The organism is Chitinivorax sp. B (assembly GCF_005503445.1).
Classification (GTDB): domain Bacteria; phylum Pseudomonadota; class Gammaproteobacteria; order Burkholderiales; family SCOH01; genus Chitinivorax.
Map to the genome: position 1 here is coordinate 57,672 of NZ_SCOH01000011.1, position 57,671 is coordinate 115,342.

Sequence of the window (57,671 nt, forward strand, 5' to 3'; positions counted from 1 at the left end):
ACCAAACTCAGCGGTGCTGTCACCGACTTCTGTTGATTACCTTCCTGCCAGACCGTCTTCATTGACAATGAATCCTTGCCGACCGGAATACTGATGCCCAATTCCTTCGACAGATTCATCACAGCTTCTACCGTGTCATACAGGTTTGCGTCTTCACCTGGATGGCCTGCTGGGGCCATCCAGTTGGCAGACAACTTGATATCGCCAATTTCTTCAATACTGGACGCTGCAATATTGGTAATCGCCTCACCAATTGACATGCGGCCAGCTGCTGGACCGGAGATCAATGCCAACGGTGTGCGCTCGCCCATCGCCATGGCTTCACCACGATAAGTATCGAAACCCATTGTGGTCACCGCCACGTTGGATACGGGCACTTGCCAAGGGCCAACCATCTGGTCACGGGCAGTCATACCACCCACGGTACGGTCACCAATCGTGATCAGGAAGGTCTTGTCCGCCACGGCTGGCAGGCGCAATACGCGATAGGCTGCCTCATCCAGACACAAGGTGGAAGAGTCGAAGCGTGGTAGGTCCAATGTGCGGTGCATTACATCACGTGTCATGCGTGGCGGCTTGCCAAGCAGCACTTGCATATCCATATCAACCGGTTTGGACTGATCATGGGCATCCGATACGGTCAGATGCTGCTCAGTCGTCGCATGGCCCAGCACAGCAAATGGGCAACGCTCTCGTTCACAAATCGACTTGAACAACGACAGATCCGCCTCATTGATCGCCAGCATGTAGCGTTCTTGCGACTCATTGCACCAAATCTCTTTCGGTGACATGCCTTTTTCTTCGACCTTGATATCGCGCAGATTGACCCACGCGCCACGATCGGAACCATGCACCAGCTCCGGCAATGCGTTGGATAAACCACCAGCACCCACATCATGAATCGACAGGATCGGATTCTTGTCGCCGAGCTGCCAGCAACGGTCAATGACTTCCTGTGCACGACGCTGAATTTCCGGATTACCACGCTGTACCGAGTCAAAATCCAGATCTGCAGCATTGGCCCCCGTATCCATCGATGACGCAGCCCCGCCCCCCAATCCGATCAGCAGGCCAGGCCCACCCAATTGGATGATCAAGGCACCTGCCGGCAAATCATGCTTGCCGATATGATCGGCATCGATATTACCCAAGCCACCCGCGATCATGATCGGTTTGTGATAACCACGCATTTCGCCGGCAATCATTTCTTCATAAGTACGGAAATAACCCGTCAGGTTTGGACGCCCGAATTCATTATTGAACGCCGCCCCTCCGATCGGGCCATCCAGCATAATCTGCAATGGGCTGGCGATACGGTCGGGACGACCATACTGACCGTGCGAACCATCCTTGCCAGAATATTCTTCCCAAGGCTGCCCAAAGCCTGGGATGTTCAAATTGGACACGGTGAAACCTGTCAAACCGGCCTTGGGCTTCGAGCCACGTCCCGTCGCACCCTCATCACGAATCTCCCCCCCAGCACCAGTCGATGCGCCAGGGAACGGAGAAATCGCTGTCGGGTGATTATGGGTTTCCACCTTCATCAGGATATGGGTCGGACGATTGTGCCATTCCCATTTGCCATTCACCGAGTTGGGCTGCAGGCGATTGATGGTGGTACCCTCAATGACGGAAGAGTTGTCCGAATAAGCCACCACAGTACCTTCCGGGTGCGCCTTGTGGGTTTCGCGAATCATGCCGAACAGCGACAGCGGTTTTGCTTCGCCATCGATAATGAAATCAGCATTGAAGATCTTGTGACGACAATGTTCCGAATTGGCTTGCGCAAACATCATCAACTCGACATCGGTCGGGTTGCGCTTGATCCGCTGGAAATTCTCGACCAGATACTCGACTTCATCAGGGCTCAATGCCAGCCCCCAGTCCTTGTTGGCCTCGTCCAGCGCATTCTTGCCGCCAGCGAGCAGATCGACAGTTTCCAACGGTTTGCTGTCAATATGACGGAACAGCTTGCCTGCAGATTCCACCGACTCGAACACCATTTCCGTCATGCGGTCATGAATCAGCGGAGCCAGTGCTCGGCGGTCGTTATCCGACATCCTGCCGCCAGATTTGGTGATATAGATGGCCATACCACGCTCAACACGACGGACAGCACCAATGCCAGCATTGTGGACAATATCAGTGGCCTTGGAAGACCAGGGTGATATCGTGCCGATACGCGGCGTCACCAGCACCATCTCGCCAACGGTTGCGGCATCGATAGCGGGTGAACCGTATTCGAGCAGTTTTCCGAGGGTCGCCAGCTCCTCCGGCGTCAAGTCACGATCTACTTCCACAAAATGCCAGAATTCGGCGTAGACGTGTTCGGCATTAATGCCGACCTGAGTCAGCCCTTGGCGTAATTTATTCAGTCGAAATGCAGACAGCGCAGCGCCGCCGCGCAGTTTGAGGATGTCAGACATGCGATTCTCGAAAAAACGGGGTGTGTTCGAAAAGACCTCGCATAATACCGCAAAAGGCCATCATTTTCGAGGCGAACATCGGCCGGACCATACCTTCTCCCTTGCTCCACAATCAATTGATTGCTATTGGCAAACATCCATGTCGATACATTCCATGACAAATGAAGGCGTTTGATCGGCATCAATCCTGCTCGCCAAGCCTTTCTGTGCCATGTCCGCAACTGTTAAACTGACCAAAACGGCCACGAAAGTTTAAGCATGGACTATTTCCCGACATTCATGAATCTGCAGGGGCAACCCTGTGTCGTCATTGGCGGTGGCGACGTGGCTGCCCGCAAGGCCGGGCTACTGGCGAAGGCTGGCGCCAGACTCACTATTGTCTCGCCTGAATTGTGCGCCGCGCTGCAAGCCGAGGCAGTGGCAGGTCGCCTGCTACACTTGGCAGCACCATTTGCCCCGGAACACTTGGCCAACGCCACACTGGTGATCGCGGCAACGGATGACGAAACGGTCAATCGACAAGTTGCCGATACCGCACGCGCTCAGCGCATTCCTGTCAATGTAGTGGATCAACCCGATCTATGCAGCTTTATCATGCCTGCCATCATTGATCGATCACCCGTTGTCATCGCAGTGTCGACCGGCGGCGGCGTACCGGTACTTGCCCGCCTCATTCGCGCCAAGCTGGAAACCATGATTCCCAGCACCTATGGCGAACTAGCCAAGTTGGCGACCGAATTCCGCGACCGCGTCAAAGCACGATTTGGCAGTGTCACCGCACGCCGCATATTCTGGGAAGACGTACTACAAGGCGATGTAGCCGAAAAGGTGTTTTCCGGCAATATCGACGCTGGCCGCAAGCTGCTGGAGCAAGCACTGCAACAAGCAGAACAAGGTACGCGCAATCTCGGTGCGGTATATCTGATCGGTGGCGGCCCAGGCAACCCGGATCTGCTTACCTTCCGTGCGTTACGGCTGATGCAGCAGGCTGATATCGTATTGTATGACGCACTGGTTGCTCCCGAAATCGTCGATCTGTGTCGGCGCGATGCAGAGCGCATCTTCGTTGGCAAGCAAAGCAGCAATCATGCACTGCCACAGGAAGACATCAACCAGCTGCTGGTCTACCACGCCCAACAAGGTAAACGGGTAGCCCGCCTGAAAGGCGGTGACCCGTTCATCTTCGGCCGAGGTGGCGAAGAAATTGAAACCCTGGTCGAATACAACGTTCCGTTTGAAGTCGTGCCCGGCATTACCTCCGCGCAAGGCGCCTCCAGCTACGCAGGCATCCCTCTCACCCATCGTGACCACGCCCAGTCCTGTACCTTTGTCACCGGTCACCGCCGCGATGGTGCCGGCGAAGTCGACCTCGACTGGCCCTCGCTGACTCGGCCGGAACAAACTGTGGTGGTCTACATGGGGGTCGGGCAGTTACCTGAAATCTGCCGGCAAATGATCGCCTATGGCCGCAGCGCCAACACGCCCGCCGCCATCATCGAGCGCGCAACAACCTCTCGGCAACGGGTGGTCATCGGCAATTTGCAGTCGCTGCCAGACAAGGCAACTGAACAACAGGTCAAAGCCCCGGCACTGATCGTGATTGGTAGCGTTGTCAGCCTACATGAGAAATTGTGCTGGTTCAAAACCCAATAGACAAGGCACGCACCGAAGAAACACAGCCCGCGTGCACGGGCCGCTTACTTGACTGACTAGGCAGTTACTGTGCCTTTTCCACCTCGATCGTCGACTTGGCCGGCGGCGCAGTCGGGTCAACCGGATGGCTAGTAGTATTGATGAACCACAACTTACCATCGACCTCAATACGCGCTGTCAACGCATATTGGCGCTTAGCTTCCAATTTATTGGCAGGGTAACGCAATTTGAATGCAATCGGCACCTGCTTGCCCTTGGTCTGAATGGTCTGCTGGGCAATGGTAGTCGCAGCCACATCCATCAACGATACATCGTCAAGCCGCACCTGCACCTTGGCATTTGGAGGCAAAGCCATCCGCTCGCGGTAGACCACCCCCCCTTTCAGCACCATCATCTTGCCCACCTTTTTTGTCAGCGCCTCGGCCCCCTGAGCCACAGAACATACTCCACTCAGCGCCAACCCAAGTAACATGACATGCATCGTCCGAATTAGCATTTTGCTTCCTTATTGATGACAAATGGCTATGGTAGCCGTTTCTTAGTTACCAGAAAATCGAATGCCACCGCACCAGCCCCTTAACAATATGACTTACCCTTTTGCCGCAACGGGCGGACAGAATACACATAGAAACCACGTGAGCCGATCTGCATCAACGAGATTTTAATCGAATAACTTGTCACATAACCGTCATATTTCCATGGCACAGTGGCGGGCAATGCAACCGTTATCGTATACACCTCCATTACAAACACCACATGAGCTGATATTTGCCAATTCAGATCAGCCAGTAGCGAACACATTTCAGCATACTTACTCAAGCCGCCAAATCTGGCGGCTTTTTATTTGGCCTCGTCAAACCAGCATTTCCGCAGCGGCGCAACACGCAAGTCATTTGACAGCACTGCCGTCAGAGCAAGACATAATATGTCTTGACATTTTATGTCCAAAATCCAATACTCAACCTGTCGCTTTCATCCTTTTACCTTGGAGACAACGCGTGGACTTTCTGCAACGCATCGAACAATCCCTGACCGAGGTGCAATCCCACATGGGTGGACTAGAAGTACAAATGCAACCAATTCCCGGTGAAGTGGATGTGGTTCAACTCACCATCGAGGGTCGTGAGTCACTGCCGATTTTTCTCACTCGCTCGGACGCGCAAATGTTGTGTATCTGCTACCTGTGGACCGATGCCGAAGTTAAGCCGGATCAGCGCCAGGCGATGCAAACGACGATGCTGGATCTGAACGTAGCAGTACCGTTGTCCTCTTTCGGACGCATCCAAGACAAATATGTACTGTTCGGCGCCCTGGCAAGCCACGCGACACCCGCCGACATTGCACTGGAAATCGTGACACTCAGCGACAACTCGGTCGACGCGCTGGATGCGATGTCGGACTACCTAATCTAAGGAGGCAAACATGAATGTGTTCAACAAAATTCTTACCGCCCTACGTGGTTCGGTTCGCGAGATCGGCGAAAGCGTGGTCGATGCCAATGCTACCCGCATCTATGAGCAGGAGATCATGGATGCCAAGCACCACTTGAGCCAAGCCAAACAGGACTTAACGCTGGTCATGGCCAAGGAAATGCAAGCACAGCGGGATATCGCACGCCTGAATGGCGAAATCGCCAAGTATGAGCAACATGCACTACAGGCCCTGGACAAGGATGCCGCCACGCTGGCAGAAGAGGTTGCAGAACGGATTGCCATACTGGAAGTGGAGCTGACAGGCCAGATCAAGGTCAAGGAGGAATTTGCCGGTAACATTGTGCGACTGAAAGAACTGATCAAACAAACTGAAGCTAAATTACGAGAACATGAGCGTGAACTGGCCATGGCCAAAACCACCGAAAGCGTCTATCGCGCTACTCAGTCCATCTCGCAGAGTATGCATGGCGGTGGGTCCAAGCTGATATCGGCAAGGGAATCTCTGGATCGCATCAAGCAACGCCACACCGAACTGAGTGATCGTATCAAGGCCACTGAACAATTGGATAACGAGTTGGGTGACAAAGCGCTGGATGCCAAGCTAGCAGCTGCAGGTATCGGCGCACAGGTTAATGGCAAGCAGGTTGTGCTGGACCGATTGAAAGCCAAGCATCGCGGCACCGATACCTCGCCAAAACAGGATACGTAATGAGCAAGCCGATTCCCAGCCGCTGGCAAAGCTCGGACACCGCCATCAAAGCCGTGCAAGTCGCATTTGATGTCGAAGAGACGGTAATGAATGCTGTGCGCCGTGCAGCCTTTGACAATAGTTTGTCCGCTTCGGATCAAATCCGCTTGGTTCTAGGTTTGTCCGTCGCCACCAAACCAAAGCGGCCACGCCTGACTGTCTCGCTGTCGGAAGAGGATTACCGTATTCTGGGCAAACGGTATGGCATCGATCCGGACGAACGGCTAAAAATCAAGGAGCACGTCACACAAGACCTGATCCAGTTTGCTCAAACCACCGAGGACAAATGACCCTCCTCCGCCATAAGGAACCGCCATGCCACTGTGGCTTGATGCCATCCTGAGTTTTCCAACCATCGTTTACACCATCTTACTGGTTGTCGTGGTGACTTATTGGCTGCTCGCCATTGTCGGGCTGGTCGATTTCAGCCATGGCCATCATGGCCATATGGAATGGCACGACCTTGCGCATGGTCATGGCCACGATACCCACTTTCCTGCAGATGCGCACGGACATGGCGAAACCGATGTCAGCACGATTGCCAGTTTCGCCATGGCGATGGGGCTTAGCGGTGTGCCCTTTTCGATTGTCGTCAGTCTGATCGTGTTCTTTGCCTGGGTTATATCGGCATTGGTGGGTGAATACGTACTGGTGTGGGTACCAACCCAGCTACTCAGAATATTGTTCGGTCTAGCAGTGATGGCAGGCGCCTTTGCAATGGCCTTGCCACTGACCGCCCTGACAATCCGTCCGATGCGACCTCTGTTTGTCGTACACAACGCCCCACACAATGCCGGCCTGGTTGGGTTGCCCTGTCGTATTTTGACCCTAACGGTGGACGAAAAATTTGGTCAGGCAGAGGTCACGCACCAAGGCAGCACGTTCAACATCAAAATCTGGGCTCCCACACCCAATGGCTTGACCAAGGGCAGCATCAGTGCCCTGCTGGATTACGACCAGAAAACTGGTCGTTACGAAGTGGCAACGGTCGATATCACCACCGACCAATGACAACCATGCCTTCTGACCAGCGGTCCGAGACATCCAACAATCAAGTGCAACGACAAGGCTACGTATTCGGGGCACGGCAATAGATAACAACACAAATGAGGAAAATATGGAAATTCTGCTGATTGCCAGTGGCATACTGACGCTGATCATCTTTGGTGCATTCGTGCTGTTTGCCAAGTTCTATCACAAAGTAGAGCAAGGTCACGCCATGATCGTCAACACCTTGCGCGCTGAACCGGAAGTGACCTTCACCGGCCGTATGGTCTACCCCATCATCCATATTAAGGAACTGATGGATATCTCGGTGAAAACCGTGGTGATCAAGCGCACAGGAAAAGAAGGCTTGATCTGCTCGGACAACATTCGTGCCGATATCGAGGTCACCTTCTTCGTCCACGTCAACAAAACCACTGAAGACGTCCTGAAAGTCGCCCAGACTATCGGTTGCAACCGCGCCTCCAGCCAGGAAACCTTGGAAGAACTGTTTGCCGCCAAATTTTCAGAGGCGTTGAAAACCGTTGGCAAAGCAATGAAGTTTGAAGATCTGTACCAGGAACGTGACAAGTTCCGTGACGAAATCATCCGCCAGATCGGCAACAACCTGTCCGGTTACGTACTGGAAGATGCCGCCATCGATTATCTGGAACAAACCCCGCTCGATAAGCTGGACCCGAACAATATTCTGGATGCACAAGGCATCCGCAAGATTACCGAACTGACCGCCATCGAACACGTGCAGACCAACGAGTTGCAACGTAACGAGCAGATGCAGATCAAGAAGAAAGACGTCGAAACCCAGGAAACCTTGCTGGAACTGGAACGCCAACAAGCGGATGCGCAAGCCCGCCAAACCCGTGAAATCGCCTCAGTCCGTGCTCGCGAACAAGCCGAGGCCGCCAAGATCCAAGCGGAGGAAAATGCCAAGGCCGAGTTGGCACGCATCCAGTCCGAACAAGTGATTGCCGTACAACAGGAGAACATGCAACGCGAGAAGGAAGTTGCCGAAAACAACCGTAAGCGAGCGGTGGCCATCGAGGAAGAAAAAGTCACCCGTGCCCGTCAATTGGAGATCGTCGATCGCGAGAAAGAAGTAGCCTTGCAGGAAATCGACAAAGAAAAGGTATTGGAAATCCAGAAGAAAGCCATCGCAGACGTCATCCGCGAACGCATCGTGGTGGAACGCACCGTGGCCGAGCAGGAAGAAGCCATCAAGGAACTACGTAAAGTCGCGGAAGCTGACCGTAACAAAAAAGCCGTGGTCATCACAGCAGAAGGCAAGGCCGAGGAAAAACTGGTGATCGACGTGAAAGCAGCTGAGGCTGAAGAACGCCGCGCCAAGCACAAGGCGCAGGAAGAATTGACCTTGGCTGAAGCCCGCCTGAAAGTGGCCGAGAAACAGGCGGAAGCCAAGAAACGGGAAGCCGAGGGGATGGAAGCGGTCGCCGCCGCACCTGGGCTGGCTCATGCCAAGGTACAAATGGCATCTGCCGACGCCACCGAAAAACAAGGCATGGTCGACGCCAAGGTGAAAATCGCCAGTGCCGAGGCCGTCACCAAATTGGGGAATGCCGAAGCCGAAGCGCTGTTGGCCAAGCTGGAAGCGGAAGCACAAGGCAAACAACAACTAGGCTTGGCGGATGTGCAAGTCAAAACGGCTGATGCACAAGCGGTTGAAGCACGCTTCCAGGCCGAAGCCAAGGGCCTGCGTGAGAAATTCGCCGCCATGAAGGAAATGAGCGACGATACCCGCTCTCACGAGGAATTCCGGATGCGTCTGGACAATGCCCACATCGAAACGCTCAAGGCGATCGAGGCCAACACGGTGATCGCCAAGGAACAAGCGGCAATGATCAGTACCGCCCTGGGCAATGCCAAGATCGACATCGTCGGCGGCGAAGGAGATTACTTCCAGAAATTTGTCGGTGCCCTGGGTACGGGCAAGGCAATAGACGGCATCATCAACCGTAGCCAGACACTGCAACTGGCACTGAAAGACCACCTGACCGGTGAGCGTGACTTCATCGAAGATGCCAAGGGCTTACTGGGCAGCCTTGGCAATTCGGCAGATGAGCTACAGAACCTGAGTGTTGCCGCCCTGCTGTCGAAAGTGATGAACAATGGCAGCGACGAGCAGAAAGCGGCACTGACCAGCTTGCTGGCAGGGTTCAAGAAGCCTTGACCACCAGTTGTGAAACACACGGTCGGGCTTCTGCCCGACTGACCTCACTCGTTATCACCCGATCCGCCAGACTGGGAGACCAGGAACATCATGCACTGCCCTACCTGCAACGAAGCTCTCAGCCAATACGAACCCGCTGCTGGCCTGCGGGCCCATCATTGTGAACATGGCCATGGCATGTGGCTGGACATCGCGGAGTACCGTCGCTGGCTGCCGACACAAGCGGCCCACGGCGCCAGCCCCCTGACCGAACCAATATCAGACATCAGCGACCACCGCGCGGCCCGTGCTTGCCCGGTATGTACTCGCATCATGCAGAAATATCGGGTATCCAGCCGGTTCGATTACCGCCTTGATCGCTGCAATACCTGCCAGGGTGTGTGGTTCGACCAAGGCGAATGGGATGCGCTGGTTGCCTTACAACAACAAGGCGATCTGAATACGATTTTGTCAGATGCCGGGCAACGTGACATTCAAGCCACCATCAGTCGGGAACGCATTGATGCACGCGATCGCGAACGGTTTGGCGACACCGTTTTTGCCGAACTGCAGCGTATCCGCCAATGGCTGGCTAACCAACCCAATGCCCATGAACTGCTGGCTTATCTGAACCGCAGGGAACACTGATCAACCATGTCCGAACCCCAAGAAAACCTCACCGAACTTGCTGGTGGTAGCTACGATCTGCTTCGCCAACGGTTGAATCAACAAGGCGAAATGCTATTGACCAAGGCTGGCACACTGAATGAGGCAAGACTGGCCGAATTCGGCCGGGAAGACATGCGACTGATCCGCCGCATCCGTGCCCGTACTGAAAACAACTGCGTAGCCCGCGATCTGGTTCGGGTCGGCCCCTGGCTGCTGTTTGGCTACAACGTCTTCATTGGCCTTAAAAAAGAAACCCGCATCGAGGATGTGTTCAGCCTGTATCAACTGGTGGAAGGCAACGATGGTGACGAACTGATACCCTCGCCATTCGATGGAACCTTTCTGGCTGATCAGCGCTTCACGGCCGATTTCCGCGAGCTTTACGCCTATTACAAACAAGCCACTTTGGTGCAGTTACGGGTACACAATGACAAATTGTTGGTCGCCTTCAAAATCGGCCAACAAATCACCGATATCCGCGTGTTCCGCTGGGCATTGGCGCCAGACGGCAAGATTGCCTATATCGACAACCGTGGTGAGCGTGACATACAGCTGCCACCTACCCATGATTTCGAGTGGACCACCACCACCCGCGAAGACCACGTCAATGGCAAGCACCCGCATATCAACATTCTTGACACGGTGTTTGTGGAAACAATTGGCGGCGATCTGACCATCAAGATCGAGAACAACACTGAAAGTGGATTGGGTATCTTCAGCGAACCGGTGGATGACCGGAACCAATCATTGGCCGATGCCGACGTCGCCTATGCACGGCTGGGTGCGTTGATTCTGCTACGTATCAAGCCATATCGTGAAGACAAAGTACGTTACTTGGTCTACAACCAGCGCACCCAAACCGCCACCCGGATTGATGAGATGGGTGAGAGTTGTGTGCAATTGCCAGAAGACCACGGAATCATCTTTCCCGGTGGGTATTACCTACAAAGCGGTGAATCCAAACGCTTTGATACTGACGCAGCTGGCATGCGCTTCAAGCGGATGGCACGCTCACCCAACGGCGAGGATGTGCTGTATGTGTTCTATGAACCGGTAGCCGGTAAGCTTGGCCTGTTCTCCTACAACCTGATTGACAAGCAATTGTCAGCACCGATCTACAGCAATGGCTACGCCCGCTTTGCAGACGGCCGCATCCTGTTGTTTATCGCAGAAAGTGACGAACCTACCCGCACCCACCCCATGCAATTGTGGCAAACCCCATTCTGCAATGAGGAATTCGCCAGCAGCAAAGCGATTGGACACGGTTTTTTCGGCCGTATTGGTAATGGTGAACTGGTGCGCGGTTTGTCGGAACTCTATGGCATTGCCCGTGCCGTGCGCGAGCAATGCCCCTCCCGCCACGCCTATGAAGACCTGATCAAGCACTGTGCCCGCGTTCAGGACAGTTATTTTTGGCTGGACGCCCCCGAGACAGGCCAGTTGGCTAGCGAACTCAAGGCAATCGGCGACACCGCCCGCGCCACGCTGGATGAGTTCGACAAGATCACCAGCATCCGTCGTGAAGCAGCCAAATTGCTGACTCAGGCAGAAGCCGAACAGAAAGCACTCAACACGGATATTGCCAGTGCACTATGGCACTCGCCTGGTGATTTTGTTGTAGCGCTGGACAAGCTGCGCGCGCAACGCGGCAGGCTGCTGACCTTGAAGGAAGCACGTTACATTGACCTGGACCGGATCAGCCAGCTGGATGTCGAGCTGACTACCGAGCAAACACGAATTGCCGACAAAACCATCCGCTTTTTGGCGCAAGATACAGCCTTTGACAGCTATCGCAATGAGCTGGCAAAAACTGCAACCCAGCTGCCCACAGTGGAAAAGACTGTCGATCTGGCGCCGATTCTGGCCCAGCTGGATCAGGTGGCCCATGGTCTGGATCTGTTGACCGAGCTACTGGGCACACTGGCCGCCGGCGACGCCACTTTGCGCACCCGTATTCTGGATGCTATTTCCGGCGTCTATGCAGAGGTGAACAGATTACGCGCCGAAGCCCGCAAGCTGAAAAAACAATTGGCCGAAACCGAATCGGCCGCCGAATTTGGTGCGCAATTCAAGCTATTCGGGCAAAGCATTGCCAATGCGCTGGATCTGGCCGACTCACCAGAAAAATGCGATGAGGCCATGACACGGCTACTGACGCAACTGGAAGAATTGGAAGGCCAGTTTGGTGAACAGGATGCCTTCATCGCCGATATTGCCATCAAACGCGAAGCGGTCTACGAGGCATTTTCCGGACGCAAGCAAACCTTGCTGGATGAGCGCCAGAAACGGGCCGGCGCCCTGTTTGATGCTGCCAGCCGCATTCTCGCAGGCATTCCCAAACGCGTGGTGCAACTGTCTGAGCAAGCACAACTACATGCCTACTTCGCCTCCGACGCGCTGATCCTGAAACTAAAGGGCTTGATAGGCGAGCTGCGCAAACTGGGCGACGCAGTCCACGCTGACGACCTCGAATCCCAATTGAAAACGGCGCGCGAAAATGCCGTCAAGGTATTGCGTGATCGCACCGAGCTGATGGGCGAAGGCGGTAATGTGATCCGCCTGGGCAAACACGCCTTTACCGTCAACGTGCAGCCGCTGGACCTGACCCTAGTACCCAAAGAAGGCGCCCTCGCCTTTCACCTGACCGGGACTGACTATTTTGAAATGGTCAATGACTCAGTGCTGGATTCACTCAAACCCTACTGGGGCTTGGTGCTACCCAGTGAAACACCTTCGCTGTATCGAGCCGAATATTTAGTCGGCCAATTGCTGGACGCGGCAACCCGCAAGGAATTCGGCTTGGATCTGAACCGCCTGCACGAGATCGCCGCTGACCTGCCAGCACTACAGGATCGCGTTCGTCAATTTGCGGCACCACGTTATCAGGATGGCTACCAGAAAGGCGTCCATGATCATGATGCTGCATTGATATTGGCAGCCCTGCTACCAATGATGGACCATGCCGGCCTGCTTCGTTACAGCCCAACGGCCCGTGCACTGGCCGCGCTCTACCATGCCGCCATTGGCGAAGGCCTGCAGACCCAATTGAAGCGACGCGCCCACAGCGCAGAACAACTTCATGCCCAGTTCGGACAAGATCAAGCCATAAACGAGCTCCGCCAGCATACCGTACGCAGCCTAGCCCGCTTTGCCAAGGAAAGCGGTCTGGAAAGCTGGTCCAATGGCACTTTGCTGGAAGAAGCTGGTGAATATCTGGTCGCTGAATTGGCCAGCCCGCAACGGGATTGGACAGAAAGTGGCAATGCCCGGGATTTGGCCGATGGCCTGATTCACTATCTGGAACATGCCAACCTGATTGGCGAATGGCGTGACACACTGCAAAGCGGTAGCTTGAATGAACGCTGGTTACATGCCAGCCACTGGCTACAAGGCTATGCAACGGCCCACGCCCCGCAGGCCGTGTTCTTTGTCCCAGAAGCCGCCGCCCTACTATTGACCGAGCAAGCTCGTCATCGCGTCAATGCCACACTGCAACAGGCAGTACCGGGCTTGCTGGGTGAACACCCATTGATTCAGCAGGGTACGCTGCAGATCAACCTGAACGATTTCCGTCAAAGGCTAGCTCATCATCGCCAAGTTGTATTGCCTGCCTACGAGCAACTACAGGCGTTACGACAGCAACTGGTCACAAATCGCAAGGGCGAACTCAAACTGCATCAGTTCCAGGCCAAACCACTGTCCAGCTTTGTGCGCAACCGCCTGATCGACGAGGTATACCTACCCATCATTGGCGACAACTTAGCCAAACAGATGGGTACAGCGGGCGAAGCACGTCGTACCGATTTGATGGGGATGCTGTTGCTGATCTCACCCCCCGGTTATGGCAAGACCACGCTGATGGAATATCTGGCTGATCGGCTGGGCATGATCTTCGTTCGAATCAACTGCCCTGCCTTGGGCCACGACATTGTCTCACTCGACCCTGCCCAGGCAACCCATAGCGCGGCGCGGCAAGAACTGGAAAAGCTCAACCTCGGATTGATGATGGGCAATAACGTGATGTTGTATCTGGATGATATCCAACACACCAATCCGGAGTTCCTGCAGAAATTCATCGCGCTATGTGATGGCACGCGCAGAGTGGAAGGCGTATGGCATGGTGAACCGCGCACGTTCGACCTACGTGGTAAGCGTTTCGCAATCGTCATGGCAGGCAACCCATATACTGAATCAGGGGAAGCCTTCAAGATTCCGGACATGTTGGCCAACCGGGCCGACATCTATAATTTGGGTGATGTGTTGTCTGGGCGTGAAGCGTTGTTTGCCCTGTCATATCTGGAAAACAGCCTGACCGCTCACCCCGCCTTGGCTCCACTGACCAGTCGGGCACCGTCGGACGTCCGCCTATTTGTACAGATGGCGCAAGGTGAGAACGTTCCCCAAAGTGAGTTTAGCCATGCTTACGGTGCCGCTGAAGCCAATGAGATTGTTGGCCTGTTCCGCAAGCTGTTCCAGGTGCGTGATGTGCTGCTGCAGGTGAACGCAGCATACATCGCCTCCGCCGCGCAGGCTGATGCCTACCGTACTGAACCACCATTCAAGCTGCAGGGTAGCTATCGCAATATGGCCAAACTGACGGCCAGGGTCAGCGCCATCATGCGCGATGATGAACTGGCCGCACTGCTGCGTGACCACTATCGCGGTGAAGCACAGACCCTGACCCAAGGTGCGGAAGAAAACCTCCTGAAATTGTCGGAAATCCTTGGGGACCATACGCCAGAAGAAGCCGAGCGTTGGGCTACCATCCGCGCCGATTTTCAACGCCACAAAAAACAAGGCGGCGCCGATGCCGATGGCACCACCAAGCTTGCCAATCTGGCGGCGGATATGGCCGTCACGCTAGGCGATATTGCTGGACAACTACGTGATGCCCAAGGCACCAAAACCTTGGCCAAGGTTTTGCATGATGGACTGGGTACACTCGCCAAACATGTCCCACCCGCACCGCAAGTACATGTGCAGGTTGAACCCGCGGCAGATATCGTGGACGTCATCCGCGGCCTGGCACAAGCCTATGAAACAGCGTTACTACCCACCATCAGTGCCATGAACCATAAGATTAGGTTGGATCATGAGATCTGGGAGAAAGTGCAGCAAATAGGCGAAGAGCTAACCAACCTGCAACAGCGCATTACCGCAGTAAGCAAGGCACCGCGATGACAAGAACTGACCAGTAGGCAGGTTAAACATCCGATAACGCAAATGCACAGACCATCACTTGAATGAGATAGGCTGTGTTTTATGCCTGATAATCGGTGAAGGCATGGTCGGCCTATTCTGTTATCGTGTCTTAAAATCCGAAGCTATGCATATGGAGCCTTTCATGTCCGACGACAACAATTCGCAACGTATCAAGACCATCGCCATCGCAACAGCCATCGTGGCCTTGCTGGTTGGCGGCGGCGCCGCCATATTCGGTTCGTCCGACAAGAAAGCAGATGCAACCAAAGCTGCTGGCGGCAAACTCGCCAATTCGGACAGCAGCGCCAGCAGCGACACTTCGAGTGACGCCATGCAGAAACTGGCCGCCGAAACCAAGGCTGGCCGACAACCCCAAACCAGTAACAGCAAAACCATCTTGAGTGGTTCCGACGTGAAGCCAGGCGCAACCAAACTTGCCACGGCAACACCACCAGGCGCTGAGCATGGCGACATGATCAGCGGTGGCATGGGTGGAGGCAGTTCATCCAACGTTGCACCGTTCAAGAATGGCGATTTGGTATCGCTACAGTGTCAGGACACGGTACCCGGCCCCAAATGGCTGAATGGTTCTGTCAAGAGCAGTTCAGTCGGGTTATCCATGCAACAGGAAGCTGCACCTGCCTCCACGTGGTGGAAAGTCACCGTCAGCAACGAAGGCTCGATTGTTTTTGAAAGTCAGGACGGTGGTGCTGGCAATTTCCTGTCCACCAGCGGCACCACAGGCTTGCGCCTACAGCCCAACGCCAAGGACCCAGGCGCCATGTGGTTGGTCGAAAAATCGGAACGTGGCTGGTCATTACGCAATATGGACAATCCACAGGGCGGCCGATGGGTAGACTGTGTCGCAGCAGACAATAAAGTCTGGATGGCACCTAGCCGGGACGGCCATGTCAACGGCACCAGCTGGAAGATCGTGAAAAAACCCGCAGCCGGCTCCGAGTCTGCCACACAAAGCTGACCCATTGGAATCGGTCCCGTCGCCACGTGCCGGTCTGGCCCGTGGTGATTTTTTTGATCACTACACTCAAATCACATCACCACGCCAAAGCCTGTGATCAGCGATAGACTAATACGGGGATCTTGCTATGCGTCAGCACCTTGTTGGTCTCGCTACCCAACAACAGACTTTGCAAGCCACGCCGACCATGAGAAGCCATCAGAATCAGGTCACAACCGCACTGCTCAGCAACGCTCACAATCGCTTGGTAGATCGATTCACCCGTTACAGCCTCCGTTTTGCAAGTCACCCTGGCTTCTCGGGCCGCATCTGCCACAATACCAAGATAGCGATCGGCAATGCTTTGTTGGTGTTTCTGAAATTCGTCAACCGATGACACATTCAGTGGCGCATACTCTGTCACTGGCATCACAGGAAAGCGCTCCATCACATACAGTGCCGTGATGCGCGCATCCGTTTCAATTGCCAACTTAATAGCAGCATCTACTGCCTTGCCAGACAGTGGCGACCCATCAGTCGGGACCAGAATATGTTTGAACATGATGGATTCCTCCTCAAGTAAGCTCCAGCAAGTCCAGCATCAATGCAACGTACCAATTGAAAGCAGGAGCAGGTTGTGGATGTACACGGATCTAAGGTAATCGATCCCCAACAATGCGCTATTGATTGAAATCAAGGACCCTGAGGGCGATTCAACACCATGCAACCTGTCCGTCAGGCAGCCTTGACTTAAATTGTGTAGCGATGTGCAAATGGGTGACGGGGAATGTGCCAAGCTAAGTAGTACGGCCGCATGGTATCGCTGTCATTGGGCAAAAATACTTGGCCTGTATCTGGAGACATCCAGAAAAATAGGGGCTTTTGAGCCCACCCACATCATAGGGCGGGCAACAAAACCAATACCTGCTATCAAACCATCCGCAAGGTATTCAAAGCAGAACATGGCAGTTCATCTGCCGACATCCATCGCTGTAATCGATCGGCAGCGGACTGTAAGGCACTATCTGCTTCTGGCATCAGCCCGGCCAGCATCTGCCAGCCATGCCACATATGATCACCGACCAGAAAATCGACCCGCACACCAGCAATCTTGGCCTTTTCCATCAGGCGATCCGCATCACTAAACAATATCTCATCACTGCCAACTTGAATCACCAACGGCGGCAACCCACGCAAGTCTGCATATAAAGGAGAGATCAATGGCGTCGCTGGATCGCGTCCCGCACAATACATATCAGCCTGCCAAGCCAACCATGCGCGACTGATCATCGGATCTCGTTCGGCACGCGTAACCAAGCTGCCACCCGTCAACATCAGATCAGTCCAAGGAGACAACAGCAAGAGTGCCCCCGGCATCGGCCGACCACGCTCACGTATACGTAATGCTGTCGACAATGCCAACCCACCTCCTGCCGAATCCCCAGCGAGCACAATCCGTCTTGCGGCAACACCCTGCGCCAACAACCAGTCATATGCCGTTACTGCATCATCCAGCCCTGCGGGGAAAGGATGCTCAGGCGCAAGCCGATAGTTGGGCAACAATGCCTGACCATGTAGGCGTCGACATAGTCTGGCGACCAAACTCCGGTGTGTCCTCGCCGCCCCCATACAATATCCGCCGCCATGTAGAAATAGAAAAATCGGGCCATCGTCGTGATCTCTGAAGGTCAACCATTCACATGGCACCCGCTCCGCGTGGACAGTCTTGACTCGCAAGGTGGGCGGCACCGGCAAACAACTACCCGCATGCATCACATGCGAACGTTGCCTTGCCAGCGGCCATTCGGGATGCAGTTTGGAACTAAACCAGTGCTTGACTACTAGGCGATGAATATGACTGCGTAGACTTGGCATGACCCCTCCAATCCGGCAGGGTACAAGCCATACCAACGTATTGCAGGCCACTACATAGTCGCCCCAATACGTCACCTGGCATTGCTCCTTACTCGGGTATCGCTAGACCGTTAACACGGCCATCTCAACACGCCATCATGACCTCATGACAGGTCTACGGCGCATATCATGTCGATACAACTTGCGTGATGATCTGCTTTTACCCGGCACTCAATTGTCTGAGCTATTACGTGAAAAAAGGTTCAAGCCAATCAATACTTCGCAAGCAATCGATTCATCATAGCGCATACGTAATGCGTGCAACTATGTTTATAAATCATGCACCATCAAACAAAAACAACTCAACAACATTCGACTATTCAGATATAAATACCAGGATTCAGGCATGATTACTCCAACACCAGCCACGATTAATATGCATTGATGCGATAAAACGAGAATATAAACTTGAGAATGGATAGTCCTGCATGAAACACGAGTACCACAGCGCCCACAACATAAAATCAAATATCTACAATCAATAACTCAATAAAATCAATCCGCATAACTGCGATAAGACATACCAGATTACAATAGGCGGCTTTATATTTTGTTAGCTGTGAATAGCTTAGCTTGGCAGGTAGGTACGCCCCCCTCTCAAGCAACAAGACGCGGCACACTCCATGTAAAGACCTGATGGTCATCACCAGCAGATTGAAAAGTAAACATCGTCCGTCCGACCCGCGACTTAGGTGATCAAGGCTGCATTTTCCAACCAAATCAGGCCAATGGCTTGCACCATGCCAACGACCTCAACAACAAAGTGCTACCCAATTTGCTAGCATCACCAATACTATGAGACGCAGGTATGCAGTGAACACGCTGCTCAGCACGAGCAGCACCATCAGCCAGAGCGTAACTTTTTGCCAGCGTTGTATATCGACCTCCAACAGATACCAGCCTGCCAATAAGGTGCTCACGAATGGGCCAGCATGCAATGGCCACCATGACACCCAAGACGATGACATCAACCAGACCCAGTCAGGGGACCCCGTTAAGATCATACAAATAGCCACCTAACCACACACCAAGAAAACTACCAATCTAGTGCGAGAGGAAAACAAAGCCGGACAACATGCCCAAGTAGACTGACCTGAAAATATGGGCAATCAGACCGCTGGTCAGCGGTTTAGTAGACAACCACAGAAAACCCATTGCTGCAGCAAATGCGTACCACACACCTGCATACCTTGTCACCGGTTTGCTGAGCAATGAAAAACGTGATTCAAGCATACGACTGTGCCGATACTTTAGGCAGAAACTATTACAGCTTTTTTTGAGAAGGAACTACCACACTGCCCCCTAAAAAACAAACCGCCTTTACAGGCGGTGAGCGGAGTCTTGTTGTTTCTTATTATTCTATTTGAATGTATATCAGATTTATTCGTGCAATGACAGTTTTTATATTCAAAAAGAAAAATTTTGCCAGGCAAGCTCACCACGATAAAGTATCAAATAAGATGCGATGTGAACTGGCGAGAAATCGAAGGCCTCCATACCACAACATGCAAGCTCGCATATCGCCTGGCATCGTAATAATAGATTTGACAACGGAGCGTCAATCTTCATGACCATTACTCAAAACGGCAAGGCAATCTGATTTCGCAGCCACTATAATTCATGCCCTTCCACACAACTCATATGGCATGAAGTAGGCGCATATGCTCGACGCCATCGACGAAATCCCTGACGCGCTGGAAGCCCCGCCAAAAGGTTTTGATGCCGGGTTCACCGTCCCCCTTTCTGCCGAGAAACCCGCCGAGCATGGCGATCTGCCGGATGACTTCACGGATCGTCGGTGGCGTCGTCGGGATCGGCTTCTTGGCCAGGATATAGGCGCCTTTCCACTCGTCATCGGTGAAGAGCGTCGTCGCTGCGAGTTCCGGATGCGTCCACCCCAAGCGCACCAGGCGCGCCAGTCGCCACGCCACGACCATGTAGACGGCCAGGGCCAGTTCGAGCTTGCCGACATGTTTGAGCTGCAAGGCTTCGACCCGGCAGCCGTTCTTGAGCACGTTGAAGAAGGTCTCGATCTCCCAGCGGCAGCGATACCAGTCGATCAGTTCGACGACGGCGTCGAAGGTCGGTGCGCTTCGGTTCGTCAGCAGCCGCCACTCCACCGCCTTGATCCCAGTGGGCGCATGGCTTTCCCTGGCGATGCAGCAGGTGAGGTGCATGCGGCCGCCTTGGCCGTCGGGCAGCGTGAGCTGGCGCGCCCAAACCTGTTGGCGTACCAGGCGCGCCGCTTGCCCATGACGGGCAGCAATCATGACATCAATCGGGAAGGTGATCAGTTACCTGATCAGGTGAGGCCGCAAAGCACAGGCAGATGCGATGATTGCCAAAGCTTGCTGCACAAAGCACCAGCATTCAGCCCCCCCAAAATGTGTTATTGATTTGCGCAATGAATACAGCATCAGTAACGCAGCCTGGCTGAGCACGCACTTGCTCATAAAAGGTGGCGAGGGAAACAAACTGTGGCGGAGTATTCCAATTCACCATATCAGCAACGTTCAGATCTGCTCAAACAATGACAGCCGCTGAGTTTGCAAAAATGTCTTCTGTGCAGCCTCCAGAAAAGTCTGGGTCAATGCGAAATCGCTGATGGCCTGAGCATAGTCCAGCTCTCCCAAGTCACGATTCTGGGTAGCGTATTGTAACTTGAGATCATCAAGCGTATCCCGTACAGAATCCACTTCCTTCAACCTCGTCCCGATGTCTGCCTGAACGGTAGTGACATTGGTAATGGTATTTTCCAGGCTTTGCATGACCTGGCCCAGCTCGTTCTGGTAGTTGGCAGCTGCAGCTGGCGTATCTTTCTGCAATTTCAACAAATTGGCAAACTGCGTCATGGTATCGAAGATCTGCTTGTCCTTTGCCGCACTGATGGTAAACGTATCACCTTGAGCCGGAGCACTATCGATACTGGTTTGAATGCCAACATCGAATGCAACAGCCCCTGGATCACCCGGCAAGCGCCTGAAGTCAATGGCGGCATTAGGTTGATAGACACGAGCATATACGCCAGCGACAGGCGGTGCCCCGGTAAACACCGAATTGCCGGTGGCAGTCTCCGTGATGTCATAGCGGGTCACATTGGGGTTGACCGTGGTATCCACCTCGAACACGATAGTGAAATCCTTTACCGTGGCGGCCTGCCATTTGGCCAAGTCTTTCACTGTGCCAGGGGCAATGATACCTGTACCGGTATTCGTGGAAGGTGCTTTACCAACAAAGGTACCGTTGCCTTCCTTGATACGCTGGAACACGTCCCGGCCCGACTCACTGACTGGCAAGGCTCGTGACGGGCTGATCTGAATCTGCCGTTGCCCCTGATCCCCCAGATAAACCACTTGCCCAGGGGCAATCTCATCAAACGGTTTGGTATTCCCTTGATAGCCAGAATACAGATACTGCCCGTTGCCATCCGTAGCATTCGCCAAGCCCATCAACTCTTTGTAACGCTCTTCCAGCTCGGACAACAGCGCAGCCCGATCAGACTGGGTCAACGTCGGGTTACCGGCGTAAACTGCCTGGGTTTTTACATTTTGCAGCAAGGCAGTCACCGATTGCAGATAGCCTTCACTCAATGAAACCGCAGACCGGGCATTCTGACCATTGACCATGAACTGTTCGTTCAATGCAGCAGCCTGATCCACTTGCAACATCTGGGCCGACGCCACCGGGTCGTCGGCGGGAGTCAGTACACGCCGGCCACTGGAAATCTGCTGTTGCAGCTTGACCAGATCAAACTGATTCTGCCGCACGCTATCGATGCCCAGATTATAGATATTGAGAGTACTGAAACGCATAGCCATGATACGACGTCCTTAAATATCCAGAATACTCTGGAAGGTTTGCTGCGCGATGCTGATGACCTTGCTGGCCGCCAGATAAGCCTGCTGGTACTTGAGCAGATTGGCTGCTTCTTCATCCAGATTCACCCCGGAGAACGCGCTTTTCTGCGAATTGGCTTCCTTCACCAGCGTATCCTGTGCTTTTACGCCAATCTTGATCTCGCTAGCCTGATTTCCGACGCTACTTACCATCTGACTGTAAGCAGATTGATAGGTTGCCGAAGCATCCCCCAGTACATTGGCCGTTTGCAGATTAGCCATCGCCAATGCATTACGGTTGTCTGCAGAACCGTTAGTGTTGGGGCCAACCGTAAACACATCCCCCGCCACTGGCCCGCCGGACAATTTGATTGACCAGCCATTGAAACCAACTGCGTTGGATGTAGCCGGGTTGTAGTTCAGGCCCGTTGCCAACGTAGTACCTGTTGTCGTGTCCACCACGTTGAACTGGGTAGTAGAGGTAAAGGTAATCGTCACGTTGTTGCGGACTGCATCCAGCTGCGGCAAAAACACCGACTGCGGGGGATTGGGTACTGGCGCCCCAACGGGCCGGGCTGCCGGGTCCGGTACCACCTCGGCAATCGTACCAGTACCAGTATTGGCACTACCCTTGGATGCCACAGTCTTGTCAATAACGAATTGATCTCCCGTCGCCGGCGCACCCGTCAATGTGGTCTGCCAACCATTCACAGTGACCGTGGCATTAGCCGGGTAAGCCCAGGTGTAACTCGCCGGCGTCAACGGCAAAGCCGCGCCCGGTGGCGCGATGGGCGCACCAGTAGTGGTATTGGTGACGGTAAAGGTAGTAGCGCTAGTGAAATTGATGGTCACCTTGTCGTATGGCGAATTGCTGACACCACCATCTATCTTACCAGTACCCACATTGCTCAGCGGTGCATCTGTACGAAACGGTGCAGCGGCTGCAATACGCTTCACGTCAGTGATCATCACGTCGATGTCACGTCCACCACCCCGTACTGGCTGCACCAGGAACGAATCTCCTGAAATCGGTGCGCCAGAGCTGCGCTGGAAAGTTACGCCATCCATGGTGAAACCAGCAGTCATCTGCGCAGCACTTGCAGTCTGTTTGAAATTATCGGAAAGGCGGATCACATCATAGGTACCTGCCTGGGTGAACACGACACGGTAATCACTGGCCGTCAGCTCGCCAACGGATGACAGACTGGCCTGAATCTGTGCATTCCCGCCATTATTGGCATGTGATACCACGCGTGGTGTACTGACTTTGAACAGGTCACCACCAGGATTGCCATCCAGATCCTGCCCCAATCGATGCTGCTCATTCATAGTGCGGGCCAGCCCGACAGCCACTCGTCCCAGCGCATTCTGGGCCAAGTCCAGGGTATTGGTACGGAAATTGAGCAACGCACCCAGTTTACCCCCTTGCAGGAGATTGTCCGGGATCGGTACATCACTGAAACCCTGCTTGAACGATACCGAGATGGATTCCGGATCGGCTGCGGAAGGTACGGCCGCAAACTGGTTTGCAGTCCCGCCCAGCACCAGCATCTGACCACTACCGACCGCCACACTGATCGAGCCATCGGTCTGGGGAAGTGTGGTTACCTTCACCAGCTTGTTCAGCTCCACAATCACCGCATCACGCTGATCCAGCAAATCGTTCGGGTCACGACCGGCACCGGAAGTACGGGCAGCGATCTCATTGTTCAGGTCGGCCACCTTACGGGCTAAGGCATTGACTTGGCTGACGGTCGACGTGATCTGCTCATTCACCCCTTTACGAACTTCTTGCAAGCGACCGTCAATTTGACGGAAACGACTGGTCAGCGTGTTGGCAAGGCTGATCATCTGTTGTCGGGCAGGTGCAGACGCCGGATTGGAGGCTGCACTCTGCAAACCCTTGAAGAAATCCTGAATGGATGGCGACAACCCGACTGTTGGATCAGCCACAATGCCATCGATGATATTGATCTGCTGTTCGTAGCCTTTCAAATAACCTTGAACAGCTTCGGCAGACAGAATGGACTGCTGCAGGAAGTTATCGTAGGCACGAACCACATTGGTCACCTCGACACCACGGCCAAAAAAACCGGCCCCAGTGAACAGCGGCTTGTTTGCCTCCTGCCGGATTTCCTGACGGTTATAACCTGCGGTACCGGCATTGGCGACATTGTGGGATGTCGTCAACAGTCCAGCCTGGGCGGCATTCAATCCCGTCAACGCAATACCAAAAATTCCGCTAGCCATGTTTCAACCCCTGTCGTCTGTTACGACGCATCAATATTCATTAACGGCATCAATCAATAAAAATTGAGTACCAATCAAACCCACTGCTGATATGCAGCCATCGCAGCCCGACGCATCACCTGATGCCCTGCCACCTTGGTCAATTTGTTGGCGTAATTCGGATCAGTCGCATAGCCACCGCTTTGTAATGCTTTGGCAAACCCGGCAGCGTCATGACCCTGGTTCAACACTTCGCGATACCGTCCATTGCTCTGTAACAACTGGGCATAATCATTGAATGCTACCTGATACGATTCGTATGCCCTGAAACGCTCTACTCGCTTCTCCGCCTTGCCATTCACATATTCTGTCGTGGTGACTTCAGCTACTGGCCCTTGCCAGTTTTTACCAGCCTTGATGCCGAATACATTGTGACTGTCCCGCCCTTGATCATCGCGAATCACCCGCTTACCCCAACCGGTCTCCAGTGCCGCTTGCGAAGCCAGCAAGTGTGGTGCCACACCAAGCGATTCCGCTGCAGGTTTGGCATGGATGATCATCTTGTCGACAAATTGCTGCATAGCAGACTTGGTCAATGGGACAGCCTGCAGATCAGGCCGGGTGACAGGCAATGCCACACCCTTAGGCTGTTTCATGTCGGCCGGCAACTGAACAGGCGCCATCACGCGGTCACGTGTCAGTTGCTGCAAGATCATGTCAGCCAAGCCAACCCCGCCTTTGCTGGACATCTGCGTGGCGTACTGATCATCCAGCAACCCAGTGAACATCTTGGTTTCTTCACTACCGAACAGATCATTTTCAGGCATGCTAGCGCGCATATTGCGCATCATCATCTGCAGAAACATCGCCTCGAACTGCTGCGCCACACCTTTCATGGCACCTTTTTCATCCCGCTTGGCCTGCAATTTCAAGGCATCCAGACTGTTGACATCCACGCTCAGGCGATTGTTGATGTCCGGGCCACCAAGACGACTTAACAGAATGGAAGCATTGCTGGAGAGACTTTGCATGATCGCATCACCTTGTGATTTCCGTTGACGAGACGGTGATATTTGCACTACAACGCCGTCATTTGACATAAATCTAGCAAGATACAGGCCAGCAATTACAAGGAGATGGGCAGATAAGACACAGCCGGGCATGCAACATGACACATACCCGACAGCGACTGGATCAGATGATTTCCAGCTCGGCCTTCAATGCGCCTGCTGCTTTCATGGCCTGCAAAATAGAAAGTAGATCTTGTGGCGTGGCACCAATGGAATTAAGTGCTTTCACCACATCCGCCAGCTTGGCACTTTTCGCCAGCTGTAAGACACGCCCCTGGTCGGATTTGATGGCGATATCGGCATTCTGTACTGGCGTGGTTTGCCCACCAGACAAAGGATTGGGCTGACTGACATCATTTCTCGCCCCGATCGAAACGGACAGATTGCCATGCGATACCGCACAAGGTTCAATGGTCACTGCCTGATTCATCACCACTGAGCCAGTACGAGCATTGATCACCACTCGGGCGGCATTCTCTGCCGGGTCGACGGCAAGATTTTCCAAACGCGCCAAAAACTGTACCCGCTCGTTTGAATCCTGCGGTGCACGCACCTGGATCTGCCGACCATCAATTGCACGAGCGGTATCCGAACCGAATTTGCTGTTGATCTCATTGACCACTCGGTTAGCCGTGGTGAAATCGCTCTGCTGCAGCTCGACATGAATGAAATCACCTTGCCCCAAGTTGGTTGGCACCGCCCGTTCTACCGTGGCACCGGCTGGAATCCGCCCTGCATTGAGCTGGTTGACCTGCGCACTGGAACCGGCCGCTGAGGCGCCGGCCCCACCCAACAGGATATTGCCTTGGGCAATGGCATAAATCTGGCCGTCAGCCCCGCGCAACGGTGTCATCAGCAATGTACCGCCCCGCAAGCTTTTACTGCTGCCAATGGACGATACCGTTACGTCAATCGGCTGCCCTGGCCGGGCAAAAGCTGGCAGCGATGCAGTCACCGACACCGGTGCAGCATTCTTGGCAGATAGCGATGTGCCCGGTGGAATTTGCACCCCCAGTTGGGTCAGCATGGCGGTCAGACTCTGCGAGGTCAACGTTGAGCTATCGCCTGAGCCATCCAGCCCCACCACCACACCATAACCGACCAACTGGTTGCTGCGTACACCCTGGATCGACGCCAGCTCCTTCAACCGCTGCTGAGCCTGACTGGGCAATGCCATCACCGCCACACCCACGCATAATAGGTAAATTGACAGTCGTTTCATATCAGAACGGCATCACCGTCAGGAAAAAACGCTGCAGCCAACCCGATTCCTGCACGGCACTGAGCGCCCCGGTAGCACGCTGCTCGATCCGGGCATCTGCAACCTTGGTGGAGGAAACCGTATTACCAACCTTGATATCGGACGGATTGACGACCCCGGAGAATCGGAGAAACTCATGTTCGTTGTGTATGGCAATCTGCTTCTCACCCGCCACCATCAAGTTGCCATTGGGTAAAACTTCCGTCACGGTGACCGTAATCGAGCCAGTAAAAGTATTAGTGGCGGTTGCCTCACCTTTGCCCTCGTGGTTGTTACCCGAACTGGTCTTGACGCTCAATTGCCCCAATTTATCGACCACACCCGGCGCGTAAGGTATCGAAAATGGATTGGCGCTAAGGCTCATGCTACCAGTCCGATTGGCCTTGGTATCGGACTTGGTACTAGCTGATAACTTTTCCTCGATGGCAATAGTCAGGATATCGCCTACCCGTCGTGCCACTCGGTCTTCAAACAGCCCATTGCTGCCACTTTGGAAAATGGCGCCACTGCCACTGGCCATCGGTACGGCGGCAATCGGCCGCACCGTAGTCGGACCTTGCACAATGGCGCGCGGCGTGCTGGTGCAGCCGGCCAATGCAGCCAATATGCCAATACTTGCAAGCAATTGTTTCATCACATCACCTTTACAACTGGGTCAACCGCTGCAACATCTGATCCGACGTCTGAATCGCCCGGGAATTGATCTCGAACGAGCGCTGCGCCTGAATCATGTTGATCAACTCCTCCGTTACATTGACATTCGAATTCTCGACATAGGTATGCAGCAGGATACCGGTACCGTTTTGCCCCGGCGTGTTCACTTGTACAGCACCAGATGCCGCCGTTTCTAGATAGAGGTTCTCGCCTTTCGATTGCAATCCCGCCGGGTTGATGAAATCAGCCAACAGGATTTGACCAACCTGTACCGGTGCCACATTGCCCGGCTGTACCACGGTCACAATGCCATCCAGCCCGACCGTCACACTCTGGACATCGGCGGGAATGGTAATGTTGGGTAGCAACAAATAGCCACTGGATGTCACGATCTGGCCTTGGCTATTCAACTCAAACGAACCATCACGCGAATAGGCGGTACTACCATCCGGCATCTGGATCTGAAAAAAGCCGCGCCCATTGATCGCAATATCGAACGGATTGTCCGTCTTCTGCAGCGTTCCTTCCGTATGGTTACGGGCAGTTGCCACCACACGCGCCCCAACACCCAGTTGAAGGCCGGTCGGGATTTCGTTGGTTTGTGTGGCAAGTGCGCCCGGCTGGCGCAAGGTCTGGTAGATCAAGTCTTCAAAGATGGCCCGCTGCCGCTTGTAGCCAGTGGTGTTGACGTTGGCCAGGTTGTGAGAAATAACATCGATATGCGTTTGTTGCGCATCCATACCGGTCTTGGCGACCCAGAGTGCTCTGATCATTCGCGTACCCGTTTCTTTTGGTAATGACCTATTGAGTGCCGGCAGTATTTGCTGGCATGTACAGCCAAGTCAGCTTAATGCCAGGATTTGCGCAGCCTGCCGCGCATTTTGGTCTGCCGTCTGCAACAACTTGATCTGGGTTTCATATTGGCGGGCATGGCTGATCATGCTCACCAGCGATTCCACTGCATTGACGTTACTAGCCTCCAGAGCGCCGGCATAAACCTGCACTTCAGGGGCTGCCTCAGTCGGTACGCCATCACGGGTCCGAAACAGACCGTCAGGCCCTTTCGCCAGATTCAATGCTGGCGGATTGACCAGCTTCAAGCGACCAATTTCAGCCCGATTTTGCGGGCCATTGATAGGAATCGCGACGACCACGCCATCATTACCGATTTCTACCCGGTTGCCCGCAGGCACCGTAATTTCGCCGCCGTCGCCCAGCACGGTCAGCCCATTACGGGTACGCAGAATGCCTTCCGCATCAATCTCAAAGCTGCCATGACGCGTATAGGCTTCGCCCTGCGGCGTCTGTACGGTGAACCAACCCTGGCTACGAATGGAGGCATCCAGCTCGCGCCCGGTGTATTGGATCGGGCCCGCGGTCAAATCCGCACCAGCGGTCTGATCCACGACGAAGGTCCGAGTTGGCAACGCTGGGCTGCCAACCACCGGTAAAGCACGGAAGGCATTCTCCTCTGCCTTGTAACCTGGTGTATTGGCATTGGCCAGGTTATGCGCCGTTGATGCCTGTTGCAGCATCAAGTGCTTGGCACCATTCATGGCAACATAGATCAGCCTGTCCATGCGTGTTCCTTACGTGTCAATCAATCGATCAGCGCAGACTGACCAGCGTCTGCAAAACGGAATCCTGCGTTTTGATGGTTTGCGCATTGGCCTGATAGCTGCGTTGTGCCGTGATCATGTTTACCAACTCAGCTGTCAGATCGACGTTGGAATCCTCCATCGCACCGGACTGCAAGGTCCCAAACCCTGCATCCCCTGGCAAACCCACCTGTTCGGTACCCGCCTGGAAGGTTTGTACCCATTGGTTGTTACCCGCCGGCTGCAACCCCTGTACGTTCGGGAAGCTGGCCAGCCGCACAAAACCTTCGGTACGGCTTTGGCCGTTGGTGTAACGCACGGTGATCGCGCCGGTTGGCGAGATCGAGAATCCAGCCAATTGCCCTGGCGCAAAGCCATCTTGCTGGGCCTTGACAGAGAAGCCAGAGGCAAACTGGGTCGAACCCTTGAAGTTCAACGGGAAATCCAAGCTGCGGTACGGTGGTGCATTACCAGCCGCGCCATAGGTCACCACGGTATTGATACCCTTGACCTGGTTAATATTGGTCAATTCGTCCGCGATGCCTTTCAGATTCAGACTGATGTCGGGTGGAGTCGATGGCGGATAGCTGGTACCAGCCACTTTATAACCGGTCAACTGACCATTGGTGTCGAAGGTCAGGCGCAAATCAGCCAAACCTGCCAATGGCAGACCTGTGATCGGATCATAGGCGTTACCAGTCCCATTAACCTGAGGCAGAAAGGCTCCGCCCCCTGGGGCACGTACCCCGACATTAGCTGCACTGGCACCATCGGCCACCATCATCACCGCCCACTCGTTCGGGACTTCGGTTTTGATGTAGAAAGTAGTCAGTGCATGCGCCATACCTTCGCTATCGTATACCGTCAATGAAGTCGCTGTGGTATAGCTGGATGCATCTGGAATCGGGCTACCCAACGGGCCGCCAACCGGTGTAGTCGATGATTTGAAATTGTTTTTGTTGGTAGGCGTGGTTTTGGTTGCATCAAGGTTGACGTTGAACATCGCCCCCCGCTCCGCTCCCAGGCTGGCCCCAGTAGCCTGGGGCGCAGACTGGCCGTTGGGGTCGATACGCAGATTGATTTCCTTACCACGATCCGCCACATCTCTGGCTACGCCAGTCAAGGCATCCACCGCTTGGGTCACCCCAAAACCAGTCAGATAATTGCCCCGGTTATCAACCAAGTAACCAAACTTATCCTGCTTGAATTGGCCATTACGGGTGTAACTGATGGCACCGGCTGGCGATGACATGCGGAAGAACCCATTGTCGTTGATAGCCAGATCCAGTGGGTTGGCCGACGAGGTGATATTACCCTGTGTAAATTGCTGCGCCACGCGACTGACGTAGGCACCAATCCCCGCCTGGGTACCTGACAATCCCACTAGGGTGGATGCAAAGATATCCGCAAATTCGGTACGGGAGTACTTGAAGCCAACCGTATTGGCATTGGCCACGTTGTTGCCGATCACATCCAGATTCTTGGCTGATACGTTCAGACCGGACAAACCTTGTTGAAAACCCATTGTCTATACTCCTGCCATTACACGATTTGCTTCACATCGGCGAAAGCCACATTACCCAGCTTGCCAACATCAAGTTTGACACCATCATCACCCAACAACACACTATTGACCCGCGAAAAAGCATATGGCATTGCCTGGATCGATTTACCTTTGTACGATGCGCTGATTTCAAAATGGTACTGCCCGTCCGGCAGTTGACTACCCTTGTCGTCCTTGCCATCCCATGCCAGTCGCAGCACGCCCGCACTTTGACCGCCCAGCTCCTGCTTGCTGACCAGCTTGCCATCCTTGTCGAGAATCGATACTGTCACCTGATCGACATCTTCGGCAAAATTGACACCCGCAGCACCCTTGCTGCCCGCGAGATCAATCAGATTGCCTGGCACCAGCGCCTGCCGGCCAATCACACTGGCAGCCTGCATGGCCTGCCCGGCCATCATGCTTTTCGACAGTGCTGCGATCGATTCATTCAGCTTGGTAATCCCCGCTACGGTGTTGATCTGCGCCATTTGCGAAGTCACCTGTGCGTTATCCAGCGGATTCAGTGGATCCTGATTACGCATCTGCGTGGTCAACAGGCGAAGGAAGCGGTCCTGAGCCTCTTCCATGGTATTGGTGGTTTTCTTGGCCGCACTCGTCCCGTTGGTATTCTGGGTTGAGCCGGCACCACCGATGTTGTTCACGTCAGCCATCAGGGTCTCCTTACTGACCGATCTGCAGGGTTTTCAGCAGCATGGTCTTGGCGGTATTCATCATGTCTGCGTTGGTTTGGTAAGAGCGGGAGGCTGAGATCATGTTCACCATCTCCTCCACCGCATTGACATTTGGAAATGTCACATAGCCATTGCCATCGGCAAACGGGCTGGTCGGATCATAAACAATACGCGGTGGTGCCGGGTCTTCAATCACCTCGCGTACCCGCACCCCGGCCACATTCGGCTGACTCTTTGTCAGCGGCGTGGTTTCAAATACCACCTGCTTCGCCTTGTAGACCTCACCAGTGCTGGAAGTGGCACTGTCGATATTCGCCAGATTGCTGGCCACCACATTCAATCGCTGTGACTGAGCTGTCATTGCAGAACCGGCGATATCGAATACCTTGAACATGGTCCGGCTCCTAATCAGCGAGTCTGCATCGCACTCGTCAACGAGCGAATACGACTATTGAGGAAAGTTAGTTCGGCTTGGTAGCGGACTGCATTGTCGGTGAAATTGGCCAGCTCGGTATCGGTATCCACCGTATTACCATCAATACTGGCCTGCTTTTCCAGGCGATACAGTACTTGTGCGCCAGCCGCACTCCCGTCTGCCGGGCCAAGATGGCGCTTGTGTGTCGTATTCAACTTCAAATCACCGCGATTACCCATTGCACCACTGAGCGCTGCAGCAAAATCGATATCCTTGGCTTTGTAACCCGGGGTATCAGCGTTGGCAATGTTGGAGGCAATCAGCTCCTGCCGGAAAGTACGCAGCTTGATGGCTTTTTCCAGAAAAGCGAATTCGCGATCAATTTTGCCGAGCATGGCAGTCTCCAAAAGTCTTGCTCAACCTCAAGCACGATATGTGCCAATACGCATTTCCTGCCAAAATGCTTGATATACCAAGAGAGAACCATGTGTAGTGGTAAATGACAGAAGCGACGGCACCCGCTGGCGGCAAGATTTGCCGGCAACAATGACAAACTGTCGGCAATAAGTGAACAAAGGCACAACTGGGCAATCGTTGGGTAGTGGCTCATCCGTCAAGATGTGGGATCAGCACCACTGATATTCGCTCATCACTTGAGGAGCTGCCATCAATTTATTCAGCGAAAAACATACTAGTCGGCAGCAAGTACCTTATTCTTGCCGGCTTTTTTGGCCCGATACATGGCATCATCCGCCCGCCCGATCACTGAGTCCTGCTCCTCCCCCGGTCGATAGCGGGCCACACCTGCGCTGAAGGTAATCAGCAGTCGCTCATTATTGAACAGGAAAAAGCGCTTAGTCAGCTCACGCTGCAAACGCTCCATGACGCGAATACCCTCATCCTGTTCAGTATTGACCAGCAACACCACAAATTCCTCACCGCCATAGCGAGCCACAATATCCGTTGGTCGCAAGGTGTCCCGTACCACACCCGCCAGATGAACCAGCGCGCCATCTCCGGCGCTATGCCCCAGTCGATCATTCAGTTGCTTGAAATTATCAACATCCAGCAAGGCGACGCACAGAGGCGCCGCTTCCCGTTCCGAGCGGGACACCTCGGCAAAGAAAGCATCATCCAGACCACGCCGGTTCAATGCCCCTGTCAGATGGTCCTGTTTGACCTTTTCGCTGATGGCTCGCAATTCACCCTCAAGATTACGGATACGCTCTTCCGCATCCTGCGCCTGCTGGCGAGCCAATTGCATTTCGTCGCGAGAGCGCAGCATATCGGTCTGCACACTGCGGGTATCATTCATCAGATCAGCCAGCAACTGGTTCAATTGCAGCATATCGTCCGTTTCCTGGATGCGTTCAGCGTAGATTTTGACCTTATCGTGATAGCCACCAGTACTATTGGACATGACGCCCAGACGGTCGATGAACGTTGCCACCATATGCTTGAATGTTTCCTTGGCTTCATTCAGGCCGTGCTTGAGCGCCCCCTGCTTGATGATCAAATCCTTGAAACTGGCCTCTGCCGCATAGATCTGCCGTGCGGTAAGGGGTTTGTCGATCATGTCACGCAGTACTGCCACCTGCCCGTCAATCCACTGGTCGTCCACAACCAGCTCACCAATATTGTCGACCAACAGCTCCAGCAAACGCAGCAGCCCGGTGAACAGACGCTCATCATGGTCATTATGCAATTCAAGTTTGATGCAGAATTTTTTGGTCTGCGCAGCAAAGCGTTGTAAGGTTGTTTCATCACGCACCTCCCGCACTGCAACCAGCAAGGCTTCCGCTTCGCCTTGCAACTCCGGGAAGGGCTTCAAACGTGCCACCAACCCACTCGACACAATCAGTGACATCAATTCAGACCAGGCTGCCAAACCCACCATACCCGCGCTGACAGCCGCTGCACCCTCAACAGCACCCTGAGCATTCCCGGTTACCTTTCGTGATACATCAGCACCAACGGCCTCTTCATCTGCCGTTTCGACACCAGCCTCTGGCTCCCCCCCCTCTGCCCAACTCTTCAGCATCCCTGCAAGCTTCTCGTTCAACTGGGCTAGATCACTACCAAAATTGATCAACACCCGCTCAAGTGCATCCTTCTTTTTGCCACTGGAAAAACCGGGGCGGTGCAGATCCCATTCCCGCAGCAATTCGCGAATCAATTCAGGCCACGGACGCGAGAAACGACGTCCTGCTAAACTATTCAGGATTTCGTCTTCATACAGATTGAAAAACTTGGGCCATTGCTGCGCTGCAGCCAACTGATCCAGCTCTTTGATGGCTCGACCACGAGCAGGGCTTCCCTTGGCAGCTTGTTGTAAAGGTTTCAACAATTCACCCAACAACTCGCTATGACCAGTTGCCACAGCATCACGAATACCAGCGATTTCGTTGTAGATCTTGCGGTAATTGTCTGGATCAGGCATGACCTTGCGCTGAGCCATCAATTTCAAGGTTTCACGTGCGACCAGCGAAGGATTGACGTTTTTTTCCATGATTGTTCCGAGCACGACAACAGCCACCGTGCTCAATCAGCAAGGTGGTACAACACACATCACAGCAATATATGCATTGTAGGCGCTGGTGGACAGGCTTTCATCATTGTATTTGTCCATCCATACTTAAAAATCGGATCAGCAAAGATGTCATGAGCTCAAACAAACACGCTGAGCAGGCGCGACAATCGGCATGCCCAGTCAACGAGTATGACGGCGCACAAACCAAACGGTGCTATGGGGCACGCCCAGTAACAGAAGCAGGGGGAGTAGATAGGGTTGGTGGTGCTTGTACGGGCGTTTCCAGAACCTGAAAGAACACCTCATCATGCCGGATCATACCCAATTCGTTACGTGCACGTTCTTCAATGGCATCGTAACCCTGTTTGAGGTCGTTCACTTCCGCCTCAAGCGACGCATTGCGCGCCTGCAGTTGCTCGTTGACCCCTTTCTGCTTGACCAGTTCACTGTCGTTCTTCCAAACGCTCAGCCAGCTGCCTTTGCCTACCCACAAGGGGTATTGCAGCAACGCGATCAATGCAACCAGAATGAGGGTGAGAAAACGCATAGTCAATTAAAACACTCGCGACGATCGCCGCGAGTGTTACAGGTCACCAAGTAAATTACAAGCCTTACTTCAGATGATAGAAGGCTTTGCGGCCAGGATAGTAGGCCGCATCACCCAATTCTTCTTCGATACGCAGCAATTGGTTGTACTTGGCCATACGATCAGAACGGCTCAGCGAACCAGTCTTGATCTGCATGCAGTTGGTTGCCACAGCCAGATCGGCGATGGTGCTGTCTTCGGTTTCGCCCGAACGATGCGACATGACCGAGGTGTACAGATTGCGCTTGGCCAGATCCACGGCTTGCAGTGTTTCGCTTAAGGTGCCAATCTGGTTGATCTTCACCAACAGCGAATTGCAGATGCCTGTTTCAATACCCTTGGCCAGAATCTTGGGGTTGGTCACGAATACATCGTCACCGACCAGCTGTACCTTCTTGCCCAACTTGTCAGTCAGCAGCTTCCAACCGTTCCAGTCATGCTCACTCATACCATCTTCGATGGAGATGATCGGGTACTTGTCCGCCAGCGTTGCCAGGTAGTCAGCAAACTGTTCGGAAGTCAGTTTCAGGCCGCCCTCGCCTTCCAGCACATAGTGGCCATCTTTGTAGAACTCGGAGCTGGCGCAATCCAGAGCGAACAATACATCGTCACCCGGAGTATAACCAGCAGCGGTCACCGCTTCACTGATCAATGCCAGCGCTTCTTCGTTCGACTTCAGATTCGGTGCGAAACCACCTTCGTCGCCTACGGTAGTCGGCATACCTTTGGCATCGATGATCTTCTTCAGGTGATGGAACACTTCAGCACCGCAACGCAGCGCATCACGGAAGGTCTTTGCACCCACCGGCATGATCATGAATTCCTGGATATCCAGGCTGTTGTTGGCATGCGCACCACCGTTGATGACGTTCATCATCGGCACCGGCAATGCCATTGGGCCAGCACCACCCAGGTAACGGTACAGCGGCAAGCCAGCTTCTTCTGCAGCAGCCTTGGCAACAGCAACCGACACCGCCAGGATGGCATTCGCACCCAAACGGCTCTTGTTATCGGTACCATCCAGCTCAATCAACGTCTTGTCGATGAAAGCCTGATCAGCAGCATCCAGACCAATGATGGCCTCGCAGATTTCGGTGTTGACGGCTTCAACCGCCTTCAACACACCCTTACCCAAATAACGGGTCTTGTCACCGTCACGCAGCTCGACGGCTTCCTTTTCACCGGTGGAAGCACCGGAAGGTACCGCTGCACGACCCATGACGCCGGATTCCAGCAGTACATCAGCTTCAACGGTGGGGTTGCCACGGGAATCCAGAATCTCGCGTGCTACGACTTCAACGATAGAGCTCATCTCTCAACCTTATGTTCAATCAGTGGATGAATGGGTTCTGCTAACTTATTTGGACCACGACCGTGGTCACTGGCCCAGGAGTTCGTTTTCGGCAAAGCCGGCTTGCTTGACCAGTGCATCAATTGCCTGCAAGGTCTTCAGCAAATCTTTCAACTTGCCCAGCGGCCAGGCATTGGGTCCATCCGACATCGCCTCACACGGGTTCGGATGGGTTTCCATGAACAGGCCAGCCACGCCCGTTGCCACCGCAGCGCGCGCCAGTACAGGTACAAATTCACGTTGTCCGCCAGAGGATGAACCTTGCCCACCCGGCAACTGCACGGAGTGAGTAGCATCGAATACAACCGGGCAACCAGTTTCCCGCATGATGGCCAAACTGCGCATATCGGAAACCAGATTGTTGTAACCAAAGCTGACACCGCGTTCACAGGCCATGAAGTTATCTTCGGGCAGTCCAGCCTCACGTGCCGCCTCACGCGCCTTGTCCATGACATTCTTCATGTCATGCGGAGCCAGGAACTGACCTTTCTTGATATTAACCGGCTTACCAGACTGCGCACAGGCCCGGATGAAATCCGTCTGACGGCACAGGAAAGCTGGTGTCTGCAACACATCCACCACATCAGCAACCGGCTTGATCTGGTCGATATCATGAATATCGGTCAGCACGGGTACGGCTAATTGCTCCTTGACCTTGGCGAGGATGCGCAGCCCCTCTTCCATGCCGAAGCCACGGAATGACTTGCCAGAGGAACGATTCGCCTTGTCGAAGCTGGATTTGTAAACGAATGGGATGCCCAGTTCAGCTGCAATTTCCTTGAGTTGTCCGGCGGTATCGATGGCAAATTGTTCGCCCTCGATGACGCAGGGGCCGGCGATCAGGAAAAACGGGTGATTCAACCCGACTTCAACGCCACACAGTTTCATGATCACATCCTGTTTAGCGATGATGGAGCACACTGCTCACACCACCGACACGATGACAAAAACAAGCCGGCATCAAGCCGGCTTGTGTATTCCAATCAGCAGTGCAATCCCTCACGCCCATTTTCGCGGGCGTAGGTAATTGCAGCCTCGACATACGCCTGGAACAACGGGTGCCCGTCGCGCGGTGTCGAAGTGAATTCCGGGTGGAACTGGCAACCGAAGAACCAGCGATGGTTCGGCAGCTCAATGGTTTCACACAGATGATTCGGATCGGTCGAACGGCCACTGACTTTCAGGCCAGCTGCTTCCAGGCGTGGCAAGTAGTGGTTGTTGACTTCATAACGGTGGCGATGGCGCTCAACAATGCGGTTTGCACCATAAATACGTGCTGCCAGCGAATCCGCCTGCAGGTCACAGTCCTGACCACCCAGGCGCATGGTGCCACCCATATTGGAGTTCTCGTCACGGGTTTCGATCTTGCCGTCACGATTGATCCACTCGTCAATCAACGCCACCACCGGGAACGGGGTTTCGCGTGTGAATTCAGTGGAGTTGGCATCGGTCATGCCAGCCACATCGCGGGCATATTCGATCAACGCCAGTTGCATACCCAAACAGATGCCCAGGTACGGAACATTGTGCTCACGGGCATAGCGCACAGCACGGATCTTGCCTTCCACACCACGCTTACCGAAACCACCCGGCACCAGGATTGCATCCATGTCCTTCAGTTCGTGCAGATCACCGGTTTCCAACTCTTCGGAATCCAGATAATGAATCCTCACTTCGCTACGAGTATGAATTCCCGCGTGTTTCAATGCTTCGATCAATGACTTGTAGGATTCGGTCAGATCAACATATTTGCCGACCATCGCCACATTAACTGTCTGACCAGGATTTTCCACAGCCTCGACAATATTGTCCCACATGCTCAAATCCGCTTTAGGCAGATTCAATTGCAATTGCTTGCAGATGATCTCGTCGATACCCTGATCGCACAACACACGAGGAATCTTGTAGATCGAATCCATATCCGGGCAGGACACCACAGCACGCTCGGACACATTGGTGAACAACGCGATCTTCTTGCGTTCATCTTCCGGCACCATACGGTCAGCACGGCAAATCAACACATCCGGCTGGATACCGATTTCGCGCAGCTCCTTGACCGAGTGCTGAGTTGGCTTGGTTTTGATTTCACCTGCCGCAGCAATATATGGCACATAGGACAGATGCACGAAGCAAGTGTTTTCACGGCCCAGCTCAACACCCATCTGGCGGATCGCTTCCAGGAACGGCAGCGACTCGATATCACCCACAGTACCGCCCACTTCGATCACAGCCAGTTCAGCTTCGCTAGCACCCTGATTGATGAACAATTTCATCTCATCGGTGATGTGCGGAATTACCTGTACGGTTTTACCCAGGTAATCACCACGACGCTCTTTCTTGATCACTGACTCGTAGATCTGGCCGGTGGTGAAGTTGTTGCACTTGCGCATCTTGGCCTGGATGAAGCGCTCATAGTGGCCCAGGTCAAGATCGGTTTCCGCGCCGTCTTCAGTCACGAACACTTCGCCGTGCTGCATTGGGCTCATGGTGCCAGGATCTACGTTGATATACGGGTCCAGCTTCATCATGGTGACCTTGAGGCCGCGGGATTCGAGGATAGCTGCAAGTGACGCGGCGGCGATGCCTTTTCCTAAAGAGGAGACAACGCCGCCGGTAACGAAGATATATTTAGTCATGTTGATACTGGCTAAATTGAATTCCGTATTCTACAGGAAATGGGACCTTTCCTCAATTCGGCGCAAGGCACGCCTGCTGGCCGAATCGAAAAATCCGATGCTGGCTCATGGACTTGGCTGACAAAAAAATTCCACCCTTAATGGGATGCGCATGTACCAAGATGACAATCCAGCTTGCCACCAAGCCACACACAACAAAAAAGGCACCTATTGGTGCCTTTTTTGTTTTCGGGAAAGTTCCGCCAATCAGCGAGCCAGTTCCTTCGCCAGGTAGATCCAGGTTTCCACAACCGTATCTGGGTTCAGCGATACGGTTTCGATCCCCTCTTCCACCAGCCATTTGGCCAGATCAGGATGATCCGATGGACCTTGGCCGCAGATACCAATGTACTTACCCTGCTTGCGGCACGCCTTGATTGCCATCGACAACATTGCCTTGACCGCATCATTACGCTCATCAAACAGCGATGCGATCGGACCACCGGAATCGCGGTCCAGCGCCAAAGTCAGCTGAGTCATGTCGTTGGAACCGATAGAGAATCCATCAAAATATTCCAAGAACTGCTCTGCCAGGATGGCATTGGCAGGAATCTCACACATCATGATCAGGCGCAGACCGTTTTCGCCACGCTTCAGACCATTTTGCGCCAGCAGCTCAACCACCTGCTTCGCTTCCGTCACGGTACGCACAAACGGAATCATGACCTCGACATTGATCAATCCCATCAAGTTACGCACCTTCTTGATTGCACGGCATTCCAACTCGAAGCAATCACGGAAAGACTCGTTGACATAACGGGACGCACCACGGAAACCGATCATCGGGTTTTCTTCGTGCGGCTCGTATAGCTGACCACCAATCAGGTTCGAGTACTCGTTCGACTTGAAGTCGGACATACGTACGATCACCTTTTTCGGCGCAAACGCTGCACCAATGGTCGCAATACCTTCAACCAACTTCTCGACATAGAAATCGACCGGGCTGGCATAACCACCGATACGATCTTCAATGATGTCTTTCACATCAGCCGGCAGATTGGGATAAGCTAACAGCGCTTTCGGGTGAATACCAATCATACGGTTGATGATGAATTCCAGGCGAGCCAAACCCACACCTTCGTTCGGCAGATGCGCGAAGTCGAAAGCCAACTCAGGGTTACCCACGTTCATCATCAATTTCACAGGCGATGCAGGCATCTTGTCCAACGCCAGATCAATCACCTCAACATCCAACAAGCCCTTATAGATATTGCCGGTATCGCCTTCGGCGCATGAAACAGTCACTTCCATGCCGTCTTCCAGCACATCAGTCGCATCACCACAACCCACAACTGCCGGCACACCCAGCTCGCGCGCAATAATCGCTGCGTGGCAGGTACGGCCGCCGCGGTTGGTCACAATGGCTGCAGCGCGCTTCATCACTGGCTCCCAATCTGGGTCAGTCATGTCGGTAACCAAGATGTCACCTTCCTTCACGCGTTCCATTTCAGCCACATCGCGAATCATACGCACCACGCCCTGGCCCACTTTCTGGCCAATTGCACGCCCGGAAGCAAGGATTTCAGACTTGGTGTTCAAGCGATATCGGCGCAGTGTTTCCACGCGATTTTCTTGCGACTTAACCGTTTCTGGACGCGCTTGCAGGATGTACAGCTTGCCATCCACGCCATCACGCCCCCACTCGATATCCATCGGGCGCTGATAGTGCTTTTCAATGATCACTGCGTAGCGGGCCAGTTCCTCCACTTCCGCGTCAGTAATGGAGAAAGTTTGACGATCTGTGGTTGGCACATCAATAGTCTTAACCGAACGGCCAGCTTCACGGTTTTCGGTGAAAATCATCTTGATCAACTTGGAACCACGGGTACGGCGCAGAATTGCCGGGCGGCCTGCCGTTAATGTCGGCTTATGGACATAGAACTCGTCGGGGTTGACCGCACCTTGAACTACCGTTTCACCCAGGCCATAAGATGCCGTCACGAAGACCACATCATTGAAACCAGATTCGGTGTCGATGGTGAACAACACACCCGATGCGCCCTTGTCGGAGCGAACCATACGCTGTATACCAGCAGACAATGCAACTTCACTGTGGGTAAAGCCTTTGTGCACGCGGTAAGCGATTGCGCGGTCATTGTAGAGCGAAGCAAAGACATGCTTGATGGCAGCCATCACATTTTGCAGGCCATTGATGTTCAGGAAGGTTTCCTGCTGGCCGGCAAATGATGCATCGGGCAAATCTTCTGCTGTTGCCGAGGAGCGAACAGCCACGGAGATTTCTGCGCCGGAATCGGCAACCATCTGGTCGTAAGCAGCCTTGATCTCGGCTTCAAGTTTGGCAGGGAACGGCGTATCGACAATCCACTGACGGACTTGCGTGCCCACCTTAGCCAAGGTGGCAACGTCATCGATATTCAAGGAAGACACGGCTGCTTCAATACGTTGAGCCAAGCCTTCATGCTGGAGAAAGTCGCGATACGCCTGGGCAGTGGTCGCGAAGCCGCCCGGGACACGGACGCCACTCTCAGCGAGTTGGGAAATCATCTCGCCGAGCGATGCGTTCTTGCCGCCGACCTTGTCCACATCGGTCATGCGCAGCTTTTCGAACCAAATGACGTAATTCTCTGCCATTATCAAATTCCTGTAATGTGGGGAAATCTGTGAGAGCCGCCGTCGGCATCCGGTCTTACTGCGTTTGCAATCGCCAACACCGCAAGCCCGTATCCGGCGACAGATCCGTAGAGGCCGGATTTTAACTTTTTTATGCCAATTTTGGCAGCATTTGTTGCAACCTTATGGTTACAGCAATTGAATCATTGCTCTAACCATATGCCACCACAAGGGTTGCGCGGCTGCCATCACACTTGATGACATCGTACTATTCAATGAGTTAGCTTTACCGTCCCCCTACGGTCTTCACGGACACATCGCACTGGACGATATTGATTATTACAATATAAACCACCAACCAACTGAGTATCGGAACACACCATGCCGCACCGTCGTACTGTTTTTGTTGTTTCAGATCGCACCGGGATCACCGCCGAGATGCTCGGCCACAGTTTGCTCAGTCAGTTCGAGGGGCTGGAATTCCGGCGGGTCACCCTGCCATTCATCGATTCACCGGAGAAAGCCCAACAGGCTGCCGCCCAGATTCGCGCAGCATCAGAAAACGATCACGAGCGCCCGATTGTATTCAGCAGCATGGTGAACGAAGGCATCCGCAGCATGCTGAAACTGGATTGCGCATTGAATCTGGATTTCTTCGAAGCATTCATTGCACCACTGGAGCGGGAGCTGGGCTGCGCTTCCTCGCATACTGTCGGCAAGGCGCACAGTGTTGCCAACTTCAATGAATATAACGCGCGGATTGAAGCCGTGAATTTCTCGATGGCACACGACGACGGTATCAAACCGCGCGATCTGGCCGAAGCAGACATTATTCTGGTTGGGGTTTCCCGGTCAGGCAAAACACCAACCTGCCTGTATATGGCGCTGCAGTTCGGTATCAAGGCAGCCAACTACCCATTGATTCCGGAAGATCTCGGTGAAATTAAACTACCGGCCGCCTTGGCGCCCTATCGCCACAAGCTGTTTGGCCTGACCATCGCACCTGACCGTTTGGCGCAGATCCGCACCGAACGCAAACCCAATAGCAAATACGCCTCCATCGACAACTGCAAATTTGAAACAGCCGAGGTGGAAGCGATCTTCCGGCGGGAGGGCGTACCTTACATCAACACCACCAGTAAATCAGTGGAAGAAATCTCCAGCACCATCCTGCATCAGGCCAAGCTGGAACGTAAGGTATTCTGATCCGAGATAGGTAGTATCACGGCAACGGGACCACATGCATCCCGTTGCCATCAGCAGCTAATTCAATGCTGCCGCCACCTCAACCCGATTACGCCCTAGCCGTTTGGCACGATAGAGTGATTCATCCGCCAGTTCCAACAACTGACTGACCGAGTCAGCTTTACAAATCGGTATGCCAGCAACCCCAATGCTGACCGTAACCTGAACTGACTGACCATCCTCAAGTTTGAAGGGGGTTTCGGCAATCAATTTGCACAGAGAGTCTGCCAGCAACCGCGCACTCAGCAGATCCGTCTCAGGCAACAGCAAGGTCAACTCCTCCCCGCCATAACGCGCTGCCGTATCGCTTTGACGGGTGCGACTTTGTATCAAGTTGGCAACCTGCATCAATACCTGATCGCCACATTGATGACCGTAGCTATCATTGATGTTCTTGAAATAATCAACATCGATCATCAACACCGACAATGACACGCCATGACGCATGGCCCGCGCAAACTCCGCATCCAACGTGCTCATCAAATAGCGTCGGTTATACAAACCCGTCAGCGAATCCATCACCGACATTCTCATCAGCTCGGCATTCGCCCGTTGTAGCGCAACTTCTGCAGCCTTACGCAACGCAATGTCCCGCAACACCGCCACCGTCCCGGTCTCACCTTTGAATCGAGCCAAGCCGACGGACAACTCAACCTCGACACGTCGACCCTTCAAGCTGAGCAAGGTACTTTCGTATACCGATTCTACCGAGCCGCCACTCAATCTCGCCTCGTAACGTTCCTGCAGTTTGATACGCTCATCGGGTGCAACCAGATCCAGCATCGGTCGACCGATCAATTGCGACGGCATATCTGCATCCAGCATGTCGGCCATCACCTGATTGACATATATGATCTGCTGCCCCTGCACCACCAGCACACCGTCGTGAATGTTCTCAACCAACAACGCGTAACGAGACTCTGACTCCTGCAATTCCGTCAATGTACGATTGCGCTCCTCAATTTCCAATGCCAGCTGAGTGTTGGCTTTCTTCAATGCATCAGTACGTTGTTCGACGATTCGATCCAGATTGTCCTTGGTCTGCCGCAATTCTGCTTCGGCACGTTTGCGAGCTGTAATATCCGTTGCGATGCCACCTAACGCGTATGGACGCCCCTTCCCATCGCTCAACAAAAACTTGCTGGTCAGAAAAATACGCGGCTCCACGCCGAGTGTGATGTTTTCCTCAAACTCACCGGCCGTACGGTTGCTGATCACCGTCTGGTCGTTGCGCTGTAGCTGCAATGTCACAATCGGTGGAAACAAGTCAGCGTCGGTCTTATCTAGAATCTGTTGCTCTGTACACTGCAACAACGTTTGCATCGGCTCATTCGCAAGTAGGTATCGTCCTTGCAAATCCTTCAAGTAGATCAATGCCCGAGCATGGCTGACTATGGCTTTCAGGCGACCTTCACTCTCGCGAAGCGCGGTTTCGGCACGACGCCGTTGTTCAGTCTCATCTCGCAGCACCATGTTCAACGATTCCAATTCGGCAATCGAATCACGTAACCGCTGGTTTGCGACTCGCTCCGCCCCGCTGGCGGCTGTCATTTCGGCCACAGTTCGTCCGATTTTCTCCGACATGGCATCGAATGCCTGGGCCAACTGTCGAAATTCCCCACCCATTCGCGCCGGCATGCGGTAGGCATAATTTCCGCCTGCAATCTGGTTGGCACCATCGATCAAAGCAGCAATTGGGTGAGTCATGTAACGAATCAACAATAACCCGATCACTACCACAGGCAGCAGAATAGCCAGCACACCCAGCAAGATGACACGCAAGGCCCTCGCCTGCCCGTCTGCCAGTGCATCGCTCAGTGGCGTGATGGCCGCAACGGCTGCGTCTGCAGGCACCACCATGATCAATCGCCAAGGCATTTTGTACATGGGATGAAATGCCACATAGCGCGGCTCATTGCGCAACTCGAGTTTCATCACACCCGTATCGCCGGCAGCAATCTTACCCAACAGCTGGTCATAAGCCTTATTGCTACCAGCCGAGACCAAGGGCAGGACACTGTTTTGTGACGAGACCAGATCAAGTTGATTGCGCCCGACTGGATTGGTAGCGATCAGACGCTTGCGGGCATCGATCACAAAGGAATAATTACCACTGAAGCCATCATCACGTCCACTGTCGATGGCCAACTGGATCAATGGAATTTCCGCTCCAACAAAACCCAATACTTTCTTGCCATCCGAAACCGGGGATAACGCCACCACGACCAAACGGTTTCGATTGGCTGTACTGGAAAGCGGTTCTGTCCAGCGCACCTCGCCCACCGTTGCCAGCCCCATGGTGGTGGAGAGCAAACGGGATTGCAGCAACTTATCGTTATAGGTTTGCATTCCCGTCAGGCCGACTTCCGAGACATTGCCGGTCGACGCATCCAGAAAATAGACCCGTCCAGCCCAAGTATCTCGCCCCGCCAAGGCGGAGAGCAAGCCAGACAACGATTCACCAAGCACACCGCCACGTTGCAGATGACGTGACATGACCTTAGCCCCGTCGCCGGCCACGCTCGCGACACGTTCCAGCTGCGCATCCAACAACTCTGTACGGGTTTTCACTAGGCGTCCGATGAAGCCGGTGGCTTGTTCAGCCATCACTTGCTGTACATCGTGCTCCATCTCGATCGATGTTTCAGCCATGACCTGCCACACCAGATAGGCATAGCCACCTGACAGCCCGATCATGATCAGCGCCAATAGCACCATCAATCGATGCGAAAACCGCGACAATACAGGTAAGCGCATGATATTCAGGATTTCTCGTCCAACCGCATCAGTCGCAACATCCTATTCGCATAGCCACATATCGAACGACCACTGTACCCATATCCCAGAAACATGATGCTAACCGAAGCCATTCCCCCTGCCAACGGCAGGCTACCGGCTCGTCATTTCATTGTAGGCATGGTTGGCGAAACACCGTAGTGGATCCCAAATTGGATGCCCCTATCTTCATCTCAATCATCCAGACTGTTAGCCGCCAGGCTCAGGATTCGGTAAACTTCGTTCTATGTGGTGGCACGATGCAATTCCGCGACAGGCCTTGCCCAACAGCAAAATACGCGGCAATACGCTGTCCGACCTTAGGCAGTCAACGTCAAACACCGACACCCATCACGCGACATGCACAAAAACAGCGCCTAGACTACATAACAACCCGACCTTTTCAGCACTACAAGGAAACCCATGGCCATTGTCCCACCCGCCACCGCCGTTGCCGTACCCAGATTAGGCAGTGCATTCGGTCTTTCCGACCGTGGGCGCGTACGGGGGAATAATGAAGACAACTTCCTGATCGATCCCACGCTCTCGCTGTTGGCAATCTGTGATGGCATGGGGGGACACCATGGAGGAGAAATTGCGGCGGAACAGACGCTGGAAGAAATTCGAAATTTCCTGATGGCCACCACACAAGGCGTTCCTCTACCAGGCCATGATGCGGTGCTATATGAACCAGATCCAGACGCAACCTGGCCCGATCAGACCATGCCGGCCATCGCCACGTTATGGGATGCCGTCGAGTACGCCAATGATCGACTGTATCAACGCAATGTGAACAGCGGCACAGGCAACCTGTATGGCATGGGCAGTACATTGACCGGCATCTGGCGCATGACCGATGACGGCCCCCTGATGTGCTTTCATGTCGGTGACAGCCGCCTCTATCGATTTCGCGATTACGAGCTGACCCGCATTACCAAAGACCACACGTTATACCAACAAGCATTGGATGAAGGCATCGTGGATGCCCTACCCAACCGCAATCTGCTGTTACAAGCCATCGGCCCCTCACCTAGTGTCAGGCCAGACATCAAAGCTGTCGACACCACCCCAGGTGACGTTTACCTGTTATGCACTGACGGCCTGCACGGGCTGGTTCCAGAAATTGAAATTGAACGGTTGTTACGGAACATCTGCTATTTGAGCCTTGAAGAACAATGCAATCAACTGATCGCACTGGCCAACGATTTTGGTGGAACAGACAATGTAACGGCGGTGCTGATACGTTACGATGACCAAGCCAACAGCGATAAACCCATAGTGGCATGACCCACTGGCACTTCAAGCACTGTCAGAACGAATCACGTTAGTCAACAAGCCCGAGAAATCTGTGGGTATTGGCAAACCCTGTTGTATACGCACCTGACCGGGAAACTCGCTGGAACCCAACGTCCACCACAAGCTGCAGCCATCAAATAAAACCTGGCTGAGTATTGAAGATTGCATCTGCACCAGCGGCATCTGAATCGGACAATTCAAACCGACAGATAACGGTCGTGCAGATGTTGCTAAAGCAGATATTCCACCCAGCGCCTCATCAAACATCGACATCGCGAACTCGTTACATAAACTGGACAGCGCCCAATCCTCCAGCGTGTCAAACCATGGGGATATGCTGTTGAGGTCAAGCCAGGTTTCTGGCAAAGCCGTGGGGGCTGCCAGTGTGAGGGGGAAGTAGCGGCCAACGCGATCCACGCTTGGCATCAATACGCCAGCCCAGTTTTGTGGGCCGACAATGCCACGGCCCAGCATAAAACGCCAAATAGGTGCGACCAAGTAGTGGGTCAGCCACTGCTCACCCAGTTCAGCCTGGCTGGCAGCAAGCGACTGCTGTAACCAGGCATCCCAAGGTTCGATGAATTCGGGTGGCAAGCGGCGACTGATGAAGTCGCCATGGCTGGGTACCTTGCCATAGAAACCAACACTCATCGGATAGGTCCTATAGCCGATCCAGGCAGCGGAAACGTTCCAGCACATCACGACGGAACGGGTTGATGACGCTGCTGGCGGTCAGCTCGAACGCTGCCTTCTTGCCCTCCAGATCAAATGTCACCTTGTAACGTTCCGACTGCGTACTGGCTTCCACAGCGGCTTTGTCAAGCAACCGGAACAAGGCCCAAGGGCCTTCCACCCTTAATGTGCCATTACCCGATGACGGGGAATACTCCACCTTTGCCGCCCCAACGCCTTTGCCACTGGGCACCTGGAAAGGTGTCGCCGTAGCAATGGCGGCCGAATTGAACGTCATCAGCGTGCCATCAATATCAACCGCCAGTTTGCTCAAAGCCGGATCAATGCTGAACGGCTTGAGCTGGAACCGGAACGATGGCTGGTTGCCCCCCAGCGCGAAGAAGGTATCGCGGATACGTGCCGCACGCTGGAATTCAGCCAAGGTATCGCCCGGTATGCCCAACGAATCACTCCCGGTGCCGCGCAGCCGCCATGTCGGGCCGGACATGTCGACATACTGTTGCAGATTTTTCTGGAAGAAATCATCAATCAAACCACCTGGGGCAAAAACGCGGCCAAAGTCGTCTGGCGTGATTTCCTTGACTTGGCCACGGTTGACCGGATAACGCCCTGCGATGGCTTGACGGCAGAAGGGCGCGACCTGCGCATTCCACAACGCATTCAGCCGCTCGCGCTCACTGCCTTGTGTCAGGGCACTGCTGGCGCCATCCGCGGCTTGCAAGATGGATGACAGCGGCGCGGGTTTACCTTCGGCTTCTCGCCTGAGCTTCAGCAGCGCATCACCGGGTGGTGGCGGGCTGCCGGTCTTCTTGGCAGCATTGGCAGCATCAAGAAAGGCAGATGCCTCTTTCAGGGTTGCCAGTGACTGATCCAGTTGGGATGGTGCACCAGCCGGGGCGTTGACCATTTTATGCAGGTCATCGAAATGCACGTCGACGGGATTCATGCTCTCACCCGCCACCGGTGACGCTGCACTGCCGAGCGCCTGGGTGATGGACTTGAATTTGCCTTTGACCTTGTCCAGCACCGCTGCGTTGAGCGCTTCAACCGGCGCCAGTGTCGTCTCTTTTGAAGCCGCGGTCAGGAACTTGCGCAACGGCGATGACGCCCCCCCCAGCAGATTCAGCACGCGGGCCGCTTGATCGAGATTGCTGAAGTTCACCACGCTGACATCCGCCAACAGTGCATCCCACTGCTTGATGTAGTCATCGTAGTAAAGCTGCAACACGGCCACTTTGATACTGTCGATTTGTTTTGGGTCCAGCACCGTTTGCTGATCCAGTATCCAGTTGTCCTTGGCCGCATTGACCAGGGCGGCATCCACCGACAGCAACAGCTTTTTGTATCCATCCACGGTATACAAGCCTTGCATAGCCTGGGTCAGCGGCTGGCCACTCTTGCGGGTCAATGCGCTGGCAGCATCTTTACCAGCGGCCTGACTGATATCGAAAGCAGGCAGATTGTCACTCACCAACTGCGTCTTCAACGAACTGTAGATGCGCTGTTCGGTAGACAGGGTGGCCAGCACGGTACGAGCCTGTGCAATCAAGGTGGAATCGATCGGTACAGCAGTGCTGGTATCGAGAGATTCAGCCCAGGCTACCACATGCTCGGTGAGGGTAGCACGCTGAGCCGTGGTGGCCCCCGGCAGGGTTCGCACCCACTCTTTACCCCAATCCGCCACGGTAGTTGGCTCCAGGTGCTTGCGATCCCCCAGCATCAGATAAGTGCGCAAACTGCTGTACAGTTGATCGGCACTGACAGCCTCACTTCTGCGCAGGTCGTCCTCGAGACGGCTGACGATTTGCGGCTGCAGGGCATCACCCAGCAACCGACGATAGGTGGCCATGGTCTGCTCACCCAGTGAATCCCCCTGATACAGGCCAAAGGTCATCGACCACGGTACAGACACATCTCGCTCGGCATAACCAGTGGGCAGGGCACGGGTTTGATCCAGTAGCGGCAAGACATCCAACAGGCCAGTACGGCCTTGCAACGTTTTGGCAACCTGTTTCAACTCGTCTGCTTTGGCAGCCACATCGTGGATCAACCGCTGATTGCGGACATAGCTGGTGATCAGGCCAATCGACAGCAACACCGTGCACAGCACAATACCCCCAATGCCACCCCATTGCAGATATTTGCGACGTTGTTCCAGTTTCAGATCTGCACCAGCCAGACCTGCTTCGGCAAATACCACCTCGCGTAGCAGGCGGGTGATGAAGTAACTGCGCCCACTGTTGGCGTTGGCTGGCAAAGCCGTCCTTGGCAAACCAAAAGAGTTGGCCAAGGAACCAATGATACGGTCGATCGGGCTGCCCGTTTGCGTCGCGCTGGAGAAATACACACCGCGCAACAGCGCGGGCTCTTCATAACGGGTGGCACTGAATACATCGCGTAAGAAACGCTGCGCCGAATCGCCCAGCAATGCAAACTGTTGTGGGAAGCCATAAATCAGCGCGCGACGACGCAAGTCGCGTTCCTGCTGCACACGGTCAACCAGACGCGATTGCAACTGGCGTTCCAGTGCTTTCATCTCGCCCGGCATGGCAGAGAGTGTCTGGTCGATCTGACTGGCATCGACATAAGGAAAGGTCATGCCCCAAACCTGACCACGCTCATCCTTGCCCAAATTGTCGAAGAACTCGACAAACCCAGCTAGTAAATCGCACTTGGTAACCAATACATAAATCGGAAAACGAATGCCCAGCTTGTCGTGCAGCTCTTTCACCCGCTCGCGCACCGCGCGGGCATGCAACTGTCGAGCGGCTTCGTCCTGCTGCAGTAGATCCAGCGCGCTGACGGCGATGATCACGCCATTGATAGGGCGACGTTTGCGGTGTTTTTTCAGCAAACCGAGAAAACCCTGCCATGCGCCTTGATCGACCGGCGCAAAGCTGTCCTGGGTCACATATCGGCCAGCAGTATCCAGCAGCACCGCCTCGTCAGCGAACCACCAGTCACAATTGCGCGTCCCCCCGACCCCACCAATTGGCCCCTTGCCCAATTGATCCGCCAACGGAAAACGCAAGCCGGATTCATTCAACGCAGTGGTTTTACCACCCCCCGGTGCGCCAACGATCAAATACCATGGGATATCGTACAGGTAGTGTGCACCACGCTTGCCCCCATGGGCCTTGCGCAGGGTATCCAGCGCATCTTGAAAGCGCTTGCCCAATGCCGCCACTTCGCTGGCCGATTCGGCAGCACCTGGCGGTGGTGGCTGATCCGCTCCAGCCTCGGCAACACCCTGCCGTAATTTGGCTTCTGCCAAGCGGGCAAACAGCCATTTACAACCGAAATATCCTGCCCAAAGCAGGAACAGAATCAGAATGATCACCCAGCGGGTGGTACTCGATTCAAATGGCTTTTTATCGTTGAATGCCAGCAACGGGCCTTCAAACCAGACCAGCAACGACAGCAGCAGAACGCCGATGAAGGCCAGAACGGGCGGTTTGATCAACCAGGAAAACAATTTGCGCATACGGTATCCGATTTCCAGTTCAGCGCGATGCGGTCAGGGCGATCATGCACCCCCCGCAGGAACAAACAATACGATGTCGACACGACGATTGCGGGCACGGTTGGCTGGTGTATCGTTTGGCACCAATGGCTCGCTGTCAGCTCGTCCTTCGATGGTATAGCGCGAAGCCGGGCCAACACGTTCGATCAACAAAGCAGCAACTGCACTGGCGCGCGCCTTTGACAATTCCCAATTGGATGGGAACCGTGCAGACAGGGCGCGACGGTCGTCGGTATGACCGACAACAGATACTTTGCCCGGATTAATCCTCAACGCGTCGCCGATACGTACCATCAAGGGATTGAAACGACTGTCCATCTCGGCGCTGCCAGATGCAAACATGCCATCGCCGCGAATCGATACGATCGACCGATCTGCGGTTTCCTGCACCGTCACCAGCCCTTCCGCCACTTCCCGCTCCAGAAACTTGGCCAGGCGGGCGACAGGCACAACTGGCTGTACAGCTGCAGGCGCAGGGCGAGCCGCATCGATACGGATCTGACTCAAGCTGCTCAATACCGGGTCAGCAGCGCGGCCCAGCCAGAAGTGAAACAGCAAATGCAGGATGCCCAGAATCAGTAGCGCCGCCACACCAATCAACCACAATGGCAACAGGCTCATCAGCGGTTTACGCTGGGCGGTGGTGCCGCGCCAATGTGGGGATAGATCCTGCTCCACCTGACCACGCTGAGTACGGATCAGCTGATGCAGGCGTTCGCGCAACAGGTCCAGCTGGGTACGGCCACCATCGATCAAACGGTAACGGCCCTCGAACCCCAATGCCAGGCACAGATAGAACAGTTCCAACACATCGATGTTCCGCGCAGGGTCCTGCGCCAACCGCTGCAGCACCACAAAGAACTTTTCACCACCGAAGGCTTCATTGTGAAACGTGACCAACAGGCTACGACTACCCCAGGCACCACTACCACCCCACGGCGTCGATGCAACCGTTTCATCCACCATGGTGCACAATGCGTAACGTGCTGCAGCCAACGCCTCGAAATCGACACTTGCGGCCTTGGCATCCGCTTCAAAACTGCGGACCGCATTCACCAGGCGCTGCCGCAACGCTTCGACATCTGCACACTGGCCCATTTGCCGCAGTGGCATGATCAGACTCAGCAGCACATGCGCTGCCGTCACCAATGGATTGAGGCCAGCCGAGGGCAAGGTTGGTATCACCCCGTTGGCCTGGGGCATGACCACCGACGCTGGCGCGGCACCTTGCAATGAAGTAGCAGACGTGATGATGGTATGCTCGGCATCAGGTGGCGCTGGCACGGGTTGCGGTGGTTTACGCCCACCGGGTGCCGGCACCAGCAAGGTACGATCGGGATCGGGAGGAAGGTTGTCACTGGCCATGTCTTAGTTCCTGATCGCCCAGAATTCCATCTGCAGACCTGGGAAGTCGCCCGGCACATGCAGCGCAAAACCGGCAGAACTGCTCATGGCCGCCCAATAATCTCCACTGCGTTCCAGCTCGAAATAGGTGAATCCTGCGTGGAACGGTAACTGACGCGGTGCTACCGGTAATGGCCGTAACACAATGCCGGGTAGCTGCAAGTTGACCAGATCACGAATCTTTTCCACTGGACCAATCTTCACCTGCGCCGGGAAGCCATTGCGCACCACTTCGGGCGGCATCTGCGCATTGACAGCCAAGATGAAGCCCGCGTTCTTGAACAAGGTCTTGTCCTGCACGATGGCCACATGAATACCGAATTGCCGTGCTTCGATCGGGATCGGGAAGGCATGCGGGTCCATCACCAGGCTGAGTGACTGACGGATATCCAACATCAACGGTAACAACGTATCGATCAACCTGTCATGCCGGTAGCCCGGATAATCGCTTGCCCGCTTACCGGGCTTGGAGAATGTCGCCAGTTCGCCCGCTATCTGCAACATCTCGCGATAGAGCGACTCCGGGTGCAAGCCACTCATTGCCGCCAGATGCGAAAACAGCGGCTGCTGGCGATTGATCAGCTGTAACAACAGAAAATCGGCAATCTCGCCGACACCAGCCACACCCGGCTGGGTCAGGCGGGCTGCCAGGGCCTCGCCACGTTGATGGAGCAAGCCACGAATTTCTTCAACATAGCCTGTCAGGCGCGATGAAGCGCGGCAATCAAGACATGGTGGAATATAGTCGGTATCCAGCACCAGCTGATTATCCGGGCGCCGTTCCAATACACGGGCAATCCCGACATAGCTGTAGGCATTGCTGACATCACTTTCCAGTGCCAGCTTCAGCCGCAACTTGCCAATATGCATGATGGCCGGCTCGTCATCGTCACCGCTGGTATTGCGGACTTCGTGCTCCATCATGCGATAGCGGGCAAAACGTTCCTCGCCGGATTCCTCCATCGCCTCGACGATACCTGGCCGCCGATCTGGCAGCGCCAGCACGACCAGCATGTCCCTGACATCCTCGGGAACCGCCAGCGGCAACGGCAACTCGTCCTCCTGTGGTAACGAAAACGGTGTGCCATCAGGCAATACGCCACTGCATTCCAACAACGACAACTTACCCAATGCCAGTTGGGCTTCATCGATTTTCAGTGAAGTCAGCCCCCAACCATACTGCCGCAGCTTGCCACAGCGCAGTTCCAGCTGGGTCTGCAGAAAACGGTCGTGCTGCTGCAAATGTTGTGGCTGCAGGAACATGCCTTCGGACCACACGACTTTGCTATTCCACGACATCTTGGTCTTGCCTTTCCATCCTGATCATTTTGAATACGACGACCACGCCGATTGCACCAACCGGCGGGCCCAATAAAAAGTTGATTCAGCTACGCTGGCGCAGACGTGCCAACTGTTCTTCATAGGCGGCAGTAAATTTGTCACCGAACAGCTTCTGGAAGTCGTCATCCAACAGGCGCCGCATTTCCGCATGCTGCGTGGTCAGCTTGTCCCACAACCGCGCCTTGCGGTTGGCTGGCATCACCTTGTCCATCATGCCGGCCTCGTTATCGGCAGCCTCAATGGCAGCAGGATTCAACTGATTCAACATATCGGCCATCACCGCCCGCACACCGGTCATGACTGCCAACTCATGTGCCTTCAGATCGTCAAATGCACCGCTGATTGCCTGTACCGGTGGCAAATACCCTGTCAGCGTATTGGTCAGCATCTGCGTCAGTACGCTGTCAGCATCTGGCAGGAATTTGAGCGGGTTGTTGTCACGCACCGCAATCATGGTCATTTCGCTACGGATCTCTCGCTTGATCGCATTACGCGCACGCAACACCAACATGGCACCCGACACTGATTCACGCAACATTTGGCCGACCAGCTCCGCCACTTCGACTTCACTGCGTGAGCCATGTCGTAGTGTCGGCATACCCAAGCCACGCAACAGTGCTGCGAATACTTCGCTATCGCTTGCAACAGCCGTTGGCACTGGGGATATCGTTACCGGCGGTGACGAAACCGATGCCGGTGTAGCAACAGGTAGTGGCACCGGTTTAGACGGCATGGCAATCGGCGTCGGTGACGGCAGCAATGTGGGTTCTGAATCTGCCAAGGCAGGATCAAGTGCTGGCGCAGGAATCGGCGCCGCAGGTGGGATGGGGGCAGCCCATACAGCCCGTGTTGGTATCGGCGGAGACGGAACAGGGGCCATCACCGGGGCAACTGGCGGCTGCGGTGCAGGGATTGGCGCAACAGGCACCCAGCCATGATCCGCCAACGGATCGTAATCCACTGGGATACCAGACGCGGGTACCTGGAAAGGCTGCATCTGCGGCGGCACATGATCGCTTTCTGACCCACGGAAACCAGGGGCAGCAGTCACAGGTGATATAGCCAACGGGTCTTGAGCAGGCAGGCCACCAAACAGATTCAGACCAAGCGGATCACCCGCTGTCGGTGTCATCAGATCGCCACCGCCCAATACGCTGGCAGCAGCCAGTGGATCGACCAGGGTATTGGCAGGCTGCGACACCGGCGCCACCTCAGTTGGCGGTGCAAAAGGATGCACTAATGGCGACGGCGGCGGTGCAGCGTCCGGGATAATCGTCACCTGCAAGACATAATCACCCATGGTGAGCAAATCACCATGGCTCAGACGGGCAACATGGCCCGTGCCAAGGGGACGATCATTGATCAGTGTTGGATTGCTGCCTACATCGGTCAAATAGTATTCCGTATCGCGATAAGCGATCTGCGCGTGTGAGCGCGATACATATTTGCCAGGATCGGGCAGCTCCAGATCATTGCCAGGCGCGCGGCCGATCATGCCGCCATTGGGCCCGAACTGCCGAGTGATGGGTTCGGTTGGTGCTTCGTTTCGATAACTCAGGATACGTAGTGTCAGTGGCATCGGCGATGATATATCTTTTATTGTGGCCGCCCGTGGCGCAAACGAAGGCTGCATGGTTGGCGCCCCGGTAGCCTGGATGTTGCAACAGATTGCACTGCGGCTGTCACAACCAATCGAAAGCTTTCCGTCAGCCATGGAAAGCTTCCTGTAAACTTGGCCCTCAGCATGAGTTGCGCGATGCGACCCCTTGCCGCGCAATCCGAACGCCCCTCATCTGAATCCGATTTGCTTTTTCACCATCCCGTGATGCAGCCTTCTCCTGCCCTCGAAGCATAGCGAAAAAACCGTGTTCCATATCGACTATTTTAAGTCCAAACCCGCCTGCCAGCGCGATTTCCGGGAATCGATCAGCTACAATACGCTCACCCCGATCAACGCTTGCAGGACGTCCATGCGCCACCGTGATCCATTACTTTCCGGCCTGTTGCACAATCAGCCAGACCACGGCCACCAGCTGCTGCCCAGCTTTGCCCTGGGAGACCCCGCCCCAATCGGGCTGGATCTGGCAAAACATGCCCACCTGCCCAGCAATCTCGATACAGCAGTTACCGAACGCGGTCCGATCCCAATCAATGCTGGTACCCATGAGCGACGGGCCACCCTGCTGCACCTGTTACGTCACGTACTGACCGAGCAATCACGCCGTCTGATGATGGCCGGTGCGGCCGATGCATTGACTGCAGGGCAATGGGCCAATGCACTCGTTGACGTGCTGATCGCGCAAACCAGTAGTCCTCGCCCACACCCAGCACTCGCCGCATTGCTGGCAAACGCGGCCCCACAGATTGGCACAGCCAATACCCCGCGACCCGTGCCGCAAGCGTTGGCAGTATTCAATGGCCAAGCTGGATTTGGCGACTTTGAAAATCGCATCGACATCCGCTTCGCACCGCAAACCCCACAGCAATGGCAGTTGACGCTTAGCGCCCAATTGCGCATCGACCAGGCCTTTCAACAAGAAGCCCGTGCCGACGCGCTCAGCCACTCACTACTTCCGGCACCGCACCCATATGACTGCGCACTGACCTGGTCACCGCTGTAAGCACCTGTTCAATGTCTTATTGCGTGACCGCAATCAGGGCTCATGTGCTGCTCCAAGCCGTCATGTATCACATATACATGCCAGTTTTTGTGCTACTGGCAGCCGCTCATGACAGATCTTGAACAAGTTCTAAGCGCGGGACGCACCATGGTCACTTGGTGCCATCATCCGCCTGCTTTGGCGCTTCCGGCGCCTCAGGTGACGAACCACAGCCGCTACTGGCTGCACCACCGGAATTCAACAGCACCGGCGTGCCTGAAATCGCAACACTGGTGGGCCCAATCACGATAAACGCGCCACCTGCCTTGAGCGTAATACTGGTGGAAGACTCAATCACCACACCGGTCTTGCCATTCAGATGCACGCTCAAGGCTTCCACCGCATGATTCTGCCCAGCCTTGTGGTAATAGCTTTGCCCAACATCCAATGAGGCATTGCCGCTCACTTTTTCGTTGCGTTTACCCTTGACCTCGGTATGGGCGCCACCCTCCACCAGTCGCATGTCCTTGCCTTTGACAATAGTGTGCCGATCTTTCCCCACCCACTGATAGGCTTCTTCCTTCACATAATTATCCTGGTTTTTCTGCGCGTGAATGAACAGCTGTTCACTGCCTTTCTTGTCTTCCAGGCGAATCTCATTGAAACCACCACTCCCCTTGGTGGAATCCGACTTGATGGTGGAACGGGTAGCAGCGCCCGGTAGCACATACGGTGGCATATTGTCAGCGTTGTAGACAGCACCTGTCACCAGCGGCCGATCAGGATCTCCTTCCAGAAAATCGACAATCACCTCCATGCCGACCCGCGGAATGAACAAGGTACCCCAGCGCTTTCCGGCCCAGCTTTGCGCTACACGCACCCAGCATGAGCTCTTCTCATCATTGGCACCTACACGGTCCCAATGAAATTGCACCTTGATGCGACCGTATTTGTCGGTCCAGATTTCTTCGCCGGATTTCCCGACCACGATCGCCGTTTGCGGCCCCTGCACAAATGGCTTGGGTGTCACCCGCTGCGGCCGGAACTGTACTTGACTGCGCACGGCGGTGAAACGACACAGACAAACCGGTTCCGGCTGGGCTGTCTGGTCAGTTTCAAAGGCGTTGTACATCAACTCATACTGGGTAGATATCACCAGGTATTTACCATTTTGCGAGGACACGGGGTGCTCGATCATCTCGAACAAAGCCCCCGGAAACAATCCACGCGCCATCGTCCGGCCTTCGAAACGTTCCACCTGCGCCTGTAACCCTTCAATGCGGTTACGGGCATGGGTTTCACCCTGTGCCCGTTCAGTAAACAGGCCCGGATAGTCAAACAACTCGTAACTGGATTGATCATGGCTACGGGTAACCGTCGATTTCACCAGCAGACCGCCCGATGTACTAGCCGACGCTTTCTCGAAATCGAAATCCTTCAAAGTAAAGGTACCCGGCTGAATCTCAGCACTGGAAGACCATTCGAAGATGTCTTCGGCACGCCGGATATCGCGTTCGTCAAACGGTGCATATTCAATCTTGGCATAGTCAGGCGCGGAATTGTGGGCATCAAGTGCATCGCACAACACCAGCTCATGCCGGCTTTCGC

41 protein-coding genes and 2 pseudogenes (2 of these 43 cut by a window edge) are annotated in these 57,671 nt (G+C 54.4%); 12 read left to right on the plus strand and 31 right to left on the minus strand.

Features of this window, described 5'->3' with window-relative positions; genetic code table 11:
* Positions 1 to 2,426, minus strand: partial view of a phosphoribosylformylglycinamidine synthase gene (gene purL, locus FFS57_RS08905; RefSeq protein ID WP_137937435.1) — the 5' portion only. It extends 1,549 nt beyond the left edge of the window; only the first 2,426 of its 3,975 coding nucleotides appear in the window; the start codon lies at positions 2,424 to 2,426; its stop codon lies beyond the left edge, outside the window.
* Positions 2,427 to 2,684: 258 nt separating this feature from the next.
* Between purL and cysG the strand changes: the two genes are divergently transcribed.
* Complete coding sequence (cysG, locus tag FFS57_RS08910) at positions 2,685 to 4,079, plus strand: siroheme synthase CysG (protein ID WP_137937436.1); 1,395 nt, start codon at positions 2,685 to 2,687, stop codon at positions 4,077 to 4,079.
* Positions 4,080 to 4,143: 64 nt separating this feature from the next.
* Here cysG and FFS57_RS08915 read toward each other — a convergent pair whose 3' ends face one another.
* Positions 4,144 to 4,575 (minus strand): YbaY family lipoprotein, encoded by a 432-nt coding sequence (locus FFS57_RS08915; RefSeq protein WP_137937437.1) that lies wholly within the window; start codon positions 4,573 to 4,575, stop codon positions 4,144 to 4,146.
* Positions 4,576 to 5,077: 502 nt separating this feature from the next.
* Here FFS57_RS08915 and FFS57_RS25775 point away from each other — a divergent pair.
* The 8 genes from FFS57_RS25775 (at position 5,078) to FFS57_RS08955 (ending at position 16,279) form a co-directional block, all read left to right on the plus strand.
* On the plus strand, positions 5,078 to 5,491 hold the full coding sequence (locus FFS57_RS25775) for a YjfI family protein (RefSeq protein WP_249383949.1): 414 nt from the start codon (positions 5,078 to 5,080) through the stop codon (positions 5,489 to 5,491).
* Positions 5,492 to 5,501: 10 nt separating this feature from the next.
* The gene (locus FFS57_RS08925; RefSeq protein WP_137937439.1) at positions 5,502 to 6,221 is read left to right on the plus strand and encodes a PspA/IM30 family protein; all 720 of its coding nucleotides are present in this window, start codon (positions 5,502 to 5,504) and stop codon (positions 6,219 to 6,221) included.
* Positions 6,221 to 6,550 (plus strand): hypothetical protein, encoded by a 330-nt coding sequence (locus tag FFS57_RS08930; RefSeq protein WP_137937440.1) that lies wholly within the window; start codon positions 6,221 to 6,223, stop codon positions 6,548 to 6,550. Before FFS57_RS08925 ends, FFS57_RS08930 begins: the two co-directional genes overlap by 1 nt.
* 25 nt (positions 6,551 to 6,575) lie before the next feature.
* Positions 6,576 to 7,271 (plus strand): ubiquinone biosynthesis protein, encoded by a 696-nt coding sequence (locus tag FFS57_RS08935; RefSeq protein ID WP_137937441.1) that lies wholly within the window; start codon positions 6,576 to 6,578, stop codon positions 7,269 to 7,271.
* A gap of 106 nt (positions 7,272 to 7,377) precedes the next feature.
* The gene (locus FFS57_RS08940) at positions 7,378 to 9,450 is read left to right on the plus strand and encodes a flotillin family protein (RefSeq protein WP_137937442.1); all 2,073 of its coding nucleotides are present in this window, start codon (positions 7,378 to 7,380) and stop codon (positions 9,448 to 9,450) included.
* Between the two features lie 90 nt (positions 9,451 to 9,540).
* Complete coding sequence (locus FFS57_RS08945) at positions 9,541 to 10,077, plus strand: zf-TFIIB domain-containing protein (RefSeq protein WP_137937443.1); 537 nt, start codon at positions 9,541 to 9,543, stop codon at positions 10,075 to 10,077.
* A 6-nt stretch (positions 10,078 to 10,083) separates the two neighbouring features.
* Positions 10,084 to 15,279, plus strand: a complete 5,196-nt coding sequence (locus FFS57_RS08950; RefSeq protein ID WP_137937444.1) for a DNA repair ATPase — start codon at positions 10,084 to 10,086, stop codon at positions 15,277 to 15,279.
* A 163-nt stretch (positions 15,280 to 15,442) separates the two neighbouring features.
* Positions 15,443 to 16,279, plus strand: a complete 837-nt coding sequence (locus FFS57_RS08955; RefSeq protein ID WP_137937445.1) for a hypothetical protein — start codon at positions 15,443 to 15,445, stop codon at positions 16,277 to 16,279.
* A gap of 97 nt (positions 16,280 to 16,376) precedes the next feature.
* On the opposite strand, the gene FFS57_RS08960 is transcribed toward FFS57_RS08955, so the two are convergent.
* From FFS57_RS08960 to ppsA, 22 genes and pseudogenes are all read right to left on the minus strand, one after another.
* Positions 16,377 to 16,820, minus strand: a complete 444-nt coding sequence (locus FFS57_RS08960; protein ID WP_137937446.1) for a universal stress protein — start codon at positions 16,818 to 16,820, stop codon at positions 16,377 to 16,379.
* 368 nt (positions 16,821 to 17,188) lie between these two features.
* Entirely contained in the window at positions 17,189 to 18,133 is a 945-nt protein-coding gene (locus FFS57_RS08965) for an alpha/beta hydrolase (protein ID WP_137937447.1), read from the minus strand.
* A 939-nt stretch (positions 18,134 to 19,072) separates the two neighbouring features.
* A pseudogene (locus tag FFS57_RS26255) lies at positions 19,073 to 19,345 on the minus strand (MFS transporter); the annotation flags it as partial.
* A 234-nt stretch (positions 19,346 to 19,579) separates the two neighbouring features.
* On the minus strand, positions 19,580 to 19,747 hold the full coding sequence (locus FFS57_RS26260) for a DUF6331 family protein (RefSeq protein WP_502705905.1): 168 nt from the start codon (positions 19,745 to 19,747) through the stop codon (positions 19,580 to 19,582).
* 62 nt (positions 19,748 to 19,809) lie between these two features.
* A pseudogene (locus tag FFS57_RS08975) lies at positions 19,810 to 20,439 on the minus strand (IS4 family transposase); the annotation flags it as partial.
* 246 nt (positions 20,440 to 20,685) lie between these two features.
* Positions 20,686 to 21,990, minus strand: coding sequence for a flagellar hook-associated protein FlgL (gene flgL / locus FFS57_RS08980; protein WP_137937449.1), 1,305 nt, complete (start codon positions 21,988 to 21,990; stop codon positions 20,686 to 20,688).
* 12 nt (positions 21,991 to 22,002) lie between these two features.
* A complete protein-coding gene (gene flgK, locus FFS57_RS08985; RefSeq protein WP_137937450.1) occupies positions 22,003 to 24,258 on the minus strand; it encodes a flagellar hook-associated protein FlgK in 2,256 nt (751 codons plus the stop codon).
* Positions 24,259 to 24,332: 74 nt separating this feature from the next.
* Positions 24,333 to 25,268 carry a flagellar assembly peptidoglycan hydrolase FlgJ gene (gene flgJ / locus FFS57_RS08990; protein ID WP_137937451.1) on the minus strand — a complete coding sequence of 312 codons (936 nt, stop codon included), beginning with the start codon at positions 25,266 to 25,268 and terminating at the stop codon, positions 24,333 to 24,335.
* Between the two features lie 163 nt (positions 25,269 to 25,431).
* The gene (locus tag FFS57_RS08995) at positions 25,432 to 26,529 is read right to left on the minus strand and encodes a flagellar basal body P-ring protein FlgI (RefSeq protein WP_137937452.1); all 1,098 of its coding nucleotides are present in this window, start codon (positions 26,527 to 26,529) and stop codon (positions 25,432 to 25,434) included.
* A 1-nt stretch (position 26,530) separates the two neighbouring features.
* On the minus strand, positions 26,531 to 27,202 hold the full coding sequence (locus FFS57_RS09000; RefSeq protein WP_137937453.1) for a flagellar basal body L-ring protein FlgH: 672 nt from the start codon (positions 27,200 to 27,202) through the stop codon (positions 26,531 to 26,533).
* 10 nt (positions 27,203 to 27,212) lie between these two features.
* Positions 27,213 to 27,995 (minus strand): flagellar basal-body rod protein FlgG, encoded by a 783-nt coding sequence (flgG, locus tag FFS57_RS09005; RefSeq protein WP_137937454.1) that lies wholly within the window; start codon positions 27,993 to 27,995, stop codon positions 27,213 to 27,215.
* A gap of 69 nt (positions 27,996 to 28,064) precedes the next feature.
* Positions 28,065 to 28,802 carry a flagellar basal-body rod protein FlgF gene (gene flgF / locus FFS57_RS09010; RefSeq protein ID WP_137937455.1) on the minus strand — a complete coding sequence of 246 codons (738 nt, stop codon included), beginning with the start codon at positions 28,800 to 28,802 and terminating at the stop codon, positions 28,065 to 28,067.
* 28 nt (positions 28,803 to 28,830) lie between these two features.
* A complete protein-coding gene (flgE, locus tag FFS57_RS09015; protein WP_137937456.1) occupies positions 28,831 to 30,345 on the minus strand; it encodes a flagellar hook protein FlgE in 1,515 nt (504 codons plus the stop codon).
* 17 nt (positions 30,346 to 30,362) lie between these two features.
* On the minus strand, positions 30,363 to 31,037 hold the full coding sequence (locus FFS57_RS09020) for a flagellar hook assembly protein FlgD (protein ID WP_137937457.1): 675 nt from the start codon (positions 31,035 to 31,037) through the stop codon (positions 30,363 to 30,365).
* A 10-nt stretch (positions 31,038 to 31,047) separates the two neighbouring features.
* Positions 31,048 to 31,452, minus strand: a complete 405-nt coding sequence (gene flgC, locus FFS57_RS09025) for a flagellar basal body rod protein FlgC (protein ID WP_137937458.1) — start codon at positions 31,450 to 31,452, stop codon at positions 31,048 to 31,050.
* A gap of 14 nt (positions 31,453 to 31,466) precedes the next feature.
* A complete protein-coding gene (gene flgB, locus FFS57_RS09030) occupies positions 31,467 to 31,868 on the minus strand; it encodes a flagellar basal body rod protein FlgB (RefSeq protein ID WP_137937459.1) in 402 nt (133 codons plus the stop codon).
* Between the two features lie 296 nt (positions 31,869 to 32,164).
* Complete coding sequence (locus tag FFS57_RS09035) at positions 32,165 to 33,982, minus strand: diguanylate cyclase (protein ID WP_137937460.1); 1,818 nt, start codon at positions 33,980 to 33,982, stop codon at positions 32,165 to 32,167.
* Positions 33,983 to 34,217: 235 nt separating this feature from the next.
* Positions 34,218 to 34,550 carry a cell division protein FtsB gene (gene ftsB / locus FFS57_RS09040; protein WP_137937496.1) on the minus strand — a complete coding sequence of 111 codons (333 nt, stop codon included), beginning with the start codon at positions 34,548 to 34,550 and terminating at the stop codon, positions 34,218 to 34,220.
* Positions 34,551 to 34,614: 64 nt separating this feature from the next.
* Positions 34,615 to 35,901 (minus strand): phosphopyruvate hydratase, encoded by a 1,287-nt coding sequence (gene eno / locus FFS57_RS09045; RefSeq protein ID WP_137937461.1) that lies wholly within the window; start codon positions 35,899 to 35,901, stop codon positions 34,615 to 34,617.
* 66 nt (positions 35,902 to 35,967) lie between these two features.
* Positions 35,968 to 36,828 (minus strand): 3-deoxy-8-phosphooctulonate synthase, encoded by an 861-nt coding sequence (gene kdsA / locus FFS57_RS09050; protein WP_137937462.1) that lies wholly within the window; start codon positions 36,826 to 36,828, stop codon positions 35,968 to 35,970.
* Between the two features lie 95 nt (positions 36,829 to 36,923).
* Positions 36,924 to 38,576 (minus strand): CTP synthase, encoded by a 1,653-nt coding sequence (pyrG, locus tag FFS57_RS09055; protein WP_137937463.1) that lies wholly within the window; start codon positions 38,574 to 38,576, stop codon positions 36,924 to 36,926.
* Between the two features lie 246 nt (positions 38,577 to 38,822).
* Entirely contained in the window at positions 38,823 to 41,207 is a 2,385-nt protein-coding gene (ppsA, locus tag FFS57_RS09060) for a phosphoenolpyruvate synthase (protein WP_137937464.1), read from the minus strand.
* A 360-nt stretch (positions 41,208 to 41,567) separates the two neighbouring features.
* Between ppsA and ppsR the strand changes: the two genes are divergently transcribed.
* A complete protein-coding gene (gene ppsR / locus FFS57_RS09065; protein WP_137937465.1) occupies positions 41,568 to 42,392 on the plus strand; it encodes a posphoenolpyruvate synthetase regulatory kinase/phosphorylase PpsR in 825 nt (274 codons plus the stop codon).
* Positions 42,393 to 42,449: 57 nt separating this feature from the next.
* Here ppsR and FFS57_RS09070 read toward each other — a convergent pair whose 3' ends face one another.
* Complete coding sequence (locus FFS57_RS09070) at positions 42,450 to 45,188, minus strand: diguanylate cyclase (protein ID WP_137937466.1); 2,739 nt, start codon at positions 45,186 to 45,188, stop codon at positions 42,450 to 42,452.
* Between the two features lie 441 nt (positions 45,189 to 45,629).
* On the opposite strand from FFS57_RS09070, the gene FFS57_RS09075 reads away from it, so the two are divergent.
* Positions 45,630 to 46,493 (plus strand): PP2C family protein-serine/threonine phosphatase, encoded by an 864-nt coding sequence (locus tag FFS57_RS09075; protein WP_249383950.1) that lies wholly within the window; start codon positions 45,630 to 45,632, stop codon positions 46,491 to 46,493.
* Positions 46,494 to 46,505: 12 nt separating this feature from the next.
* Here FFS57_RS09075 and tagF read toward each other — a convergent pair whose 3' ends face one another.
* The 5 genes from tagF to tagH form a co-directional block, all read right to left on the minus strand.
* Complete coding sequence (tagF, locus tag FFS57_RS09080; RefSeq protein WP_137937467.1) at positions 46,506 to 47,153, minus strand: type VI secretion system-associated protein TagF; 648 nt, start codon at positions 47,151 to 47,153, stop codon at positions 46,506 to 46,508.
* Between the two features lie 10 nt (positions 47,154 to 47,163).
* Positions 47,164 to 50,679 (minus strand): type VI secretion system membrane subunit TssM, encoded by a 3,516-nt coding sequence (tssM, locus tag FFS57_RS09085; RefSeq protein ID WP_137937468.1) that lies wholly within the window; start codon positions 50,677 to 50,679, stop codon positions 47,164 to 47,166.
* A gap of 42 nt (positions 50,680 to 50,721) precedes the next feature.
* Entirely contained in the window at positions 50,722 to 52,083 is a 1,362-nt protein-coding gene (icmH, locus tag FFS57_RS09090; RefSeq protein WP_137937469.1) for a type IVB secretion system protein IcmH/DotU, read from the minus strand.
* A 3-nt stretch (positions 52,084 to 52,086) separates the two neighbouring features.
* A complete protein-coding gene (gene tssK, locus FFS57_RS09095) occupies positions 52,087 to 53,421 on the minus strand; it encodes a type VI secretion system baseplate subunit TssK (RefSeq protein WP_137937470.1) in 1,335 nt (444 codons plus the stop codon).
* A gap of 85 nt (positions 53,422 to 53,506) precedes the next feature.
* Complete coding sequence (tagH, locus tag FFS57_RS09100) at positions 53,507 to 55,177, minus strand: type VI secretion system-associated FHA domain protein TagH (RefSeq protein ID WP_137937471.1); 1,671 nt, start codon at positions 55,175 to 55,177, stop codon at positions 53,507 to 53,509.
* 256 nt (positions 55,178 to 55,433) lie between these two features.
* Between tagH and FFS57_RS09105 the strand changes: the two genes are divergently transcribed.
* On the plus strand, positions 55,434 to 56,084 hold the full coding sequence (locus FFS57_RS09105) for a hypothetical protein (protein ID WP_137937472.1): 651 nt from the start codon (positions 55,434 to 55,436) through the stop codon (positions 56,082 to 56,084).
* A gap of 151 nt (positions 56,085 to 56,235) precedes the next feature.
* Here FFS57_RS09105 and FFS57_RS09110 read toward each other — a convergent pair whose 3' ends face one another.
* Positions 56,236 to 57,671, minus strand: partial view of a type VI secretion system Vgr family protein gene (locus tag FFS57_RS09110; protein ID WP_171013776.1) — the 3' portion only. The gene runs 526 nt beyond the window's last position; only the last 1,436 of its 1,962 coding nucleotides appear in the window; its start codon lies off the right edge, out of view; it ends in the stop codon at positions 56,236 to 56,238.

What these genes read in the sequence shown, in the direction of transcription:
- flgC (WP_137937458.1), bottom strand. Translation starts at nt 31,452, where the DNA reads ATGTTCAAGGTATTCGATATCGCCGGTTCTGCAATGACAGCTCAGTCA.
- ftsB (WP_137937496.1), bottom strand. Translation starts at nt 34,550, where the DNA reads ATGCGTTTTCTCACCCTCATTCTGGTTGCATTGATCGCGTTGCTGCAA.
- tagH (WP_137937471.1), bottom strand. Translation starts at nt 55,177, where the DNA reads ATGGCTGACGGAAAGCTTTCGATTGGTTGTGACAGCCGCAGTGCAATC.
- FFS57_RS09070 (WP_137937466.1), bottom strand. Translation starts at nt 45,188, where the DNA reads ATGCGCTTACCTGTATTGTCGCGGTTTTCGCATCGATTGATGGTGCTA.
- FFS57_RS09035 (WP_137937460.1), bottom strand. Translation starts at nt 33,982, where the DNA reads ATGGAAAAAAACGTCAATCCTTCGCTGGTCGCACGTGAAACCTTGAAA.
- FFS57_RS08995 (WP_137937452.1), bottom strand. Translation starts at nt 26,529, where the DNA reads ATGAAACGACTGTCAATTTACCTATTATGCGTGGGTGTGGCGGTGATG.
- FFS57_RS09075 (WP_249383950.1), top strand. Translation starts at nt 45,630, where the DNA reads ATGGCCATTGTCCCACCCGCCACCGCCGTTGCCGTACCCAGATTAGGC.
- FFS57_RS08965 (WP_137937447.1), bottom strand. Translation starts at nt 18,133, where the DNA reads ATGCCAAGTCTACGCAGTCATATTCATCGCCTAGTAGTCAAGCACTGG.
- FFS57_RS08940 (WP_137937442.1), top strand. Translation starts at nt 7,378, where the DNA reads ATGGAAATTCTGCTGATTGCCAGTGGCATACTGACGCTGATCATCTTT.
- FFS57_RS09000 (WP_137937453.1), bottom strand. Translation starts at nt 27,202, where the DNA reads ATGAAACAATTGCTTGCAAGTATTGGCATATTGGCTGCATTGGCCGGC.
- flgF (WP_137937455.1), bottom strand. Translation starts at nt 28,802, where the DNA reads ATGGACAGGCTGATCTATGTTGCCATGAATGGTGCCAAGCACTTGATG.
- FFS57_RS26260 (WP_502705905.1), bottom strand. Translation starts at nt 19,747, where the DNA reads ATGGTCATGAAGATTGACGCTCCGTTGTCAAATCTATTATTACGATGC.
- flgK (WP_137937450.1), bottom strand. Translation starts at nt 24,258, where the DNA reads ATGGCTAGCGGAATTTTTGGTATTGCGTTGACGGGATTGAATGCCGCC.
- tssM (WP_137937468.1), bottom strand. Translation starts at nt 50,679, where the DNA reads ATGCGCAAATTGTTTTCCTGGTTGATCAAACCGCCCGTTCTGGCCTTC.
- flgL (WP_137937449.1), bottom strand. Translation starts at nt 21,990, where the DNA reads ATGGCTATGCGTTTCAGTACTCTCAATATCTATAATCTGGGCATCGAT.
- flgB (WP_137937459.1), bottom strand. Translation starts at nt 31,868, where the DNA reads ATGCTCGGCAAAATTGATCGCGAATTCGCTTTTCTGGAAAAAGCCATC.
- tagF (WP_137937467.1), bottom strand. Translation starts at nt 47,153, where the DNA reads ATGAGTGTTGGTTTCTATGGCAAGGTACCCAGCCATGGCGACTTCATC.
- FFS57_RS09020 (WP_137937457.1), bottom strand. Translation starts at nt 31,037, where the DNA reads ATGGCTGACGTGAACAACATCGGTGGTGCCGGCTCAACCCAGAATACC.
- FFS57_RS08945 (WP_137937443.1), top strand. Translation starts at nt 9,541, where the DNA reads ATGCACTGCCCTACCTGCAACGAAGCTCTCAGCCAATACGAACCCGCT.
- flgE (WP_137937456.1), bottom strand. Translation starts at nt 30,345, where the DNA reads ATGGGTTTTCAACAAGGTTTGTCCGGTCTGAACGTATCAGCCAAGAAT.
- FFS57_RS08960 (WP_137937446.1), bottom strand. Translation starts at nt 16,820, where the DNA reads ATGTTCAAACATATTCTGGTCCCGACTGATGGGTCGCCACTGTCTGGC.
- FFS57_RS08930 (WP_137937440.1), top strand. Translation starts at nt 6,221, where the DNA reads ATGAGCAAGCCGATTCCCAGCCGCTGGCAAAGCTCGGACACCGCCATC.
- FFS57_RS09105 (WP_137937472.1), top strand. Translation starts at nt 55,434, where the DNA reads ATGCGCCACCGTGATCCATTACTTTCCGGCCTGTTGCACAATCAGCCA.
- flgG (WP_137937454.1), bottom strand. Translation starts at nt 27,995, where the DNA reads ATGATCAGAGCACTCTGGGTCGCCAAGACCGGTATGGATGCGCAACAA.
- cysG (WP_137937436.1), top strand. Translation starts at nt 2,685, where the DNA reads ATGGACTATTTCCCGACATTCATGAATCTGCAGGGGCAACCCTGTGTC.
- eno (WP_137937461.1), bottom strand. Translation starts at nt 35,901, where the DNA reads ATGAGCTCTATCGTTGAAGTCGTAGCACGCGAGATTCTGGATTCCCGT.
- tssK (WP_137937470.1), bottom strand. Translation starts at nt 53,421, where the DNA reads ATGTCGTGGAATAGCAAAGTCGTGTGGTCCGAAGGCATGTTCCTGCAG.
- ppsA (WP_137937464.1), bottom strand. Translation starts at nt 41,207, where the DNA reads ATGGCAGAGAATTACGTCATTTGGTTCGAAAAGCTGCGCATGACCGAT.
- kdsA (WP_137937462.1), bottom strand. Translation starts at nt 36,828, where the DNA reads ATGAAACTGTGTGGCGTTGAAGTCGGGTTGAATCACCCGTTTTTCCTG.
- ppsR (WP_137937465.1), top strand. Translation starts at nt 41,568, where the DNA reads ATGCCGCACCGTCGTACTGTTTTTGTTGTTTCAGATCGCACCGGGATC.
- FFS57_RS08925 (WP_137937439.1), top strand. Translation starts at nt 5,502, where the DNA reads ATGAATGTGTTCAACAAAATTCTTACCGCCCTACGTGGTTCGGTTCGC.
- icmH (WP_137937469.1), bottom strand. Translation starts at nt 52,083, where the DNA reads ATGGCCAGTGACAACCTTCCTCCCGATCCCGATCGTACCTTGCTGGTG.
- FFS57_RS08915 (WP_137937437.1), bottom strand. Translation starts at nt 4,575, where the DNA reads ATGCTAATTCGGACGATGCATGTCATGTTACTTGGGTTGGCGCTGAGT.
- FFS57_RS08950 (WP_137937444.1), top strand. Translation starts at nt 10,084, where the DNA reads ATGTCCGAACCCCAAGAAAACCTCACCGAACTTGCTGGTGGTAGCTAC.
- pyrG (WP_137937463.1), bottom strand. Translation starts at nt 38,576, where the DNA reads ATGACTAAATATATCTTCGTTACCGGCGGCGTTGTCTCCTCTTTAGGA.
- FFS57_RS08935 (WP_137937441.1), top strand. Translation starts at nt 6,576, where the DNA reads ATGCCACTGTGGCTTGATGCCATCCTGAGTTTTCCAACCATCGTTTAC.
- flgJ (WP_137937451.1), bottom strand. Translation starts at nt 25,268, where the DNA reads ATGCAAAGTCTCTCCAGCAATGCTTCCATTCTGTTAAGTCGTCTTGGT.
- FFS57_RS08955 (WP_137937445.1), top strand. Translation starts at nt 15,443, where the DNA reads ATGTCCGACGACAACAATTCGCAACGTATCAAGACCATCGCCATCGCA.